This is a genomic window from Bacillus sp. FSL K6-0923 (genome assembly GCF_038630825.1).
Classification (GTDB): domain Bacteria; phylum Bacillota; class Bacilli; order Bacillales; family Bacillaceae; genus Bacillus; species Bacillus pumilus.
In genome coordinates this window covers 800,973-858,643 of record NZ_CP152044.1, presented here as the reverse complement: position 1 = coordinate 858,643, position 57,671 = coordinate 800,973, and the positions used below count along the sequence as shown (strand labels likewise).

Annotated in this window: 51 protein-coding genes and 2 pseudogenes (2 of these 53 cut by a window edge); 18 read left to right on the top strand and 35 right to left on the bottom strand. The window is 42.5% G+C overall.

Annotation, left to right across the window (positions count from 1 at the left end; all coding sequences use genetic code 11):
• Positions 1–484 carry the 3' portion of an MFS transporter gene (locus MHI16_RS04185; protein WP_306011849.1) on the top strand. The gene continues 698 nt to the left of window position 1, outside the view, so the window shows 484 of its 1,182 coding nt (coding positions 699–1,182); the start codon falls outside the window, past its left edge; it ends in the stop codon at positions 482–484.
• A gap of 210 nt (positions 485–694) precedes the next feature.
• Here MHI16_RS04185 and MHI16_RS04180 read toward each other — a convergent pair whose 3' ends face one another.
• The 3 genes from MHI16_RS04180 to MHI16_RS04170 are packed head-to-tail and all read right to left on the bottom strand — an operon-like array spanning position 695 to position 2,355.
• Positions 695–1,513: a YhjD/YihY/BrkB family envelope integrity protein gene (locus MHI16_RS04180; RefSeq protein WP_144463014.1), complete on the bottom strand. Its 819-nt coding sequence runs from the start codon at positions 1,511–1,513 to the stop codon at positions 695–697.
• Positions 1,514–1,531: 18 nt separating this feature from the next.
• Positions 1,532–1,864 carry a YtxH domain-containing protein gene (locus MHI16_RS04175; protein ID WP_058015727.1) on the bottom strand — a complete coding sequence of 111 codons (333 nt, stop codon included), beginning with the start codon at positions 1,862–1,864 and terminating at the stop codon, positions 1,532–1,534.
• Between the two features lie 20 nt (positions 1,865–1,884).
• Positions 1,885–2,355, bottom strand: a complete 471-nt coding sequence (locus tag MHI16_RS04170; RefSeq protein ID WP_058015726.1) for a low molecular weight protein-tyrosine-phosphatase — start codon at positions 2,353–2,355, stop codon at positions 1,885–1,887.
• A 174-nt stretch (positions 2,356–2,529) separates the two neighbouring features.
• On the opposite strand from MHI16_RS04170, the gene MHI16_RS04165 reads away from it, so the two are divergent.
• Together MHI16_RS04165 and MHI16_RS04160 are read left to right on the top strand one after the other, a co-directional pair.
• The gene (locus tag MHI16_RS04165) at positions 2,530–3,885 is read left to right on the top strand and encodes a sodium:alanine symporter family protein (RefSeq protein WP_058015725.1); all 1,356 of its coding nucleotides are present in this window, start codon (positions 2,530–2,532) and stop codon (positions 3,883–3,885) included.
• Positions 3,886–3,962: 77 nt separating this feature from the next.
• Complete coding sequence (locus tag MHI16_RS04160; RefSeq protein ID WP_003214000.1) at positions 3,963–4,178, top strand: DUF1128 domain-containing protein; 216 nt, start codon at positions 3,963–3,965, stop codon at positions 4,176–4,178.
• A 102-nt stretch (positions 4,179–4,280) separates the two neighbouring features.
• Here the strand turns inward: MHI16_RS04160 and MHI16_RS04155 are convergent, their stop codons facing one another.
• Positions 4,281–4,799, bottom strand: coding sequence for a type 1 glutamine amidotransferase domain-containing protein (locus tag MHI16_RS04155; protein ID WP_342498104.1), 519 nt, complete (start codon positions 4,797–4,799; stop codon positions 4,281–4,283).
• 254 nt (positions 4,800–5,053) lie between these two features.
• On the opposite strand from MHI16_RS04155, the gene MHI16_RS04150 reads away from it, so the two are divergent.
• Positions 5,054–9,337, top strand: a complete 4,284-nt coding sequence (locus tag MHI16_RS04150) for a multifunctional 2',3'-cyclic-nucleotide 2'-phosphodiesterase/3'-nucleotidase/5'-nucleotidase (RefSeq protein WP_342498103.1) — start codon at positions 5,054–5,056, stop codon at positions 9,335–9,337.
• Between the two features lie 39 nt (positions 9,338–9,376).
• Here MHI16_RS04150 and MHI16_RS04145 read toward each other — a convergent pair.
• The 7 genes and pseudogenes from MHI16_RS04145 to MHI16_RS04115 form a co-directional block, all read right to left on the bottom strand.
• A pseudogene (locus MHI16_RS04145) lies at positions 9,377–9,811 on the bottom strand (terpene synthase).
• 66 nt (positions 9,812–9,877) lie between these two features.
• On the bottom strand, positions 9,878–10,606 hold the full coding sequence (gene treR, locus MHI16_RS04140; protein WP_012009259.1) for a trehalose operon repressor: 729 nt from the start codon (positions 10,604–10,606) through the stop codon (positions 9,878–9,880).
• Positions 10,607–10,625: 19 nt separating this feature from the next.
• Positions 10,626–12,326: an alpha,alpha-phosphotrehalase gene (gene treC, locus MHI16_RS04135; RefSeq protein ID WP_144463020.1), complete on the bottom strand. Its 1,701-nt coding sequence runs from the start codon at positions 12,324–12,326 to the stop codon at positions 10,626–10,628.
• 15 nt (positions 12,327–12,341) lie between these two features.
• Entirely contained in the window at positions 12,342–13,778 is a 1,437-nt protein-coding gene (treP, locus tag MHI16_RS04130; protein ID WP_003213824.1) for a PTS system trehalose-specific EIIBC component, read from the bottom strand.
• Positions 13,779–13,942: 164 nt separating this feature from the next.
• Positions 13,943–14,328: pseudogene (locus tag MHI16_RS04125) on the bottom strand (DUF1992 domain-containing protein).
• A gap of 131 nt (positions 14,329–14,459) precedes the next feature.
• Complete coding sequence (locus MHI16_RS04120; RefSeq protein WP_058015719.1) at positions 14,460–16,184, bottom strand: methyl-accepting chemotaxis protein; 1,725 nt, start codon at positions 16,182–16,184, stop codon at positions 14,460–14,462.
• Between the two features lie 31 nt (positions 16,185–16,215).
• The gene (locus tag MHI16_RS04115; protein ID WP_180309400.1) at positions 16,216–17,874 is read right to left on the bottom strand and encodes a pyridoxal-dependent decarboxylase; all 1,659 of its coding nucleotides are present in this window, start codon (positions 17,872–17,874) and stop codon (positions 16,216–16,218) included.
• Between the two features lie 579 nt (positions 17,875–18,453).
• On the opposite strand from MHI16_RS04115, the gene MHI16_RS04110 reads away from it, so the two are divergent.
• Both MHI16_RS04110 and MHI16_RS04105 read left to right on the top strand, forming a co-directional pair.
• On the top strand, positions 18,454–20,433 hold the full coding sequence (locus MHI16_RS04110; RefSeq protein ID WP_144463022.1) for an LTA synthase family protein: 1,980 nt from the start codon (positions 18,454–18,456) through the stop codon (positions 20,431–20,433).
• Between the two features lie 100 nt (positions 20,434–20,533).
• On the top strand, positions 20,534–21,121 hold the full coding sequence (locus tag MHI16_RS04105; RefSeq protein ID WP_058015716.1) for a YjgB family protein: 588 nt from the start codon (positions 20,534–20,536) through the stop codon (positions 21,119–21,121).
• 45 nt (positions 21,122–21,166) lie between these two features.
• On the opposite strand, the gene MHI16_RS04100 is transcribed toward MHI16_RS04105, so the two are convergent.
• Complete coding sequence (locus MHI16_RS04100) at positions 21,167–21,670, bottom strand: DoxX family protein (RefSeq protein WP_058015715.1); 504 nt, start codon at positions 21,668–21,670, stop codon at positions 21,167–21,169.
• Positions 21,671–21,864: 194 nt separating this feature from the next.
• Here MHI16_RS04100 and MHI16_RS04095 point away from each other — a divergent pair, with 194 nt between their 5' ends.
• A complete protein-coding gene (locus MHI16_RS04095) occupies positions 21,865–22,623 on the top strand; it encodes a DUF817 domain-containing protein (protein ID WP_058015714.1) in 759 nt (252 codons plus the stop codon).
• A gap of 18 nt (positions 22,624–22,641) precedes the next feature.
• Here the strand turns inward: MHI16_RS04095 and nagE are convergent, their stop codons facing one another.
• Positions 22,642–24,006, bottom strand: a complete 1,365-nt coding sequence (gene nagE, locus MHI16_RS04090) for an N-acetylglucosamine-specific PTS transporter subunit IIBC (RefSeq protein WP_058015713.1) — start codon at positions 24,004–24,006, stop codon at positions 22,642–22,644.
• 192 nt (positions 24,007–24,198) lie between these two features.
• On the opposite strand from nagE, the gene map reads away from it, so the two are divergent.
• From map to MHI16_RS04075, 3 genes are all read left to right on the top strand, one after another.
• Positions 24,199–24,948, top strand: a complete 750-nt coding sequence (gene map, locus MHI16_RS04085; RefSeq protein WP_342498102.1) for a type I methionyl aminopeptidase — start codon at positions 24,199–24,201, stop codon at positions 24,946–24,948.
• 123 nt (positions 24,949–25,071) lie between these two features.
• A complete protein-coding gene (locus MHI16_RS04080) occupies positions 25,072–25,233 on the top strand; it encodes a hypothetical protein (RefSeq protein WP_003214360.1) in 162 nt (53 codons plus the stop codon).
• Positions 25,234–25,367: 134 nt separating this feature from the next.
• Positions 25,368–25,505, top strand: coding sequence for a YflJ family protein (locus MHI16_RS04075; RefSeq protein ID WP_003214303.1), 138 nt, complete (start codon positions 25,368–25,370; stop codon positions 25,503–25,505).
• Positions 25,506–25,547: 42 nt separating this feature from the next.
• Here MHI16_RS04075 and MHI16_RS04070 read toward each other — a convergent pair whose 3' ends face one another.
• Positions 25,548–26,198, bottom strand: a complete 651-nt coding sequence (locus tag MHI16_RS04070) for an MOSC domain-containing protein (RefSeq protein WP_061407088.1) — start codon at positions 26,196–26,198, stop codon at positions 25,548–25,550.
• A 122-nt stretch (positions 26,199–26,320) separates the two neighbouring features.
• Here MHI16_RS04070 and MHI16_RS04065 point away from each other — a divergent pair, with 122 nt between their 5' ends.
• Complete coding sequence (locus tag MHI16_RS04065; RefSeq protein WP_061410222.1) at positions 26,321–26,593, top strand: acylphosphatase; 273 nt, start codon at positions 26,321–26,323, stop codon at positions 26,591–26,593.
• Positions 26,594–26,621: 28 nt separating this feature from the next.
• Here MHI16_RS04065 and MHI16_RS04060 read toward each other — a convergent pair whose 3' ends face one another.
• Together MHI16_RS04060 and MHI16_RS04055 are read right to left on the bottom strand one after the other, a co-directional pair.
• Entirely contained in the window at positions 26,622–27,728 is a 1,107-nt protein-coding gene (locus MHI16_RS04060) for a nitric oxide synthase oxygenase (protein WP_061407087.1), read from the bottom strand.
• A gap of 104 nt (positions 27,729–27,832) precedes the next feature.
• Positions 27,833–28,390 (bottom strand): PadR family transcriptional regulator, encoded by a 558-nt coding sequence (locus MHI16_RS04055; protein ID WP_342498101.1) that lies wholly within the window; start codon positions 28,388–28,390, stop codon positions 27,833–27,835.
• A gap of 112 nt (positions 28,391–28,502) precedes the next feature.
• Here MHI16_RS04055 and MHI16_RS04050 point away from each other — a divergent pair, with 112 nt between their 5' ends.
• Positions 28,503–28,988 (top strand): phenolic acid decarboxylase, encoded by a 486-nt coding sequence (locus tag MHI16_RS04050; protein WP_025206914.1) that lies wholly within the window; start codon positions 28,503–28,505, stop codon positions 28,986–28,988.
• A 143-nt stretch (positions 28,989–29,131) separates the two neighbouring features.
• On the opposite strand, the gene MHI16_RS04045 is transcribed toward MHI16_RS04050, so the two are convergent.
• The 12 genes from MHI16_RS04045 to MHI16_RS03990 all read right to left on the bottom strand — a co-directional run bounded on the left by MHI16_RS04045 (position 29,132) and on the right by MHI16_RS03990 (position 45,334).
• Positions 29,132–30,763: a M14 family metallocarboxypeptidase gene (locus MHI16_RS04045; protein WP_268465929.1), complete on the bottom strand. Its 1,632-nt coding sequence runs from the start codon at positions 30,761–30,763 to the stop codon at positions 29,132–29,134.
• Between the two features lie 180 nt (positions 30,764–30,943).
• On the bottom strand, positions 30,944–32,242 hold the full coding sequence (locus tag MHI16_RS04040; protein WP_058015708.1) for a citrate:proton symporter: 1,299 nt from the start codon (positions 32,240–32,242) through the stop codon (positions 30,944–30,946).
• Positions 32,243–32,433: 191 nt separating this feature from the next.
• Positions 32,434–33,411, bottom strand: a complete 978-nt coding sequence (locus MHI16_RS04035; protein ID WP_144463026.1) for a tripartite tricarboxylate transporter substrate-binding protein — start codon at positions 33,409–33,411, stop codon at positions 32,434–32,436.
• Positions 33,412–33,413: 2 nt separating this feature from the next.
• Entirely contained in the window at positions 33,414–34,112 is a 699-nt protein-coding gene (locus MHI16_RS04030) for a response regulator (protein ID WP_061407083.1), read from the bottom strand.
• A 3-nt stretch (positions 34,113–34,115) separates the two neighbouring features.
• Positions 34,116–35,711 carry a sensor histidine kinase gene (locus MHI16_RS04025; protein WP_061407080.1) on the bottom strand — a complete coding sequence of 532 codons (1,596 nt, stop codon included), beginning with the start codon at positions 35,709–35,711 and terminating at the stop codon, positions 34,116–34,118.
• Positions 35,712–35,854: 143 nt separating this feature from the next.
• Positions 35,855–38,284, bottom strand: a complete 2,430-nt coding sequence (locus MHI16_RS04020; protein WP_342498100.1) for an exosporium glycoprotein BclB-related protein — start codon at positions 38,282–38,284, stop codon at positions 35,855–35,857.
• 111 nt (positions 38,285–38,395) lie between these two features.
• Positions 38,396–39,481: a bifunctional diaminohydroxyphosphoribosylaminopyrimidine deaminase/5-amino-6-(5-phosphoribosylamino)uracil reductase RibD gene (ribD, locus tag MHI16_RS04015; protein WP_268467398.1), complete on the bottom strand. Its 1,086-nt coding sequence runs from the start codon at positions 39,479–39,481 to the stop codon at positions 38,396–38,398.
• A gap of 276 nt (positions 39,482–39,757) precedes the next feature.
• A complete protein-coding gene (locus tag MHI16_RS04010; RefSeq protein WP_061407076.1) occupies positions 39,758–41,515 on the bottom strand; it encodes a WD40 repeat domain-containing protein in 1,758 nt (585 codons plus the stop codon).
• Positions 41,516–41,519: 4 nt separating this feature from the next.
• The gene (locus MHI16_RS04005) at positions 41,520–42,323 is read right to left on the bottom strand and encodes an SUMF1/EgtB/PvdO family nonheme iron enzyme (RefSeq protein WP_061407074.1); all 804 of its coding nucleotides are present in this window, start codon (positions 42,321–42,323) and stop codon (positions 41,520–41,522) included.
• A 33-nt stretch (positions 42,324–42,356) separates the two neighbouring features.
• The gene (locus MHI16_RS04000) at positions 42,357–43,082 is read right to left on the bottom strand and encodes a GTP cyclohydrolase II (RefSeq protein WP_058015455.1); all 726 of its coding nucleotides are present in this window, start codon (positions 43,080–43,082) and stop codon (positions 42,357–42,359) included.
• Positions 43,083–43,357: 275 nt separating this feature from the next.
• Positions 43,358–44,014: a methyltransferase domain-containing protein gene (locus MHI16_RS03995; RefSeq protein ID WP_058015456.1), complete on the bottom strand. Its 657-nt coding sequence runs from the start codon at positions 44,012–44,014 to the stop codon at positions 43,358–43,360.
• Between the two features lie 972 nt (positions 44,015–44,986).
• The gene (locus MHI16_RS03990) at positions 44,987–45,334 is read right to left on the bottom strand and encodes a general stress protein (protein WP_058015457.1); all 348 of its coding nucleotides are present in this window, start codon (positions 45,332–45,334) and stop codon (positions 44,987–44,989) included.
• 221 nt (positions 45,335–45,555) lie between these two features.
• Here MHI16_RS03990 and MHI16_RS03985 point away from each other — a divergent pair, with 221 nt between their 5' ends.
• Entirely contained in the window at positions 45,556–45,945 is a 390-nt protein-coding gene (locus MHI16_RS03985) for a YfmB family protein (RefSeq protein ID WP_058015458.1), read from the top strand.
• Positions 45,946–46,053: 108 nt separating this feature from the next.
• A complete protein-coding gene (locus MHI16_RS03980; protein WP_058015459.1) occupies positions 46,054–47,058 on the top strand; it encodes an NADP-dependent oxidoreductase in 1,005 nt (334 codons plus the stop codon).
• 35 nt (positions 47,059–47,093) lie between these two features.
• On the opposite strand, the gene MHI16_RS03975 is transcribed toward MHI16_RS03980, so the two are convergent.
• Positions 47,094–48,236: a DEAD/DEAH box helicase gene (locus MHI16_RS03975; RefSeq protein ID WP_058015460.1), complete on the bottom strand. Its 1,143-nt coding sequence runs from the start codon at positions 48,234–48,236 to the stop codon at positions 47,094–47,096.
• 152 nt (positions 48,237–48,388) lie between these two features.
• Here MHI16_RS03975 and MHI16_RS03970 point away from each other — a divergent pair, with 152 nt between their 5' ends.
• The gene (locus MHI16_RS03970; RefSeq protein WP_061407071.1) at positions 48,389–49,942 is read left to right on the top strand and encodes an ABC-F family ATP-binding cassette domain-containing protein; all 1,554 of its coding nucleotides are present in this window, start codon (positions 48,389–48,391) and stop codon (positions 49,940–49,942) included.
• Positions 49,943–49,988: 46 nt separating this feature from the next.
• On the opposite strand, the gene MHI16_RS03965 is transcribed toward MHI16_RS03970, so the two are convergent.
• From MHI16_RS03965 to MHI16_RS03955, 3 genes are all read right to left on the bottom strand, one after another.
• The gene (locus tag MHI16_RS03965) at positions 49,989–51,179 is read right to left on the bottom strand and encodes an MFS transporter (RefSeq protein WP_058015461.1); all 1,191 of its coding nucleotides are present in this window, start codon (positions 51,177–51,179) and stop codon (positions 49,989–49,991) included.
• A 56-nt stretch (positions 51,180–51,235) separates the two neighbouring features.
• Entirely contained in the window at positions 51,236–51,661 is a 426-nt protein-coding gene (locus MHI16_RS03960; protein WP_058015462.1) for a MerR family transcriptional regulator, read from the bottom strand.
• 163 nt (positions 51,662–51,824) lie between these two features.
• Positions 51,825–53,708, bottom strand: a complete 1,884-nt coding sequence (locus tag MHI16_RS03955) for an ABC-F family ATP-binding cassette domain-containing protein (protein WP_342498099.1) — start codon at positions 53,706–53,708, stop codon at positions 51,825–51,827.
• A gap of 133 nt (positions 53,709–53,841) precedes the next feature.
• On the opposite strand from MHI16_RS03955, the gene MHI16_RS03950 reads away from it, so the two are divergent.
• Together MHI16_RS03950 and MHI16_RS03945 are read left to right on the top strand one after the other, a co-directional pair.
• A complete protein-coding gene (locus MHI16_RS03950) occupies positions 53,842–54,915 on the top strand; it encodes a glycosyltransferase family 2 protein (RefSeq protein WP_268467406.1) in 1,074 nt (357 codons plus the stop codon).
• Positions 54,916–55,100: 185 nt separating this feature from the next.
• Positions 55,101–56,492, top strand: coding sequence for an amino acid permease (locus tag MHI16_RS03945; protein WP_058015465.1), 1,392 nt, complete (start codon positions 55,101–55,103; stop codon positions 56,490–56,492).
• Positions 56,493–56,530: 38 nt separating this feature from the next.
• On the opposite strand, the gene MHI16_RS03940 is transcribed toward MHI16_RS03945, so the two are convergent.
• Together MHI16_RS03940 and MHI16_RS03935 are read right to left on the bottom strand one after the other, a co-directional pair.
• Complete coding sequence (locus MHI16_RS03940) at positions 56,531–56,764, bottom strand: hypothetical protein (RefSeq protein WP_058015466.1); 234 nt, start codon at positions 56,762–56,764, stop codon at positions 56,531–56,533.
• A gap of 6 nt (positions 56,765–56,770) precedes the next feature.
• Positions 56,771–57,028, bottom strand: a complete 258-nt coding sequence (locus tag MHI16_RS03935; RefSeq protein WP_012009223.1) for a hypothetical protein — start codon at positions 57,026–57,028, stop codon at positions 56,771–56,773.
• A 65-nt stretch (positions 57,029–57,093) separates the two neighbouring features.
• Here MHI16_RS03935 and MHI16_RS03930 point away from each other — a divergent pair, with 65 nt between their 5' ends.
• Complete coding sequence (locus tag MHI16_RS03930) at positions 57,094–57,573, top strand: Hsp20/alpha crystallin family protein (protein WP_058015467.1); 480 nt, start codon at positions 57,094–57,096, stop codon at positions 57,571–57,573.
• On the opposite strand, the gene MHI16_RS03925 is transcribed toward MHI16_RS03930, so the two are convergent.
• Positions 57,554–57,671: the 3' portion of a hypothetical protein gene (locus MHI16_RS03925; protein ID WP_058015468.1), read on the bottom strand. It continues 110 nt past the right edge of the window; only the last 118 of its 228 coding nucleotides appear in the window; the start codon falls outside the window, past its right edge; the stop codon is at positions 57,554–57,556. The two genes, MHI16_RS03930 and MHI16_RS03925, sit on opposite strands and share 20 nt — an antisense overlap.

Here is a 57,671-nt window from a genome sequence, read left to right as displayed (position 1 = left end):
CGGGGTGACAGTAGATGCGGTTGCGTTTATTTTACCTGCGTTTGCCATTGGGAGCATTGTCTTTCAGCTTCCTCTTGGGATGCTCAGCGACCGGTTTGGCAGACGCCGCATCATTTTATGTGTCACACTCGTTGGATCTTTCTTTTTCCTACTAGCAGGAATATTCATTCAATCCGTTTTGGCTGTTGCGATTTGTTTCTTTATTGCCGGAATGGCTGTAGGCTCTACCTTCTCACTTGGCATCAGCTATATGACCGACTTATTGCCAAAGCATCTGCTGCCTGCTGGAAATTTGATGTGCGGGATGGCGTTTAGTGCGGGAAGTATTCTCGGTCCTGTTCTCGGTGGAATCTTTGTGCAAACGTTTGAAGGTATGAATTTACTTTACCTTGTCAGCATCGTGATATTATTCGTGTTTTTCTGCGTTCGATTCGGACGGACGGCGGCAGTTCTTGAAAACTCCAATGAAGCCATTTCTAAATAAAAACTCCTCTGCACCCATGCAGAGGAGTTTTTTTTCATTTAATGATATCCATTTTGTCCGTTCGCACTGCCGCTTGTTTTGTTCTTAGGTTGATGGCCTTTATTTTGTTTCGTATTGCTTCCGCCTTTTTTTGATTGTTTGGACATATGTGATTTCCCCCATCCATTCAGTTTGAACTTGATCGTTCTTCTTTAGGATGCCCGGATTTCATTATAGTTTGCCTGGTACGATTTTACGCTTATGTAAAAGCGCATTGAGCTCGCCGCCAAGGATAATCATGATGCCGGTTAAATAAAACCAAATCATTAAAATAATGATTCCCCCAATGCTTCCGTACATCGCACTGTAGTTGGCAAACTCGCCTACGTAAAATGAGAACAGCATGCTCACCAAAATCCATCCAATCGATGCAAAAATGGCGCCTGGCAGAACAAATTTTAATTTCAGCCTGATGTTTGGAGCAAAATAGTATAAGGATGTAAAAACAATCAATAAAATGAGCGGGCTAATGATCCATCTCATCGCAGTCCATACAGTGAGAAAGGCATCTGACTTCCCAACTAATTTAGCGACGAATAAACCAAGTTCTTTGCCAAAGACAGGCAGCATCAGGGCAAAAATAATGGTCAAAACCATCGCAATCGTTAAAATGATCGATGTTAAACGTACGAGAATGAAGGAACGATTCTCCTCAACTTCGTAAGCATGGTTAAATGCTCTAACGACGGCATTAATGCCGTTAGATGCTGACCAAAGCGCGGCAATAATCCCGAACGACAATAACCCGCCGTTCCGATTATTCAGCGTCTGTTCGGCGATGGATTCAATCATCGATAGCGCTCCTTCTGGCGCATAACCAGAAATGACGCTCAGGACATCCTTTGACGTCAGCGGCAAATACCCAACGAGTGTCAGTACGAAGATGAGAAACGGAAATAATGAAAGCAAAAAGAAATAGGCAAGCTCAGCAGATTTTGCCGGTCCTTCATGCAGCAAAAAGCGTTCAATTAACGCTTTAATAAAACCCATACGCCTCATCTCCAATGATCAATCTGTCTGTTTCGATTGAAAGTGATCCTTTGTTTCTTCAATAATTTCTAATACCCTTGGGGTTGTTTCCTTTAACTGATTGACCTGTTCATTTAAAAATGACAAATCATCTGAGACTGTTCGCATCAGCTGCTTCGTTTCTTCCATCTTTTCTTTCATGCAAGCTGATATTCTGCCTGGCTCCTGACGGTACTCATCCAGCTTTTGCTGGCAGTCATTCCATTTGTCTTTGAGTGCAATTCTTGTTGGTCGATGAAATAAAGTCAGCAATGCGCCGCAAGCGGCACCTAAGAGAGCTCCTCGGAGCACGATTTGATTTTTTTCTTCCATCTCGTCTGATCTCCTTTCAGTTAAAGGTGGTTCTCTTTCTTTACATACGTCAAAAAACGGTCAATTCCTGTTTCAATTAATTCATGGACTTCCTCAAAGTTCCCAGTGTAATAAGGATCTGGCACATCATCTCGATCGTCGTCTTCTACAAAATCAAGAAGACGGCCAATAAAGTGATGTTTCCCATAGCCGGCTATACTGCGCAGTGCCCCTACATTTTCAGCATCCATCGCAATGATATAGTCGTATGTTGTGATGTCTTCATCCATGATTTGTCTTGCGGACATTCCTTCATAGCTGATGCCTTTTTCATCAAGCAGCTTTCGCGTTCCTTCATGCGGGGGACTGCCTTGATGCCATCCACCAATACCTGCTGAATCAATCACAAAGTGCTCGCTAAGCCCCTCATCTTCTACTTTTTTTCTAAACATGGCCTCTGCCATCGGTGACCTGCAAATATTGCCAAGACACACGAATAACACATGAATCATCCTTCATTCTCCTCCTATCTTTTCCCTAAGAGTTCTTTTCGAAAACCTTTTCTCTATCATATCAACTCCCTTTTCTTTTGGAAACTTTGCAAGAAAAGCTCTCATCGCCATTGACAAAATACACAAAAACAGGAGAAACTTTAGGAGAATTACACAAACAAAGGGGGATATTAGATGGGAATAATTGAGCAGTTTGTCACAACGATGAACAATTTTTTGTGGGGGCCTCCCCTGTTGATTTTAATTGTTGGTACTGGAATATACCTCACCTTTCGCGTTCTCTTCATTCAAATTAGATTACTTCCTTATTCTTTAAAGCTCGCTTTTTCAAAACAAGACAAAATGTCAGAAGGAGATATTTCCCATTTTCAAGCATTAATGACGGCTCTCGCTGCAACTGTCGGTACAGGAAATATCGTAGGTGTGGCCTCGGCTGTTATAGCGGGTGGTCCTGGTGCAGTATTCTGGATGTGGTTTGCTGCATTTTTCGGGATGGCCACCAAATTTGCCGAAGCTGTTCTTGCTGTGAAATACAGGGTCAAAAACGAAAAAGGCGAAATGTCTGGCGGACCTATGTATTATTTAGAGCACGGGTTAAAGCAGAAATGGCTAGGGGTGCTATTTGCTGTTTTCGGTGCCAGTGCTGCCTTTGGGATCGGCAACCTGGTACAGTCTAATTCCATCTCAGGCGTTATGAATTCTACTTTTCAAATTCCAACATGGGTAACAGGTATCATTATTACAGCTTTTACAGCACTTGTGATTTTAGGCGGAATTAAAAGCATTGGACGGGTCACATCTATTTTTGTACCGGTCATGGCTTTATTTTACGTCATTTGCGGTCTGATCATTCTTGTTATGAATGCTGACCTTGTTCCAGGCGCAGTCGGTCTTATTTTCTCAGATGCCTTTACCGGTCAAGCCGTGGCAGGTGGTGCAATTGGGACTGTCATTCGCTGGGGTGTGGCACGTGGTGTATTTTCCAATGAAGCAGGTCTGGGGTCAGCACCAATTGCGGCTGCGGCTGCGAAAACGGATATGCCTGCCCGTCAAGCTCTCGTCTCTATGACGCAAGTGTTTATTGATACAATCATTGTTTGTTCTATCACTGGCATTACCATTGTCATGGCAGATATGTATTTAACAGTGAAAAGTGATGCGCTGACCTCGTTATCCTTTGCTCACTTCCTCGGTCCAGCTGGCTCAACCATTGTGGCAATCGGGCTGCTCTTGTTTGCCTATTCCACCATCATTGGCTGGTCCTATTATGGCGAAAAATGCTTTACATATTTGGCGAAGGATTCGTACGTCATGTATTATCGTATCGTGTTTGTGATGGCTGTCTTTTTTGGTGCCGTGTTTAAAAATGACTTCGTCTGGGGTGTGGCAGATATGCTAAATGGACTGATGGCGATTCCAAACTTAATCGGGCTCATCGGTTTATCAGGGGTTGTCGTATTTGAATCCAAACGAATCATTGTTAAGATTAAGCAGGAGAAAAAGGAGAAAAACATCTCTGTGTCATCTTAATAGCCCTTTTATTCTTTTGCATTTCTGTTAAAATAGACATATTATTCGACACATATGCAGGAAAGGACGTGCCGCCCTTGTCAGAGCAAAAAGCGGCTGAAGTCAATCAGCTGATTGAAGACATTTCGCAAAAGTTAAATATGCTGAACATTGGAGTCATCAAAGCAGAGGACTTCAGTCCAGACAAGTACGAAGATATTGAATTTCTTCACCAAATGGTGATGAAAAAATCTTCATTCAGCCCAAGTGAAATGCAAGCCATCGCAAGCGAGCTAAAAAACTTAAGAAAATAATGGTGAAAAAGGAAACTGTTTTTATGGTCTACACGCAGTTTTCTTACATCATGCACACAAAAAGCCAGCACCCCGCAAGGTGCTGGCTTTACAACTGCGATTTTATTTCTCAAGCAGTTTTAATGATTCACGGTTAAAGGCTGGAATGTCATCAGGTGTACGGCTTGTCACAAGCTGATCCTGACAAACGACGACTTCTTCGTCTTTAAATTTAGCGCCTGCGTTTTCCATATCGACTTTGATGGATGTATAGCCAGTCGCGCCTCTTCCTTCAAGCGTCTTCGCTGTAATGAGCAATTGCGGTCCGTGACAGATCGCAAATACTGGTTTTTTCTCATCCATAAATGCTTTAGTGAATTGGACGTAACGATCATCTGCACGCAGAATATCTGGTGAGAAACCGCCAGGAATGAGAAGTGCATCGAAGTCTTCAGGCTTCACGTTGTCAATAGACGCATCCACTCTCACTTCTGCATCTCCTTGCTTCCCTTTCACTGTTTTTCCTTTTTCATTTTCAATGACTGTCAACTCATGACCTGCATCTTTAAAGGCTTTTGCAGGCTCGGTGAATTCAACATCCTCAAAGTAATCTGTTAATACAACTGCAATTTTCTTACCCATGTAGAAACCCTCCTGCTTGATTATCGTTTACACTACACACTATACCCGGGCATGTTGAAATCAAACATCCTATCCCTATCAGAAAACCCCTTATGATAAAAATGAGTATTTAGACTCATTCACATTCCCTTAACAAGGTAATTCGTATGATTTATGTTATCTTTACAATAATCTTCAAAAAATAACTACAAAAGTTAACGAAACATTTCTACAATAGGTATTGTGGTCAAAAAAATTAGAAAGGCGGAGATCAGGTGAAGAAGCAAGCACATAGGTCTAAACGAAGGAAAAACCTGTCTATTCTGCTCACTTCCATTATGATGATTAGTCTCATTCTCCCAGCAGTACCTACTCATGCAGAAACAGAAAACGGCAAAGCCGTAAAGGTCAGTATCTTAGCCACAACCGATGTTCATGCGAACATGATGAATTATGATTATTACAGCGACAAAGAGACAAATGAATTTGGTTTGGCAAAAACAGCCGAGCTCATTGACAAGCACCGCTCACAAAATCCAAATACACTCCTTGTTGATAACGGAGACCTGATTCAAGGAACCCCTCTTGGAGAATACGTTTACAAAAATGAGAAAGACAGCATCATCAATCAAACAAAGGTTCACCCTATTATTCATACACTCAACAAACTAAAATACGATGCAGGAACACTTGGCAATCATGAATTTAACTACGGATTATCCTTCCTTGACGGTACCATTGCGGGCGCCAATTTCCCGATTGTTAATGCGAACGTCAAAAAGCTAAATGGAGAACACCGTTTTACACCTTATGTGATCCAAGATAAAACCTTTAAAGATGCAAGCGGAGCCTCACAAACTGTGAAAGTTGGTTACATAGGATTCGTTCCACCACAAATTATGACGTGGGATAAGAAGCATTTAGATGGACAAGTCCAAGTGCAGGACATCGTCGAATCTGCCAATGAGACCATTCCTGAAATGAAAGAGAAAGGCGCAGATGTCATTGTCGCTCTTGCTCATACAGGAATTGAAAAAACCGCTTCACCTAAAGGATCAGAAAATATGATCTTTGACCTTGCCACGAAAACAAAAGGCATCGATGCCATTGTATCAGGCCACCAGCATGGCACATTCCCAAGCGCTGAATATAACGGCGTCGACAAATTCAATGTCTCAAAAGGAACCATCAACGGCATCCCAGTCGTCATGTCAAAAAACTGGGGCAGCTACCTCGGAGTCATTGATTTAACACTAGAGCCTGATGGAGGCAACTGGAAGGTCACAGACGGAACAGGCAAGATCGAATCTGTTGCCGGAGTATCATCTCAAAACAGCACTGTAAAAGATGCCATTCAAACAACGCATCAAAACACACTTGATTACGTGAGAAAGCCTGTTGGCAAAACAGAAGCAGACATTAACAGCTTTTTCGCTCAAGTGATGGATGACCCTTCGATTCAAATTGTGACAGATGCCCAAAAATGGTATGCACAAGAAAAAATGAAGGACACATCGTATCAAAATTTACCGATTTTATCTGCAGGTGCTCCGTTTAAAGCCGGCGGCCGAAACGGTGTAAACTATTATACAAATATCGCAAAAGGAGATTTAGCGATTAAGAACATCGGCGATCTCTACCTTTACGATAACACTGTGCAGATTGTGAAACTGAAAGGCAGTGAAGTGAAAGACTGGTTAGAAATGTCTGCCGGCCAGTTTAATCAGATCAAACCGAACGATGCAAAGGAACAGCCGATTTTAAACGAGGAATACCGCTCGTATAACTTTGATGTGATTGATGGCGTGACATACCAAGTCGATGTGACGCAGCCTGCTAAATACAGCACAACAGGCACACTTCTCAACGCCAATGCCAACCGCATCAAAAACCTGTCTTACAACGGGAAACCCGTCTCTGACAATCAAGAATTTTTAGTCGTAACAAATAACTATCGTGCTTCTGGCGGCGGAGGCTTCCCTCATTTGACGCAAGATAAAGTAGTGCTTGCCTCAGCAGATGAGAACCGCCAAGTACTGATGGATTATATTATCGAACAAAAAACGATCAACCCAAGTGCAGATCAAAACTGGTCGATTGCACCGATCAAAGGCGCAACCGTCACTTTTGAATCTTCTCTTTTAGCCAAACCGTTTGCTGAGAAATCAAGCAGCGTAGACTTTATTCGTAACGCAAGCACAGATGGTCTTGGTGTGTACAAGCTAGCCTTTAAAGACGATGGCACAACAGAACCGCCTTCATCAGATAACTGGAATTTAACAGTGATGCATACGAACGATACACACGCACACCTTGATGATGCGGCAAGACGCGCAACAAAGATTAAAGAAATCCGTGCTGAAAATAAGAACAATATACTATTAGACGCTGGAGATGTCTTCTCTGGTGACCTGTACTTCACAAAGTGGCAAGGACTTGCCGATCTAAAATTGATGAACTTAATGAAATACGATGCCATGACGTTTGGTAATCATGAATTTGACAAAGGTCCTTCTGTACTCCGTCAATTCCTGACAGGTGATGCATCAGATGTCGATCCGAAAAACCGTCATCAATTTGAAAAGCCTCAATTCCCGGTCGTGTCATCAAACGTGGATGTCTCGAAGGAAAAACAATTGAGTAACTTAATGAAAAAACCAGCCTCATTTAAAGCTGGTGAGAAAAAAGAAGCCGGAATTTACCCTTACATCCTGCTCGATGTAAACGGTGAAAAGGTCGCCGTATTCGGTTTAACGACTGAAGACACAGCCATTACATCCAGCAGCGGCCCTAACATTCAATTTAAAGATGCGTACAAGAAAGCAAAAGAAACAGTCAACACCATTCAAACAAAAGAAAAAATCAATAAAATCATTGCGTTAACACACATTGGCTACAACCGTGATCTTGAGCTCGCTCAAAAAGTAGACGGAATTGATTTAATCATTGGCGGTCACACACACACCCTTGTCGAAAAATTAAAGGTTATCAAGAAAAAAGAACCTACGATCGTCGCTCAAGTCAAAGATTACGGACAATTTTTAGGAAAAGTAGACGTGGCCTTTGACAAAAAAGGTGTCGTCCAGCCAAAAGAATCTTCTTTTGACCTAATCCCGATTGATGACTCTGTCAAAGAAGATGCAGAGGCAAAAGCGATCCTTGATGGATACAAAGCAGATATTCAAGATTTAAAAACAGAAAAAGTCGGCCATACAGATGTCCTTTTAGATGGCCAGCGTGAGCATGTCCGTGCGAAGGAAACGAATCTTGGGAACTTTATTGCTGACGGCATGCTGCAGAAAGCGCAAGAATCTGCTGGAGCTGACCTTGCCATCACAAACGGCGGCGGTATTCGTGGAAGCATCGAAAAAGGTGATATCACTTTAGGTGATATTTTAACAGTGATGCCTTTCGGAAATACCCTTTATGTCGCAGATTTAAAAGGCAGTCAAATTAAAAAAGCACTCGAACAGGGGCTGTCAGGCATTGAGGAAGGCGGAGGCGCATTCCCTCATGTAGCTGGCATTGAATATACGTTTACACTCAGTAAACCAGCTGGCAGCAGACTGATTGATGTGAAACTGAAAGACCAAAAGGGTCAACTGACAGACATTGATGATGAGAAAACATACCGCGTAGCTACAAACGCATTTGTCGGCACAGGCGGCGACGGCTACAGCGTCTTCACAGAAGCCTCTCACGGCGAAGACTTAGGGTATGTCGACTATGAAATCTTCAAAGAGCAAATTGAGAAGGCAGATGGGAAGATTTCGCCTGTCATCGATCACAGGGTGAAAGAAGTGTTCCTTCCTCGCGTGAAAGGAAAAGGCGCTTATGACATTCAAGATGATGAGAAATTCCAAACATATGTGCAGCATACAAACAAAGCATTGCTTTATTTAGACAAAGCAAGCAAAGCGAAAAACGTTCAATTGTCTCTATCAAAAGCACAAGTAGCCGAGCTGAAGAAAAGAGAGCAAGATCCAAACGTCACCATCTATCATGACAAAGTGGGACTCGCATTACCGCTCTCAAATTTGTCCGAGAAAAACGCAGATATATGGATGACAAAAACGGATAAAGTGAAAAACGCATTAACGGATACGTATGATTTCCAAATCAAACAAGACAAGAAAAAGGTTTCGACCTTTAAAGACCCGGTCACACTATCCTTTACACTAGACGAGCCGCAAAAAGCGAAAAAACCTAGTGTGTATTATGTGGATCGCAAGAAAAATCGTTACACCAAAACAAGTAATGGATCATTTGAAAACGGAGTCGTATTAGGTCAAACTGAGCACTTCAGCGAATATACCGTCCTCAACCAAAGCGAGGCAGCTGGAACAACCCCAGATCAAACTGGCGGAGACGGCGGAACAACAGCACCAGGCGGAGGCACAGATCCAAACCAAGATGGAACCGGCCTCCCAGGCGGCACACTGCCGAATACAGCCACAATGATGTATACAGCTGTACTAATCGGTGTGCTCATGCTCGCTGCTGGCGGTATCCTTTATTACTACCAGCGCAAGCGTACAAGAAAAAATGTTTCATCCTAAAAGAAAAGGACAGAGCCTATGCTCTGTCCTTTTTTCATCTCAATCTTGGGATAAATAAATCCAATTGCGCTTATCAAATTCTTTCACATCATCTGACCCTATATGACGCAGCATTCTATTAAAGAACGTGATGTCATCTTCATCATCGACGGCATATAAATCCTCTTGAACATAATCTCTTATAATAAAATTCGTTAAGTTCGTATGATTTACAAAATCAGCAAAAAAACCTTTTACCATCGTTAAATCCTCTTCACTTAATTTTTCATCATTGATAATGGAAATATGAAAAACATTCAATATCGCTTGTATATCTTCCTCATCCATATAACATAATGGCTATAGCCTTCTGTCTTCTTCCGTAAACGGTTTTCGCGTATCTTCAATGATGACATAACATAAAATCTGCTGATCTTTCATCACGCTGAAAATTTCTAAATCCCGTAATTTTAATGGTCTATTTAATCTCATCATCTTTCCTCCTGAAAATGGTGATCTATTTGTCGTCTACTTTTCCCAAAACCTGAAAAAGGACAGAGCCTATGCTCTGTCCACTTTTTCCCTTCTTGCAAAATCGACGAATCTGAAGCGGTCTAATCGGTGACGGCTTTCAGTGTATTGAAATAAACTTGTATCCTCTAAGAACACGTAATTCTTCACGACGACGACATGGTCAAACCCGTTCAAATCAAGATACTTGGCGTCCTCTTCTGTACATGGCTCTACCACAAATTCCTTTTGGGCATAGCTAATTGATACACCGAGCTCTCCTTCAATATACTCGTAGATGGATCCTTCGCATATGTCTTTCGACAAGACTGACACATGCTTTTGCAAAAAGTAATCCTTGTCTAAAATCACTTCTTCTCCGCTAATATTACGAGATCGAATGACTTCCCAGACATCCTCCTGCCCACTAATTTTCAGCTGAGACTGAATATACTGATCCGGTTTGATTAAACCAAATTCGTGAACCGTCGTAACGGTCTTTCGGCCAAGCGTTTGGGAAAGTTCTTTAAAGCTGACAAGACCTGAGACTGGGAATTGCATTTTCTCTCGATTCAGCAAGACAGAGCCTTTGCCGCGGATTTTTTGGATATAGCCATTTTGCACAAGGATATTTAATGCCTTTCTTACCGTCTCACGGGATGTGTCATACATCAAGGACAGCTCATGCTCTGATGGCAGAATGCCTTTATCCTGCCATTCACCTTGTTCAATTCGTTTTGCGAGCTGATCATAAATCACTCGAAACTTATTCTCTTTCATTTTCCCTCCGCCCCATTTTCTAGCGTTTGGTTAAATGATAAACGATTGACTCATATGGACGCAACGTAAATCCCTTCATATCTGCCGGCACATCCTCATAATTGGATAACAGCACTTGCCCTTCCATCTCATCTACAGCCTGCACAAGCTCATCAGGAAGCGTAAAATCCGTCTCTCCTGCGTAAAAGTGATTGATCACAAGAAGCTTCTCCTCACCGCTTTCTCTCACATAAGCAAAAACCTTCGGGTCATCTGCTAAGAGTAAGGTGAAGCTTCCATATGTGATCACGTCAAGTTCTTTACGCAGCTTGCAAAGGGCTTGATAGTGATAGAAAATAGACGTCTTGTCTTTTAATGAAGCTTGGACCGAAATGTCGTTATTGGCTGGCTCAATCCATGGTGTTCCTTTTGAGAAACCAGCGTTCTTTTCTGAGGTCCACTGCATCGGTGTTCTCGCATTATCTCTTGATTTGACCTGTAAAATGGCGAGCGCTTCTTCCTTTGATTTTCCTTTTTCAAGCATGGCTTCATACATATTGAGTGATTCAATATCGCGGTAAGACGAGATGTCCTCAAACTGAGGATTCTTCATGCCAATCTCTTCCCCTTGATAAATATATGGCGTCCCTTGCATGAGGTGAATGGTGGTCGCCAGCATCTTCGCTGATTGCTGATGGTACGTTTCATCATCACCGTATCTTGAGACGATACGCGGCTGATCATGATTGCACCAGAAGAGCGCATTCCAGCCGCCGCCCTCATGCATTTTCGTCTGCCACTCAGATAGAATCGACTTCAATTCCTGAAAATCAAATGGTGCGAGTGCCCATTTTTCTCCATTTGGATAATCGACCTTTAAATGATGAAAATTAAACGTCATATCCAGTTCTTGTCGATCCGGTCTTGTATACCGAATACAGTCTGCGATATTCGTTGAAGACATTTCTCCAACTGTCATGCTGTCATATTTCGAAAAAACCTCTTGGTTCATTTCGTGCAGAAACTCATGAATTCTTGGGCCATCCGTATAATACATTCGGCCGTCTCCTTGTACAGATTGTCCGGCGTCATCTAAGAAGCGTTGATCCTTTGAGATGTTGTTGATGACATCCAGCCTGAATCCATCAATTCCTTTTTCAAACCAAAAATGCATGATGTCGTATACTTGCCTGCGAATCTCATCCTTCTCCCAATTAAGATCCGCTTGGGTGACATCGTATAAATGAAGATAATACTCTCCTGTTTCTTCATCTAGTTCCCATGCTGGACCGCCAAATTTTGACTGCCAATCATTTGGCGGAGATCCGTCCGCTTTAGGCTCCTTCCAAATATAATAATCTCGATAAGGATTATCCTTTGACTCGCGAGATGCTTGAAACCACTCATGGAAAATGGATGTATGATTGACGGCTAAATCCATGATGACTCGTATGCCTCGATCATGGGCTTCCTTCAGCATGTGTTCAAAATCTGCCATTGTGCCGTACATGTCATGGATTTTTGTATAATCACTAATATCATAGCCGTTGTCATGCTGCGGGGACTCATACATTGGCGTGAGCCAAATACAATCCGCCCCAAGCTGTTTGATATAATCGAGCTTTTTTGTCACCCCATTGATATCGCCTGTACCTGAGCCCGTTGTATCTAAAAAGCTCTTCGGATAAATTTGGTAAACCACCGCTTTTTTCCACCACGGTTCGTTTGTTTGTTGTTTCAATTTCATCCACCACCACTAGTTAAGTTCTTGTGAAACATCTTTCTTCTTTTTCAGCTTTGCATACAAAAGGGTTCCGATGAATGGGACGATGAGAACAATGACCATCCCTATCGCAAATGCGCCCCAATATTTCGGGATAATAGAGAAGATTCCTGGAATGCCTCCAACACCAACTGAGCTTGCCAGTACCCCTTGAGATGCGATAAACATACCAGCTAAACCAGAGCTAATGAGTGCGAAAATAAATGGAAACCGGTAGCGCAAGTTGACGCCAAACATCGCTGGCTCGGTAATTCCTAAGTAAGCGGAAATACTTGATGTGAGCGAGAGACCCTTTTGCTTTTCATCTTTCAATACAAACATCATCGCAAGTGCGGCTGATCCTTGTGCAATATTAGACAGTGCGAGCATTGGCCATAGAAACGTGCCATGCAGTTTTGAATTAATTAATTGAATATCAACAGCGAGGAACGTATGATGCATTCCTGTAATGACTAACGCCGCATACAAACCGCCATATAATAGACCGCCTAGTGCTGCGAACTGCTGGAATACAGCGACAAGTCCAGATGTTAACACGTTACCGATTGCAAATGTAATCGGTCCGATGACGATAAAGGATAAAAAGCCAATGACTAATAACGTAATCGGTGCAACCACTAATAGCTGGATGCTTTCAGGTGTCCGTTTTGTGATAAACAATTCGAGCTTCGCTAATAAATACGAGGCAACGAGTATCGGAAGGACCTGTCCTTGATAGCCTACCTTTTGCACTTCAAGTCCAAACAAATTCCAGACAGGAATCTCACCGGACTTTTCAGCCGCTCCATAGCCCCACGCATTTAATAAATCTGGGTGTACGAGCATGAGTCCAAGGACCATCCCTAAAAGCGGATTTCCCCCAAACCGTTTCACGGCTGACCAGCCGATTAATGCGGGCAGGAATGTGAAGGCAGTGCCTGCAATCAAGTTGATCATATTCGCTAAATCTGCCCATGCCGGATACACATCTACAATCGATTTTTGATCAAAGAAAATATCAGGAGCTGTTAAAATATTATTAATCCCCATTAATAAACCGGCGGTGACAATGGCAGGAAGAATCGGAATAAAAATATCCGCAAGCGTTTTCACAGCACGCTGCAATGGATTTAATTTTTGATCAGAGGCACGCTTCACGTCCTCTTTTGTGGCTTCTCCAATCCCTGTCTGTTTCACCATTTCGGCATATACCCGATTGACGACTCCTTGGCCAATCACCACTTGGTATTGACCGTTCGCTGAGAAAGATCCCTTCACTTCTTCTATTTGTTCAAGTGCTTTCTCATCAACCTTTCCTTCATCCTTCAGTACAAAGCGCAGCCTTGTCACACAATGTGTCGCTTGATCAATATTTTCTTTGCCGCCGATGGCTTTCACAATCTGATCTGCTGCTGCCTGGTAATCAGCCATGCTATCCCCTCCGAGATCGTTTTTTATAAGAAAAAAGAACCAAAAAACTTGTATATACATGTTTGAGTCTTATTTTATATTTGTATATACATGTAGTCAACAACAAAATGTAGCGCTTTCATAAAAAAAGCCCTCTCAATGTGCTCAGGAGAGGCTTCGTGTCATCATCTTTTTTTATGCTCCGTTAATTTTTCGTAGACCCTGTTTTTATAAAAGGAGGAGGCTGGACGGGCAAAAGTTTGGCGCTTAGATGTGAGTTCATCCAGTCGTTTTTGTTTTTCTTCACATATGAGAGAAAGCTTTTTTCTTTCCTCTCCGTCTATACTGGAGTGAGCAGCTCTTTGACGGTCATGAGTTCTTTTTTCAATGCTGTTTCTTCCCCAGCAAAGCCAGCATTTTTCATCATCCGGTAGCCCATTCTTAGTTCTTCAGGCACATGAGCAGCGTCATCTTTAGGCAGAGGTTTGCCAAAGCCAGATAAACCATCAAAAGCCCCGTTATCCATCGCTTTTTTAATCCGTTCTTCTGATAATCTCTGTGCAAAATCCATGGCGTTCTCCTTTCGTCTGAAACGATTTGATTAAGCATAGCAAAAAAGCTGACTCTCTCACAAGAGTCAGCTTCAGCTACACTGAACATAAGACAAAGGGCTAAAATCAAAATCATTTTAGCCCTTTCTCGTTATTTATTGTCGATTTTGAAAGTAGAAACCATCTGTGCTAAGTCCTCTGACATATCAGATAGCTGTTCAATCGCACTTGAAATTTGCTGCATACCAGCACTTTGCTGTTCTGTTGCTGCCGCTACTTCTTGAGAGCTGGCTGCATGTTCTTCCGATACAACAGAAATTTGCTCAATCGATGTAGAAATCGTTTGATATGCTTGCTCAACTTGCTTAATAGAAGCAAGCAAATTGTTCGTTCTTCTTGAAAACTGAGACACACCGTCGTAAATCAATGCGAAGTTTTGTGACGTGCCTTCCATTTGCTCACGTCCTTCTTCCACTGCTTTACTGCTTTCCTCTACGCTTTCAAGAACGCGCTGACTGTTTTCCTGTGTACCAATGACGAGGTCTGAAACGGTTTTAGCCGCATCCGCTGATTGCTCAGCTAACTTGCGCACCTCATCTGCCACAACAGCAAACCCTTTTCCTTCTTCTCCAACACGTGCCGCTTCAATTGAAGCATTCAGTGCAAGCAGATTCGTTTGGGCTGAAATGTCCGTAATAATCGAGATGACACTTTCAATCTCCGTTGAATGAGATTGTAATTCTTCTGCTGCCTGCTTTGAGTTGGTCATCTTATCATGTAGCATATTCAGATGATCAAGCACATGGTTGACTAATTTTTGACCAGATTCTGATTGCTCTTGTACGTCAGATGAAACAGATTTCATTTCATCAACTTCTTTGGTGACGCCTTCGATTTGAGTATCGATCTCAGCAACGGATGTCGTACAATCCGTAATATTTGCAACAGAATCATTGATTCCTTCACTCATATTCGTCATAGCTTCTGATACTTGCTGCGCACTTTGACTCGATTCGGTCGTCACTGTACGAAGCTGTGAAGACATTTTCGACACTTCACTAGATGAGTTTGAGATTTTCGAAATGAGCTCTTTAATCCGTCCCTGCATCTTTTGGAAGGATGCGGCAAGCTGGCCGATCTCGTCTTTACTTTCAACCTCTACCATACCAGTTAAATCACCGTCAGCAATTCGGTTCGCTGATTCCATCAATGAACGTGCTGGTTTCGCAATTCTTCTTCCCATAAAGAATGAGAAGAGTAAACCACCGATGAGCACAATGGCAGATGCCACTGTAATATAGATCGTCAGCTTCTTCGTTGTTTCAGGCACGACAGATGCATCTAAATCAATCCCTAAAATCCCTGTCAGCTCACCGCCTGAATCCTTTATTGGCAAAAAGACTGATTTATGTGTTCCAAATGAGTCTTTGTAAATATCACTTTTGACCATTTTATCTTCAGAGAGCGCTTGTTTCATCTCATCTGAAAAGACATAATCTTGATCAAAATCATTTTCTTCTCCGGTTAAGATAATTATTCTTTCTTTGCCGCCTTTATTAGAAAGCACATATAAGTTCTCAAGCGTATGATCTTCTTGAAGCTCTGTGAATTTCTTTTTGACCTCCACATAAAGGGGATCATCTTTCCCGCTAACACCAAGGACGTTTCCATCCACATTATCAATCTCTTTCTTCGCTGTATCAATATCTGTTGTTAATCGATAATCAAATTGCTTTAATAACTGGGATGATAAATCCTGACTTACTAGATAAAATGTTAGAACGAATAGTGCAACGGTTGCTAGTAATGTTACGACAACGACTGACATGATTTTAGAGGATATCGTGTATCCTCCAAATTTCCTTTGTTTCGCCATTTTTTCCTACATCTCCACTCTCAGATTTGATTTAAGCATGTACATGTTCAAATTGTCCACAAACAGATGCGATCACATCTTTTAAATAAGATACGATATGTGGGATATGCTCTGGTAACGTATAAGGTGAGATGACAAAAAACTTACTAACACTTAGATAGAATTCTTGTCCTTCTTTTGCATTTACAAGTAAAAACTTCGTTGTATCCCCAAAGAACATTTCGTCTCGTTTCTCTCCAAGCTTTTCAAACAGCATTTTGTTCAATTCATTGTTCCGCTCAATTTCCATTGCCGTCGCTTCGCCTGAAATTTCTTCTTGAAAGCGCGGTGAGCCATCTAGGTAAATTCTAAATAATGTAGCCATTCCGACGTTGTCATCATTCACGACTTCTGCTTGCGGAATTTCTTGACTGAGTGCTTCTCTGAAGGCAAGGTTCACCTCTAAGAATTGACCAAGCAAGCGCTGGTAGCCTTCAATCCCAAACGTTAACAGCACACTCAGCATACTAATTGAGCTTCCCATTCTTGAGCATTCCAGTGTATAACCCGTATGGTATTCGCCGTAGCCTCTATGACCAACGTATGGTGTCTCTTGTTCTTCCAGATCTAAACGCTTTAGGTCTGCTGCGTTTTTCACTAAGAATAAACTAGATGTGTAAGGCGTTTGGCCGAGCTTTTGAAAGTCAAAGCACATCGTGTCAGCAAGAGAAAGATGCTGGAATTTCGCTTTGATTTCTTTTAGCATACGAAGAACACCGTCTGTGAATTGCAGCGGGTTTTCAGCTAGATCATACTCATTAAAGAAAGCAAAGAATCCGCCGAGCGCTGAATCTGCATGAATATGCGGCACCTTTAGACCATACTCCTCAGCAATGGCTTCTGCTGTTTCACGTACCCCTTTTACATCATCAATTGCAATGGCATCTGTTGTTCCGGTTGTTGCGACAATATAAACGGGAATTCCGCCATTTTGTGCAACACGTTCCATTTGACAACGCAAATCTTCCATATCCATCGAATGATCTTTATTCGTCTTAATTCTGATCAAGTTGTCTGTGCCTAGTCCTGTTGCTTCCATTGACTTAAATAAGCTGTAATGTGCCGCATCAGAACAAAACGCATAAAGGTTTTGCGGAACTCCTTTTCGTAGTGACTCCGGCGCAACTTTTGCAATCGCTAAACGCAGTCCTGAGAAAATGGCTCCTTGACCTCCCCATGTTGTATATCCCCCGCTCACACTTGGATCATATCCGATGAGCTTAGACATCATTGAGACCACTCTGACCTCAGCTTCCGCTCCTGCTGGTCCATACACATCCCATAGGTTGTTTCCATTTACCAGCATCGCCGTTAGCATGCCTAGAATTCCTGGTGTACTTGCCATCGGCAAAATGTTCGTGAAGAAATACTTTGTGTGGTAAGGATGGTTATGTAAAAGCTTCAGTAATTCTTCATTCACAAGTTCCGCTTGTTGGCCGTTCACCGGAATTTGACTTGTTTCAGTGAGCTTTTGATAAAAATCCTCCTCGCGATTCTTTTCACCCTTTAGGTGTGCACGGTTCGGATCTTTCAGGTGATCGACCCCTGAAACAATCTGCTCCATCAATTTGATGAGTTCTTTGCGCTCTGCTGCATTTCCGTCCTCACTCGGAAACCAGTTCTGAACGAGGTTGTTTGCTCGTACAGTCATATACTATCAATCCTTTCAATGGAAGATTTCCTGTCAAAGTCTATATCGACCCCATTTCAAAAGTTTATAGTCTCGAAATGTTCACTTAAGTATATTTAGATAATTTGTTCATTCATCAAAATAAATAAAACCCTTACAAAACACATCAAAACCATTATGTCGATGAAACAAAAAAATATATTGATATATCTCATAGCAGGAAATTTCATCCACACCTTTCCTCCGTTTTTCTTCTCATTTTTTTTACTTAACCTGCATAAACATTACGAAACACTGGAAATACTCTCTAAATCATCATTGTAGAAACTAAATTAATTCTTTAGACTCGTGCCTTTTTACCTGCTTTATTGATATAGCAACTGGGAAATCGCTGAATTTTCTGTTAATAATAGGATGAATTTCACAAAAAGTTTTTCGAAGAGCGAAAATTTTCGTTTTCTCCCCTTTTATGGCGGGGACGAGCTGCTAGACACTCTTCGCCGGTTATCACTTTTCTATTTGATCATTTCATGGTATATTCTAATGGTTCGTTTTCTTTCGTTCCGCCTCTTCCGTGTATCGGAGAAAAGGAGTGTTTTTATGAAAACATTTATTCAAAAACGAGGCCTCGGCTTCTTTGTTATTGCAGCCATCTTACTTTGGCTCAAAACGTATTCAGCCTATTTAATTGAATTTAAACTTGGTATATCAAATGTGCTTCAGCATATTTTGCTTTTCGTGAATCCTATTAGCTCCAGCTTGTTCTTTCTTGGCTTTGCTTTATTGTTCAAGAAAAAATGGCAGCCTGCCGCTATCATTGTGATTCATTTTTTCATGTCTTTTTTACTATACGCAAACATCGTGTACTATCGATTCTTCAATGACTTTATCACGCTGCCTACCGTGATGCAGGCAGGAACGAATGGCGGACAATTAGGTGATAGTGCATTTTCACTCATGCGTTGGACTGATATGTTTTACTTTATGGATACCATCATTTTGATCGTACTCGCAGTCCGCATGAAAAAGCAGCAAACAAGTACAGCTACTGTACCTGTTCAAAAGTCAAAATCGTTTAGACTCGTCCTTGTGTCCTCTGTTGTCATCTTTGTGATGAATTTAGTCGCTGCAGAGATTGATCGTCCAGAGCTTTTATCAAGATCGTTTGACCGCAATTATTTAGTGAAATATTTAGGTGCTTATAACTTTACTGTGTTTGATGCCATTCAAAATGTGAAATCAAACAGCCAGCGTGCTCTGGCAAATTCAAGTGACGTGACAGATGTAGAGAACTATTTAAAAGCGAACAGCGCTGATCCTAACCCGGCTTATTACGGGAAAGCGAAAGGCATGAACGTGATTACGATTTCTCTTGAATCTCTGCAAAACTTTGTCATTGATTACAAAGTAAACGGAAAAGAAGTGACGCCTTTCCTTAATTCATTGGCACACGACAACAAAACGTTTTACTTTGATAACTTCTTCCATCAAACAGGACAAGGAAAGACGTCTGATGCTGAATTTATGATGGATACTGGGCTATTCCCATTATCACAAGGCTCTGTTTTTATTAACAAAGCGCAAAACACGTATCAAGCCATTCCTGGCATCCTGAAGAAGAATCAGTACACGTCAGCAGAATTCCACGGCAATACGAAAACCTTCTGGAACCGTAATGAAATGTTTAAGTCATTTGGATATGACAGATTTTACGATTCTGAGTACTACGATATGAATGAGCAAGATACGAAGAACTATGGGCTGAAAGACAAACCATTCTTCAAAGAATCTATGCCAATGCTTGAAAACTTAAAGCAGCCGTTTTATTCGAAATTCATTACGTTATCGAACCATTTCCCATTTGGAATGGATGAAGGGGATACCGATTTCGAACCTGGCGACTTCGGAGACTCTGTCGTCGACAACTATTTCCAATCGGCTCATTATTTAGATGAAGCCATCGAACAGTTCTTCAACGACCTGAAAAAATCTGGTCTCTATGACAATACAGTCGTCATTATGTACGGAGACCATTACGGCATTTCTGAAAACCACAATGAAGCGATGGAAAAAGTGACAGGACAAAAGATCGGAGATTATGAAAATGCGCAGCTCATGCGTGTACCGCTCTTTATTCATGTACCAGGAGTAAAAGGCGGACAGATTCATAAATACTCTGGTGAAGTCGATGTCGCACCAACCCTTCTGCACCTGCTTGGCGATGATACGAAGAACTATTTAATGTCTGGTTCTGATATCTTATCGAAAAATTTCAAGGAGCTAGTGCCATTTAGAAATGGTGACTTCGTCTCTAAGGATTACACAAAAGTAGGCAATAACTATTACAGCAACAAAACAGGCGAGAAAATCGAGCCGACTGATAAGGCATCACAAGAAAATGAAACGGTGAAAAAGATGCTTGAGACATCTGATAAGATTGTCACCGAAGATTTACTCCGTTTCTACAAGCCTAAAGGCTTTACACCGATTGACCGCAATCAATATGACTATACAAAGAAAGTACAGGATGAAGAAGATTCCTCTTCCGCCAAAGATGAATCCAGCTCTTCATCAAAATAACTTTCTCATTTTAAGAACCAGCCGATCCCTGATCAGCTGGTTCTTTTCACGTTTGACTGCTATTGCACTGGGTATAGAAATAAGAAGGAGGGATTTTATCATGAAGAAAACAACCGCTTTTGTTATGACTGCTTCACTCGCTACGTCCGCCCTCATTGGATTCAGTCCTGCAGTCTCAGCACACGCTATGACCAAAACAGCAGTCGAACAATCCGTTCCTCAAGGTCCGAATACCGCTTTAAACAACATTTATGAACTGGCACATAAAGGACAAATGCCGTATTATGCAAAAGGTCTTAAAATTGGTGTTCAAACAAAGAAGGCTGTCCATCATAAACTAGGAAATCCATATCCAGAAACAGGTCAAAGCAGCTTTGATTTGTATCATGCTGAAATGGGGAATCCGGGATTTGCTTTTCATTATGATGCAAAAGGCAAAATTGACGAAATCCGTTATTTCGGAACAAATGTAGAAAAAGAAACGAATATCGGCGGAATGACCCCTTCCCTATTAAAGAAACAACTTGGACAAGCGGATTCGGTCAGCACCATCCCACAGACAAAAGAGAAAAAATACGTATATCGTACTGGAGATTATGAGCTGGAATTTATCGTCGGCCATGACCCAGATATAAATCAGCAGAAGCTCACCGTCCTGCATATTAACCTAGTGAAAGCTGATGCCTAAATAAAAAAAGCATCCTGAGCAGAAGCTGAGGATGCTTTTTCTTTATTATGAAGCCACTTCTAAATGCGGCTTTCTTTTCATTTTTCGTTTCAAGACTGGACCTGCGACATAATCAAGTCCAAATTTGCCAGCATTTCCTTTCGCAGCCATGATGACGATAGCAATGACTAGAAGAAGCGGGTTGACAGAGACGGTACCGGCTAGTAAGAAAGAGACATTCATCATGCTTCCGAAAAAGGCTGCCGTTGTTGTGAATAATCCAACAATTAATCCTAGACCTACTAAAATTTCTCCCCACATGACCATGGTACTGAATAGTCCAGCATTCGGCAAAGCGACATTTTCTAAAAACCATACATAGAACGGATACACGAGATGTCCATCTTTGACAACAGGTTCAGCTATCGCAAATTGTAAATATCCTGATGCATCGAATCCGCCTGTTAGTTTTCCTATACCAGATGTGAGCCAAGTCCAACCGATATAAAGTCTTGCTGCCAAAAGGATAACCGCTGCCCATACATTCGTTTGTAAGAATTTTGTAAACATGATGATGCCTCCCTTTAATTTATGTGAATTTCTTCACATTTTATTTATGATCTTATTATACTACGTTAAAACTAATTTGTGATCTTTTTCACATACATATTCACAAATTGTTCATGAATATCTAGTTGAGGTAACTTTTCCCTTGCTAAATCCGTCTTAGTCATTTCAGACAAAGAAAAGAGGTTTCATTTTGTATGAAAACATTATTCCATTTTGCTTACTTACAGGCGGTGTCGTGTCTATTCCCCGTCATGATCTTTGCGGCGCTTGCTCTATCAAAGATGGTGACGATTCCTTATCTACACCGGTATGATTTCATTCTATTGCTTTGCCTTCTTGCCCAAATTCTCATGCTGACGCTTCGGCTGGAGACATTGAATGAATTGAAGGTGATCTGTCTATTTCACCTGATAGGTATTGGCTTAGAAATGTATAAAGTTCATATGGGTTCTTGGTCCTATCCTGAAGAAGCATATACGAAGGTCTTTGGGGTTCCGCTCTATAGCGGATTTATGTATGCAAGTGTAGCAAGCTATATTTATCAGGCACTGTCCCGGCTTCGCGTGCAGGTTAGCTCATGGCCTCATCCGTTTCTTTCGATCGGGATCAGTTTGTGTATTTATCTCAATTTTTTTACGCATCATTGGTTCTATGACCTGAGATGGTGGCTGACATTACTGCTTGTTGTCGTATTTCGAAAAACGTCCGTCTCATTTCAGGTTGGTTCTTCTACCTTTCGAATGCCGCTTGTCGTCTCATTCTTGCTGATTGGTTTCTTTATTTGGATTGCCGAAAATGTCACCACCTTTTTAGGGGCATGGCAATATCCAAATCAACAGCACGCTTGGTCTCTCGTCCATCTTGGAAAAATCAGTTCTTGGTTTTTACTTGTTGTCATCAGTATTGTGCTCGTCATCGAACAGCGCAAACAAAAAAACGTTCAGCCCATTTGACCTGGCTGAACGCTTTTTTTAATCCCGATCGACTTCCTTGCGAAGATCATCTGCGACAAATTCTACATTCGTTCCGATGATGATTTGTACGGAGTTTTTTCCTGAAGTCAGTACCCCTTTGGCACCTGCTTTTTTCAAAGTACTTTCATTTAATAATTGTGTATCTTCTACTGTTAAACGCAGGCGGGTCGCACAATGATCAATCGTAGTGATATTGTCTTTGCCTCCAAGTCCCTCTAGAAGAATACTTGCCCCTTCTGTCTTCGTATCATCGGCTGCAATATCTTCAATCTCATCATCTTCCCTGCCCGGTGTTTTAAGCTTTAACAGTTTAATGAGGAAATAGAAAACAACAAAGTACAAAATGCCATAAAGCACCCCAACGCCAAGCAGCATGAGTGGTTTTTGTGCAATGCCAAAGCTTAAAACATAATCAATCGCTCCTGCTGAAAAAGCGAAGCCGCTATGAATCCCGAGAATGTTCACAATAAAGAGCGAGAGACCCGTTAGTACAGCATGGACACCATATAAGAGTGGAGATAAAAACATAAATGAAAATTCAATTGGTTCAGTGATCCCTGTAATAAATGACGTCAGCGCCATCCCAATCATCAAACCAGCCGTTGCTTTTCGCTTTTCAGGCTTTGCGGTCACAATCATGGCTAGACATGCTGCTGGCAGACCGAACATCATCACTGGGAAGAAACCAGTCATAAAGACACCCGCGCTTGGATCTCCTTTAAAGAATCTCGCTAGATCTCCTGTTGCCCCGCTGAATTCCCCGAATTGAAACCAAAATAAGTTATTCAGCACATGATGAAGCCCTAATGGAATGAGCAAACGGTTAAAGAAACCAAACAGCCCTGCACCCGTTGCACCAAGACTTAAAATCCATTCTCCTAAACCATTGATCCCGCTTTGAATCGGAGGCCATACAAATCCGAAAACGGCTGCTAATAAAATGGTGAAAAGTGCGGTCATAATCGGCACAAGCCGTCTTCCGCTAAAGAAACCTAAGTATTCTGGCAGCTTCGTATCCTTGAAGCGATTGTACACATAACCTGCCAATAGCCCGCATAAAATACCGCCCAATACCCCCATATTGTTCGTTGAATTAATCGACGTTGTACCAGCTGATAAAATAAAATAAGATATCGCACCTGATAATGCCGCTGCCCCGTTACCATCCTTTGCGATGCCGATCGCTATCCCCATTGCAAAAATTAAAGCCAAGTTTGCAAAAATGGCATTTCCAGCCGCATGAATAAACGGGATATCGAATACATCCTCCCGCCCAATAGCCAAAATAATCCCTGCTGCTGGAAGTACAGCGATTGGAAGCATAAAAGATTTGCCTAGCTTTTGAAAAAACTGAAACACCATCTGCCTTCTCCCCCTTTGTCATCATCATGACCTAATCGTTTCGTCCATGATGCTCATAAAAAATATATCATATACACATCTAGTTATCTATACCAATTTGTCCACATCGTTTGAATTCCGCTCTTTACTCTTTTTGCGTAAAATGTGGTAAGCTATTGAATAGAATGAAGTTATAGAAAGCGGGAATGAACAGTGATTGTCAAACATGATCATGAGTTAGCAGCCTTAAAAAAAGTCGGCCGAATTGTCGCTTTGGCAAGAGAAGAAATGAAAAGCCAAGCGAAACCAGGCATGTCTACAAAGGAACTAGATTTGATTGGGAAAAAAATATTAGAGGAACATGGAGCCAATTCAGCACCTGAAAAGGAATATGACTTCCCTGGGACGACTTGTATCAGCGTGAACGATGAAGTTGCTCACGGTATTCCAAGTGAAAAAACCATTTTACAAGAGGGTGACCTCATTAATATTGATATCTCAGCAGAGCTGGACGGCTATTATTCCGATACCGGTATTTCATTCGTATTAGGTACAGGTGATGCTCGCCTTGAGGCATTATGCCAGTGTGCAGAGGATGCATTCCTCGAAGGATTAAAGCATGCAAAAGCCGGTAAGAGACAAAACCAAATTGGCCGTGCAGTCTACAATACAGCAAAAGAACAAGGATTTACTGTCATTAAAAATCTGACAGGACATGGCATTGGGAAAAGTCTACACGAGGCACCTAACCATATATTGAATTATTATGATCCATTCGATAATGCTTTGTTTAAGAATGGCACCGTGATCGCCTTTGAACCTTTTATTTCAACAAATGCTGAATCGATTTATCAGGCTGATGACGGCTGGACATTTAAAACACCAGATAAAAGCCTAGTCGCACAGATTGAACATACCATTGTGATCACAAAAGACGAACCAATTATATTAACGAAGCTGTAAGCCAGCTGATCCCCTTCTTCATTGGAGGGGATTTTTTCGTTTCCCTTTCACGAATCTGTCACGACTAAACAAAAATGCCTGTGGTAAAATAGGCAAAGATATGCGAAAGGGGTCTTATTTGATATGTGGTTCATCATCATCGGCGTTATCTTTTTGATTGAAAGTATTATCTTAACGGTTGTAGGTATTAAGAAAAAACAATCCATGATGACTTACCTTGGTATTGTCATCATGATTATGACGGTCGGCATGATCATCGTTACCCTCAACCCGCCAAATTCATAAATGTTTATTTCCAGCATATACATGGATCATAGGAAGATAGAATCAGTTTTCATTTATTCATACCTGCACACTTTTCACGTCCTTTTTTGAGATGTTACAATGCAGGCAGTTTCAATTGAAAGGAGTTTTCTATCATGCATTATGGTAGCAAAGGCTGGTATGTCGAAGAATTAAAGAAGCTTGGTGTGACCAAGCATGAAGGAAGAAAGCTTCAAAGCTTAAAAACATATTTCCTTGCAAATCTTCTTGAGCAAAAGAAACCTAGCTCATAAGCGCTTAAAAGCCGTACATCTTAAGCTGATGTTCGGCTTTTTTTAAATGGACTGAATTCGTTTTTCTAAAGACTTCCTCACCACATCTGCTAAAGCATCTACTTCAAGAACGGCTTTCAGCCTCTCTGGACTTGTTTGACGATATTTGACCTCGTTCACTTCATGGACTGTAATGTGATGAGACGCTTTTTCTACTAATACAAGAGAAGCATCAGCAGGCACTAAGCCTTCCTTCAGCACCCGTAAATAAAAACCGGTATACCCTGTTTGCTGCACTTCCTTTACAAGCTTCATGTTGCCATGCTTAAAAGATAGTTTCACACACGGCTGTCTAGGCTGACTCACTTCAACAAGTGCTTCTCCAAGCTGAAATACATCGCCAATCCGCACTTTTGTTTCCACTAGTTGGTGCACGGTCACATTCTCCCCGAAGGCAGCTTCCTGTAACGGAACCCCTAAGAACTGCTCAAAATAAGCATAATGATCGTATGGAAAGACGCAGACGGCTTTATCATATCCTCCATGATGAACCAAATCACCTTGACCATCTCCCTCAAAATTGACCTTATTCAAATAGACAGGCTCATGTATTCGCTTTTTGTTGATGGCGGTTTTGATTTCTTTTCCGTTTGCATAGGTCGTGATGGGCTGTCCTACTTGGATTCCAGCTATGTCGTATTTCTTCTGTCCCACGATGACCATCTCCTTTGATTGTCTCATGGCTATTATTTTACATCGTTAGACAATGAAATCATAGTCGATGCGTGAAGATCAATTACATGCTATGGTACGATGAGAAAAAAGGAGAGATGACATTGATTCATTATCATGCCATTGTCACAGGACGGGTGCAGGGAGTCGGCTTTCGCTATTTTGTACAAGGAGAAGCCGTCAATCGCGGGATGAAAGGCTGGGTACGCAACACAGATAACGGGCAAGTCGAGTTAAAGGTAGAGGGTGAGCAGCAGGAAGTGCTTGATTTCTTAAAGACTGTCCGGAAAGGAAGCCCTTTTTCAAAGGTCACAGATATGCAGATGGAGCCGCTCACTGAATTAGCTTATTATCAGGATTTTCGCATCAAGGGATGAAGTTTTCATAAAAAAAACCTAGCTTTCGCTAGGCTTTTTCTGTTCCATGATAGGGCTTTTCCTGATAAAAATAATTCGGCTTCACAATGGTATTGTCGTAGTGCTTGTGGAAGATGTGGGTAGCAGCTGGTGAGACCGGTGGAATCAGCCAAGTCCAGTCCCCAGTCAGCTTACGGTCAGCCTTTTCTTCCTGCTTTTCGAACTGCTTGAATTGATGTGCTGCTGTATGGTGATCAACAATGGTCACCCCTGCTTCCCTGTAAGAATGAAGAACCGCCACATTCAACTCCACAATGGCTTTGTCCTTCCAAAGCGACGCATTCTTTGTCGTGTCCAGTCCTAAAATCGAAGCGACTTTTTTCAGCATATTGTAGCGATTTTCATCTGCTAAGTTACGTGCGCCAATTTCTGTGCCCATATACCAGCCATTAAACGGCGCTGCATTGTAATGTATACCACCAATCTCCAATTTCATATCAGCAATAATCGGAACGGCGTACCATTTCAGTCCTAAATCACGAAATCCTTCATATTCCGGATGAGTGATCTCGACTTCTTGAACGATTTCCTTCGGAAGCTCATACAGAACTGGCGGTTGATCCTTTAGCTGAAACATGAGAGGCAGGATATCAAAATGCGTGCCCTCCCCTTTCCAGCCATGGGCTTCACACAATTTTGTTAATTCAAGAGAAGCCTCGTCGCCGATGATGCCGTACTCTGTCTCATAGCCTGCATAACGAACGAGCTGATGATTGTAAATGATGACTTCCTTTTGCGAATCATTTTCTGGAGGAAAGATCGTAATAGAAGGTTTGATTTTCCCATCATTTGTCGCATACTGAATATGATGAAAGAGTGCCTCTTTCACCCCTTCTTCTGTCTTCACATGACGGCAGTCGTGAACATGCAGGGTGGACCAAAATAAACGGCCAATACAGCGGTTGCTGTTGCGCCATGCCATTTTCGCCCCGTGCGCCAATTCCTCTTGTGTGTGAGTATACGTCCCTTTAGAGTCAATTTCTTGTTTTATTTCATGCAGCCTTGCTGCTTTCTCTTCATTTGACTTACCCAATTCTTCATAGCATACAGAAATAAAAGCTTCTGCTTCATTCCACAACGCTTCTTGATTATTCAAACATACTCGCCTCACTTTAATACGAATATATCCATTGTAGCGGTTTCTATTTATAAATTCACTAGTTTCAAACCATTTTTTATCATATCATCCGACCATTGTCCTTAGAGCGTGGATGAATTAATCCGTTTAAGGGTTTGCTCGAGCCAGCGGACATAGCCTTTTTCCCTTTCAATTGCCCTTGTCAGCACTAAATAATGCCCAAATTGCACTGAATGAAGCGATTCAGCACCAGGATCATCCTCTATTAACGCGTGCAGCTTCTGCTTTAGCATGTCTACTTTCTTCGTGCGCTCTAGCAGTTGATGTGTAAACAGGTCGGCCGCTTCTTTTTTGTCCATGGAGGAGATGAAAAATGTTTTGAGCATGAATTCATCTTTTGTTGTTTCTGGGATCGGGTCTTTTGTCCTTAACCACTGATGCAATGCTGCTTGCCCTGCCTCTGTGATTTGATAGACCTTCTTCTCCAGCTTCTTTCCTTGTATACGAACATCAAATTCAATAAACCCTTCTTCTGTGAGCCGTTTCAGCTCAGGGTAAATTTGGCTATGTTTCGCACTCCAAAACTGTCCAAGGGAATCCTTAAAATGCTTAGTGATATCGTATCCAGTCAGCTCACACTGATTTAGTAAGCCAAGAATGGCATATTTCAAAACTCTCATGATGTGCCTCCAACGCTTATTCTTTGACATTAGTATACCATAGACTTTAAAATAAACATGTAAATCACGACATGTTTGAAACAACATCATTCTAATGAAAGAAGGAATAAACATGGATCAATTCGTTGGACTTCATATGATTTATACGTATGAAAATGGCTGGGAATATGAGATTTACATTAAAAACGATCACACCATTGATTACCGCATTCATAGCGGAATGGTTGGAGGCCGCTGGGTCCGTGATCAAGAAGTGAACATTGTGAAATTGACAAAAGGCGTTTACAAAGTTTCTTGGACAGAACCAACTGGGACAGACGTCTCTCTGAACTTTATGCCTGAAGAAAAACGCATGCATGGCGTCATCTTCTTCCCAAAATGGGTGCATGAACGTCCAGATATCACCGTTTGCTATCAAAATGACTACATCGATCTCATGAAAGAATCTCGTGAAAAGTACGAAACATATCCGAAATATGTTGTTCCAGAATTTGCGGACATTACGTATATTCATCATGCAGGTGTAAATGACGAAACCATTATCGCCGAAGCACCATATGAAGGTTTGACTGATGAAATAAGAGCAGGACGAAAATAAAAAGCAGCACGCACTGTGCCGCTTCTAGATTGTAGACAAAGGGCTAAATTGATGTTGATTTTAGCCCTTTGTCTTTTTTCAGCGTGATAGAAAATCTTTGCAGTATAGGACACGTTGAGAGCTAAAATCATTTTAGCTCTTTTTTATTTAATGCCTAACGTCCTGTTAGATAGCAAGAACCGGTACACTGGCAGTTCATCGCCTACTTTTGAAGCAATCAATCCAGATGACATGTAGCTGTCTTTTGATTCTGGCTCAAGGGCAAGTGACAACAAATTCGTTTGCGGCTGCGCCGTTACATATACCTTTGTCCCTTTTGGCAGCTGACGTTTCTTTTGGATGAGTTCTGTTTCAAGCTGAATATCTGTTTGACTCTTTTCGTCTCGTTTTGTTACTTGATAGGCTTGTACCGGTACTTTTACACTGGCAGGTAATGTGACACTTTTTAACCCTAAGGTCTGCAGTTTCCGTTCTACCCCTTCATGCCCAGGTAAAACAAGATAGGCTGTCGGTCGCTCTCTCGACATGACAGGAACAGCAGCGCTCGCACTGTGAAAGCGTACAGGGACATTGATGGTCTGTCCTTTTTCAATATCTACCATTTCAAGCGAATCATCCACCGGCGTTTTGAAATCATCTTGAATGACCACTTGATCGTCATCATTCGATTCGAGACCTTTTTTCACCAGCTTCAAACGCTCCGTCACCATTTGCTGCTTCACCTGCTTTGTATGTTTCACCGTTGTTTCAATGATTTTTTCATGAGTGGTGACTTGTGCTGCGACGCGGCGGGTAAAGTCCTCTCTTCCAATTCCAATCCCTCTGCTTTCTACAAGAAAGGAGAGGGCTGGCGAGAGCGCCAAGGCATTTCGGCCGATTCGTGCATCCGTTCCGCCTTCATAGAGATCGATCTTTCCATCCTTTCCTCTTGTACTTGTATAATATAAATCATTTGAAAACCCTTGATTTGTCAGCGTTTCACGGACGCCGCTCACGTATAATTCATTTGACGTGAGCCGGATGCTTTCTGGAATATTCAAGTTCTTCCCTGATAAGATCAATAAATCGTGATATTTGAGTGCACCCGCTGAGCCGATATCCTCAAACTGCTTTTGTCCTACATCGTATTCGTGGGCATCAATAACCACTTCTGGTGCATACCGATTAAATTCTTGATGCAAGGCTGTCAGCTCTGGAGATTCTAATGTCATATGATCACGGTTCCCATCCATTCCGTTTGCAAGCCTGCGGTCAAACGCATAAGAACCATCAGGGTTGATTCTTGGGACAATAATGACGTTGACATGGCTGAGTATACGCTCTCCTTCATCACCTGCTAATCGTTTTGCAATGACGAGAGCCGATTCACCGGAGGCCGGTTCATTTCCGTGTATTTGTGCTTGAAGCCAGATCGTTGGCTTTTTTGAAAGTGGAGAAATATGACGATCCTTTGTAAAGTAGAGGGCTGGAATGGACCGTCCTTCAATGGATGTTCCAATCTGTTTCTGCGAAGCATAAGGACTTTTGCGGACAATGTCACGTAAGAATTGTTGAAGCTCTTCTTGTGTGGTGAAGGCTTCTCCTTTTTTCTGAAATGCGGGGGTTTCGAACGTCTCGTCAGGCTCAGGGTATAGCTTCTTCACTGGGGCTGGCTGTTCATAATTCTTTCCATAATAAGGGGTATCTGCATGAGCTGAAGCTGGGCTCACCATCGACAAACTTCCTGCTATGAGACATACTGCCGCAAAAAGAATCGTGCCTTTTCGTTTGGACATGCTATCCTCTCCCTTCGTTGATTTGCATTATAAAGAAAAAAACAGTAAAAGTGTCAGTATTTTTCAAAAATATATCTTTTGGAGGAACAGGCATGCCTATTGTATAGGGCAAATGAATCGATCCTGCTCGGCAATATGAACTAAAAAAAGTGCCTGCTCACGTAGCAGACACTCTTTTATTTACCAAATGGAGATGGCCCCAATGAGTACCGACATGACCGTCATGGCAACAACTGCAAGCACAGCCCATTTCATCCCAAACTTCTGATGCTGATCCAGTGATACACCAACAAGTCCAACAAGTAAATGTGTGGATGGAACAAGTGGGCTTAACATATGAATCGGCTGGCCAATAATAGAGGCTCTCGCGATTTCAATTTTATCAACACCATATGCTGCCGCTGTTTCTGATAGGATCGGCAGGACCCCGTAAAAGTATGCATCATTCGGCATAAAGAACGTAAATATCCCGCTCGTTAACGCCACTATGACTGGAATAAAGCCGCCAAGCTGCTCAGGAATGGCAGAAACAATCGATATCGCCATTTCATCAACCATTTTCGTGCCAGTTAAGATGCCTGTAAAAACCCCTGCCGCAAAGATCATGGAAGCAATCGCTAAGACGTTGGTTGAATGAGCCGCAATCCGCTCACGCTGCTGTTCAAGGTTCGGATAGTTCACGATAATTGCTACACAAAAGGCAAGAACAAATAGGACCGTTAAGCTGACTTTTCCTGAGACGAGAAGGAGTACCAATAACAACGTAAGCGTTAGGTTAAACCACCAAAGTTTCGGTCGCTTGATGTCATCCTGTAGTGCCGCTGCCATTTCATTTGCATGAATCGGCTGTTCGAGCTCAATAACGCCAAGACGCTTTCTTTCAGACTTCCCAAGAAAGTATGCCACCACAATCATGCTCAAAACCCCTGCACCAATGACTGGAATCATCGGACCAAATAAAAGTGATGGATCAACGCCAAGTGCACTTGCCGCTCTAGGTGTGGCTCCTCCCCATGGAATCGTATTCATAATCCCCATGCCGACTCCGGCAATCCCCGCTAAAATAATTGGACGGATGCCAAGCAGCGTAAATAATGGAAGCATCGCTGTTGTTGTAATCATGTACGTTGTTGTCCCATCACCATCAAGTGCAACAAGCATGGTCAGGACAGCTGTTCCAACGACAATTTTTAAAGGATCGCCTTTGACAATGTTTAAAATTTTCGCCACCATCGGATCAAATAAACCAGCATCAATCATAATGCCAAAGTACAAAATCGCAAACATGATCATGACCGCTGTCGGTGCGACTTGCTGTACACCTTTGACAATCATGTCAGAAATTTCAGTAAAATGAAAACCTGCAATAAGAGCAAATGCAATTGGTGTTAATACCAATGCCGTTAAAACAGACATACGTTTCGTCATAATCAAAACCATAAATACAACCATCATAAGAAATCCTAAGATTGCTAACACTTTGTTCACCCCTTATGTTGTATACGCTTTCATTAAATGTTGGTATCCCATTTCCAACCCTTTCTGTCATGATATCTGACGCCTGAATTGAAGTAAATATTATGAATTTTAATTCTTTTTCGGGCGATAAATGCTTTTTGTTCATTTTGTTCAAACCTTGATTTTGATGAATTCCATGAAAAAAAGCGGTCTTACTCGACCGCTTGTTCCCCTTGGATAAACTGCTCATATCGCCTTAATTGATCTTCCATAAAGATCTTTGCCTCTTTGCTGTTCATATAACGACTTGTCCAGCCTTTTTGCTTCATTTGCTTTTTCCAGGACTTCGTTTGTGTCATTTGATAAAGAAGCTGATCCCATTCTCGAATGTCGTGCTGATTCATTTGCTTTGGCCCCATCACACCACGCCAATGAGAGAAGATAAGCGGAATCCCTTGCTCTTTCCAAGTGGGAACGTCTTTGAATCCATCTAAGCGCTGATTCGTTGTGGTCGCGACAAGCTTCAGTCTTTTCTTTTCATAATCATGACGAACCTCGGTAATCGTCGTGGTTGCCGCATCTACTTCATGGTCAATGAGTGCTTGAAATAAATCATCTGCACTGTCAAATTTCAAAAACTGAATGCGGTATGGATCAATTCCTGCCATTTCGGCAGCCCGTGCGAATGAGATTTGATCATCATTTCCAAAGTCTGGGGCAAACCCGATTTTTAAGGAATCCGGTTTCTTCATTAGTGCATGTAATAACTCCTTCCCATTTGAGAAAGGAGAGTCAACAGGAACTGCAACGACCTGCCACTCTTCAGCAAGAATGGCGAGCGGGGTGACATCATTCATGGTCACGTTACTGCTGCCCAGTAAATTACGGCTTAATAATAGGCTTGAATTTAAACTAATATAATTGGCATCTCGCTCCATCATATATGTCCATCCTTTATCAACCGTTCCGCCTCTTTGATAAAGAATATTCACAGGCTGCTTCACCAGCTTTTCTTGTTCTAGCACGGTTTTCATCACTTGGGCCGTTTGGTCAAATCCGCCGTCGGGTACACCTGATACCACAATGTATAATGGGCTGTGCTTCAGGAAAGAAACTCTTGCTGTTTTTTCATTAAAGGTGAGCGTCGTACAAAGGCAGACCAAGATGATAAGGAGTATTCCTTTTTTCATTTTTATGACTCCGCTTGTTGTTTAGCAGGATAATATTTTCGTTCTGGTCTGCCAATGATTCCATACGCCAGCTCTGCCCGGCATTCTCCCGTTGTCACAAGATACTCTACGTATCGTCTTGCTGTTGTACGTGATGCGCCCATTTTTTCTCCGAGTTCTTCCGCTGTAATTCCGCTAATCTCTTCCTCCATTAATGTTTTCACTTTGTCCAAAGTCAGTGAATTAATACCTGTTGGCAAGTCTCGGTCATCCTTTTGTTGCGATTCTTCCTGCATCTGACCAAAAAACAGATCAATCATCGTTTGATTGACTTCATCTTTTGAATTGATTAACTCTTTCTTCTCTTTATATTCGGTTAAAACCTGAGTGAATTTTTGGACCGTCACCGGTTTGATTAAATAATGAACCACTCCATAATGAAGCGCGTCTCTTAGCAGCATCGTTTCCGTTGCAGCTGTGATAATGATCACATCCACATCAGGATGGCGCTCTCTTAAAAGCGGCAAAAGGTTCGTGCCTAGCTCATCAGGCATATACACATCAAGTAAAATAAGATCCACCTGTTCTTTTTGAAGTGCCTCCCACATATCCTTTGCACTTTTTGCCTTTCCGGCAACTTGAAAGCCTTGTACCTTTTGTATATAAGATTCATGAATCGCAGCAATTCGAAAATCATCCTCCGCAATGAGTACCTTCATCACAACCTATTCCCCCTTTGTGCCTTTCGGTATGTAAACAGTGAAGATGGCACCGCCTTCTTTTTGGTTCGCAACTTCAATCCAGCCCCCAAGTTCCTCCAGCACTTCTTTGACATTGGCAAGTCCATAGCCTCGCCCTTCTCCCTTTGATGAATGTCCTCTTGTGAAAAGTTGTGAAATGGCTCCTTCATTGACACCATCTCCTGAATCAGACACCTCTATGATAATATCAAATCCAATATCTGTGATGAACAGGCTTACGTCTCTTTTCTCCTGATTCAATACGGCCTCAAACGCATTGTCTACGAGATTGCCAATGATGGTGATAAAGTGAGATAAACTCATATGGACTGGGAGCGGCTCCAATGAACTATTTTCATCAATGTGAAAATGAACTTTTTTCTCAGATGCCTTTCCTAACTTCCCAAGTAAAATGGCTTGTATCTTCGGAGAGCGAATTTGCTTCATGAGTAAATCATGCTGGCGATTTTGAAGAGTATATTCTTCTTTAATTAAGTCAATGGCTTCATCCACTTGTTTCAACTCAAGCAAGCCCAAAATAGCGTACAGTTTATTCGAAAATTCGTGTGTTTGCGCTCTAAGGTCTTCTGAATATTGGCTTACCTCTGTCAATGTATCTAGGAGCTTCGTCAGCTCGGTCTTCTCCCTGAAGCTCACAATTCCTCCAAATACTCGATTGTCCTGCACCACTTTTTTGACATTTAACACAAAGGTTTTATCATTGACGACTGATTCTATGTTAGGTTCAATCGTCTCTACCTTTAGATAGGATAGAAGATTGGCATTTGGCAACACTTGATCAATATGAAGAGGCAGCGTTGAAGAGACCCGCAGCATCTGTTCAGCTGACGTATTCATCATTGTAATTGCACCTTTACGGTCAAATGCAATGATTCCCTCTTTAATCGCGTGCAGCATCGCTTCTCTTTCTCGATATAATGAGGCAATTTCATGCGGTTCAAGCCCTAATATATCTTTTCGAATACTCCTTGTTAAAAAAATCGCTCCAAAAACCCCAGGCAGCAAAACAAGAAGGGCAATATAACTTAATTTGAATAGTTGATGGGCTGTCGCTTGGTCGATATCTCTTTTTAAAAATTCGACGCTGACTGTCCCAATAATTTCTTCATGACTGCCTGTTTCTTTCATAATTGGGGCACTGCCTCTGACAACGGTTTCACCATCAGAATCACCCGTTGATATGGAGGTTCCTCCAAATAGCAGGGTACTTCTTCCTTCCGACACACTGATGGTTTTCCCTACATCCTCATGATTTGTATGAAAAAGAACCTTTCCTTTTTGATTGGTGATAAAAATAGCATGCGCTCTTACTTGCTCCTTCATTTGCTCAAGTACAGCCTGCTCTTCGTTTTGGGAATCTCCTGTAGCCACTGATGTTTTAATAGGCGGCATATATGAAATCGTTCTAGCAGTTTGCACTGCCAGCTGTTCAGCTTGGCTCTGCCTTTCTGATGTCTGCAAAAAACCAAAACAAATGGTCAATAAGGCAATAACAACAAGCAAAAGCCCAATAATTAACCCAAAAATTTTTGTTTGTAAAGTGACTTTCCTTTTGCCCATCCTCACCGCCACAACCCCTAATTTATGTAGATTCACCCGAATAGACTCTAAGAAAATCATATCACTTTTTCTCACTAAGTTAAGAGAAAATTCATTCAATACAAAAAAGGACGACTCATGATTGAGTCATCCCAATGTGTTCATTACGTGATTGATAAACCAGCACTCGCATAGCCTGCAACGGTATTCACTAATGATAGACCTGTAGCTGTTGCAGAGAAGACAACGAGCAATCTTGTTTCTGGTGTGACTGGTACGTTCAAACCAGTAGCAATGCCGTTTGAAATAGCACCTATCGTTAAAATACCGGTTAACGCTGGAGCCAATGTGACGCTCGCTACTTGCGTGAAACTGTTATCTGGTGTCGGTGAAGCAAACAGACTAGCTGTTACAGTAATACTCGTGCCAACTAAAGAAAGCGCGGCTGTCGTACTAAAATAGCCAGCAAATGACGTAATGGTTCCATCTCTCGGCACTGAAAACGCCATGTTTAGTAATGTTCCTGCTGCCCCGGTTAAATCAATGATTCCGCCTACAATACTGACACCTGTCGCTGAGTTACCAAATCCGACCAAGCTAGATGTTCCAACAAGACCGCCTGCGATTGTGGTTAAAACAGCTGGCGTACCAGATGCAAATGGAATAATTGCACTCGATCCTGTCACACCTGTTGGACCTGTGGCGCCGGTGGCTCCTGTTCCTGTTGCTCCGGTTGCTCCCGTGGCTCCTGTATCTCCGGTTGCACCAGTTGCTCCGGTTGCTCCGGTTGCTCCTGTATCTCCTGTTGCTCCGGTCGCTCCGGTTACTCCCGTGGCTCCTGTATCTCCTGTTGCACCAGTTACTCCGGTTGCTCCTGTATCTCCGGTTACTCCGGTCGCACCTGTATCACCCGTTACTCCGGTTGCTCCTGTATCTCCGGTTGCTCCGGTCGCACCTGTATCTCCTGTTGCACCAGTCGCTCCGGTTACTCCGGTCGCACCTGTATCACCCGTTACTCCGGTTGCTCCTGTATCACCCGTTACTCCGGTTGCTCCTGTATCTCCTGTTGCTCCGGTCGCTCCGGTATCTCCTGTAGCTCCTGTTACTCCTGTAGCACCAGTTACTCCGGTCGCTCCGGTATCTCCTGTAGCTCCTGTTACTCCGGTCGCTCCGGTATCTCCTGTTACTCCGGTGGCGCCGGTATCTCCTGTGGCACCGGTATCTCCTGTGGCACCGGTATCTCCTGTGACGCCAGTTGCTCCGGTATCTCCCGTGGCTCCGGTTACTCCTGTAGCACCAGTTACTCCGGTCGCTCCGGTATCTCCTGTAACACCAGTCGCTCCGGTATTTCCTTTGGCACCGGTATCTCCTGTGACGCCAGTTGCTCCGGTATCTCCCGTGGCTCCGGTTACTCCTGTAGCACCAGTTACTCCGGTCGCTCCGGTATCTCCTGTAACACCAGTCGCTCCGGTATTTCCTTTGGCACCGGTATCTCCTGTGACGCCAGTTGCTCCGGTATCTCCCGTGGCGCCGGTAGCTCCGGTATCTCCGGTATCTCCCGTGGCTCCGGTTGCTCCGGTATCTCCCGTGGCGCCGGTTACTCCGGTATCTCCCGTGGCGCCGGTTACTCCGGTCGCTCCGGTATCTCCTGTGGCACCGGTTGCTCCGGTATCTCCTGTGGCACCGGTTGCTCCGGTATCTCCTGTGGCACCGGTTGCTCCGGTATCTCCTGTGGCACCGGTTGCTCCGGTTCCTGTTGCACCGGTCGCTCCGGTATCTCCCGTGGCTCCTGTTACTCCGGTCGCTCCGGTATCTCCCGTGGCTCCGGTTGCTCCGGTTCCTGTTGCACCGGTAGCGCCGGTATCTCCCGTGGCGCCGGTTACTCCGGTCGCTCCGGTATCTCCCGTGGCACCGGTTGCTCCGGTTCCTGTTGCACCGGTAGCGCCGGTATCCCCCGTGGCGCCGGTTACTCCGGTCGCTCCGGTATCTCCCGTGGCTCCGGTTGCTCCGGTTCCTGTTGCACCGGTAGCGCCGGTATCTCCCGTGGCGCCGGTTACTCCGGTCGCTCCGGTATCTCCCGTGGCTCCGGTTGCTCCGGTTCCTGTTGCACCGGTAGCGCCGGTTGCTCCGGTTTCACCAGCTGCTGCTAACAAGGTATAATCTGGTGACGAACCTGGCGTCCCTAATGGCGGCGCTGAATTCACCACATACGTACTCCCATCGAATGTCACGACTTGACCTACTGGATAGGTTGGGGCTACCGCTGGATCAAATGCTACGATGCCCGTTAAGCCTACACCCGTGGCTCCAGTCGCTCCTGGTGGACCCGCTGGACCCGCTGGACCTACTGCACCCGCCGGACCTGCTGGGCCTCTTCTTCCTCTCCCGCCTGGCGGACCTTGAATCACACAAACACAAGGATCTTTTCCGCAGCAAGGATTTTTCACTGATTTTCCTGGCTTACCTGATCTTCCTTTCTTACAACTATCACATTCCCAGCCATCATCCTTATACGCATCATACCAGCTTCCTTTTTGGTAGTGGTCTGTCGAATGAGTTGGATATGTCTTTCCGCATTGTCTACATCTTCTCATGGAATCACCCCCATCCATCGTATTCATCGTTCCTTGGAAAGGTGTATGTACATTTTTATTTTTATTAAAAATATTGAAAAGACCTCGCGCTCGATGCACAAGGTCTTCTATTTATTGAAATTTCATTGTTATTTTGATATCTTTTCCTACCATACTATATTTAACATCTGCTGGACGAATCGCCTCTTTTAGTTTTTTTACCCCATCTCCTTCAAAAAAAGTAGGCGCACTCTTGCCTCCGATTAATAAAGGTGCCATATAAATGACAGCTTCATTGACAAGTGATGCTTCTAAAAAGGAAGCACTCACATTCCCTCCTGCTTCAACAAGAACTGACATGACAGAACGTTCCTTCAGCATGCGTAACACTTCGTGAATATCCGTCCGCCGCTCTCCGCTTGTGACATAAATTTGATGCCCTTTGTCTATAAGCTGTTCATACTTTTTCTGATCATACATATGCGAGGTGCAAATAATGGTTTCCGCCATACGATCTGTTAAACATTTCGCATGAAGCGGAATCCTTAATGTGGAATCTAAAATGACACGAATGGGCTGGGTCATGATTGAATCTTTCACAATAAGACCTGCATCATCTTGAATAATCGTTTCGACACCAGTTATCACAGCATCTGCTTCTTGGCGCAATTGCTGCACTTCTGTTCTCGCTTCTGTTCCAGTGATCCATTTGCTTTCTTGATCAGCCGTTGCAATTTTCCCATCTATTGAAATCGCTGATTTTAATATGACATAAGGAAGGTCTGATTGAATGAAATGAAAAAAAGGCACGTTTAAGCGCTCTGCCTCCTGTTTACATATTCCTTCTTCTACTTCGATTCCAGCTTGTTTCAACATGGTCATTCCCTTGCCTGCTACAAGCGGATTCGGATCTTGCATCGCAATGACTACTCGTTTCACACCACTTTTGATAATCGCTTCAGTGCAAGGACCCGTTTTCCCATGATGCGAACAAGGTTCAAGCGTGACATACAGATGAGCTCCTTCTGCCTTTTCTCCTGCCATTTGCAGCGCATGAATTTCAGCATGAGGTTCACCCGCCTTCATGTGAGCACCCATTCCAACAATTTCACCTTGCTGTACAATGACGGCACCGACAAGTGGGTTTGGGGAGGTTTGCCCTTTCATTGCTTTTGCGTTGGCAATCGCCAGTTTCATATAAAACACATCGTCTTTCATGTGAGTCTCCTTTCTTCTCTTTCAAGGGAAAGAACTCCTTCAGGAAATGAAGGAGTTCTATTCTCATATTTTTTCCATCCGTTTCTTTTCAGAACGATCATAGTAAGGCAAGGAATAAAAAAGTTTATATGATGCTCGTTGTTTACAAAAACAGCATTTGCGACATTCATATTTATTAATGAGGAGCACATGCGGACAATTGAGTACAGTTAGGCCTTTTTTCATATGTTCCTTGCAAACACTTATCATGAGAATCCCCCGCTTACATTCTTTTTCTTAATGAGAGATTACTTCTTTTGGAAATTGTTCAAATAAGCGCAGTACTTCGGTATACGTGCCATCTTCTCGAATATGATAAATCCCACCATCATACGAGCTTGCGTATACATCATTGCCTAATTGTCTAATGGCACTTATCCCATTCTTAGCAATTCTAATTGGGCCGGTATTGACCCCTAGCTCTGGATTCCACACTACGATATAGCCCCAATAATCTCCGCTCACAATATAGCCAGAGTCTGTGACAGAGACCGATTTAATCGAATACTGGTGTTCATTATGCTGGTCTAAAATTCTTCCTGTATGCAAATCAAACAATCTCACATTCTTGTCACGGCTGACAATGGCAATACGGTCTCTTTTGCTATCAATGAATACGTCATTTAACAGCTCTGTCGCCCCGATATATTTGGCTTTTAAAGACAAGCTCTTCTTATCTAAAAGACAGATGGTGCCTTCTACCGCAGCTGTGATGATATGATCCCCTTCTACTTTTAATGCTTTCACAGCACAATCATGTGCTTTGGAACGGCCAACTTCCTTTAAATGCTCTGTCGAAATGACATGTACATAACCGCCGTAAGTTCCAATATAAAATTGCCTGTCCTCCTCGTGGAAATACACACTGTTGACCGGTCCTGTATTGAGATCAAACGAAACCATTTGCTGTAATGATTCATGAACAATATGCACCTGACTTGCATGATCTCCCCACGCATAATAGCTTCCATCTCTAGCGACAGCCACTCCATTTGTTAAAACGCCTGTCGATTTAGTGATTTCAATCCCATTCTTTCTGAATTTTCCGTCATCTGATGCTGTGATAATATCTCCTGCCTCAGTCAGTGCAATATCATTAATAGATGGTGTCGCCATTTCGACCTCATCTGATACAACTTTCCCCTTTTCAATAGACCATTCACAATACGTTTTTCCAAAGCTGGCTCCTAGGATAGATTTCTCATCTTCTGTCCAGACAAGCGAGCGCTCCCACTGATATTTATGAGGCAACAGCGTATCGACTAAATCCCCTGTTTCGTAATTCCACAGCTTAATTAAATGGTCATAGCCTGCTGTCAGCAAGTAATTGCCGCTTGGAGAAAAGTTCACCCGCTTGACGCCCTGTAAATGAGCTTTAATGATTTTTTTCTCCTGTAACGTCACCGCATCATAAATAATGACGGTGCCATCGTCTCTGCCCAGTGCGAACACTTCTTTTTGATTGCTGCCGCTGATTGTGTCCAGCTCATAATCAAACGGACCGATTTCCCCTACAATTTCTCCTGTATCATACAGCCATACAAGAACGTAGCCGTCATCACCTGTTGTATAAGCTTTATCGCCATGTATCCATACAGCTAATACATCTTTGCTATGTCCATGAAATTCTCTTAGAATGGCTCCTGTTTCGATATCCCAGACTAAGCATCTTCTATCTCTGGACACCGAGACAAGCAAGGTATCCTGCTTCGCAAAAGCAACGGCTTCTACATCATCCGCATGACCAAACAAGGTGCGAATTCGAGTATGTGTGCCTGTATCATACAATTGAATGGTGTAGTCTGACGAAGCACTGGCTAAGTACTTTCCGTTTTCAGAAAGAGATAAAGAGTTAATGATATGCTCATGACTTCCAATAAACGTTCCTTCTCCTGTCGCCCGGTTCCACTGATAAATACAGCGGTCATAGCCGCCAGTGTAAACAATTTGGTCCTGCTGAGTTGATATAACAGATGTAATTGGTCCTCTATGCATAATTTTACACTCCCACCTTTATATGTTGTTTTTGACGAGTCATTACACGAAAGCCAGTAAATCGAAAAACAGGGTCTGGATGCTTCCCGTGTCTTCTGGCAACTCTGCATAAATCTCCGCCTCTTGCAAAGGAGCCTCCTTTTAAAATGTAGTAATCACTGCCAAGCGTTTCCGTTAAATCATCTACAACCTCAATGCCGCCTTCGTACACATGATATTTGCTGTTGACCCATTCCTCGACGTTGCCCCCCATATCATAAAGTCCGAATAAGGATCTTCCCTTTTCGTAATGGCGGACAGGCGTCGTTTTTTCAATATTTGATTCGTACGTATTACAGTAAGACGGGTCGAACTCATCTCCCCAAGGATATTGATTTCTCGTGTTACCCCGGGCAGCATATTCCCATTCTTCTTCCGTAGGAAGCGACACGTCTATCCCGAGTTTCCCGCTCAGCCACTGGCAGAATGAGAAGGCTTCCTCGATCTCCATGCCCCAAGCCGGATGATCTTTCCCGCCGCCAAGTTCTTGATTCGTTAAGCTCTCAGGGTACGACTGGCCTGTTTCATCACAATAACTTTGATACCATTCATTGGTGACGACCGTATCTGAAATGAAAAATTCATTGATATACGGCTGATAGGATGGAAATTCTTTGTACAGCCATTTTTGAAATTTTTTCTCACGGCCGTAAGTTGGATTGAGAAGCTTGTCCTTCCAGAATTCTGATGCCTTTTTCATATCTTCTTCATTACTTCCGATTGTTGCATAGCCGCTTGGGATTTGAATCCAATTGATTTCAGGTTTCACGCTTTTCTCCCGCCTTCTTTAAAGTAAACTCATCTACTGATTAATTAATTTTTTCTCATCGACCATATGCCCTGAGGCTGCTTTTGCTTTTAAATAGGCTTCATTATAGAGAGAGGCTTCGACCGTATGATCAAACCGCAAAACAGGAAGACCGTAGGCAGCAATGGAATCGACTTTATCTGGATTATTCGTTAGGAGATGCATTGGTTTCCCTTTGTTTAAATAGTGCAGAACAGCCGCTGCCTCCTCGTAATGCCGGTCATCATCGCCGCATCCAATCAGGCGGTTGGCTTCAAACGTATCCAGCTGCATTTCCTGTAATTTATACGTCAATGCTTTCGCCATCAGCCCAATTGACCGCCCTTCTTGATTGGCCATATAGACAAGCATGCCTTTTCCGTAATCGGTGATTTTTTTCAGCGATAACGCAAGCTGTGGACCGCAGTCACATTTCAGTGACCCAAACACATCCCCTGTTTGGCAGACACTATGAATTCGCACAAGCGGCGGCATTTCATTTTCAAAGTCGCCAAATAAGAGACAAGAGGAAAAGGTTTGCTGCGCGGTACTCATTTGGACAATAGATTCGATCGTTGGTTTTGTCTCCCCTTCAACAGGTGCGAAGGCATACCACTTAAATGACACTTCTTCATGTTGAATGGAGATTGGCAGGTTCACTGGCCCCACGAGCAAATAGTTTTTTTCTTGAAAGGTAAAATGATGAATCATTGATTGTAATTCATCTACAAACTTATTCATTTGTCTCCCCCCTATTCATCGCTGCACCCAAATCGACTCAGGAAGCGCAGTGATGGTGATGAATATGTGTCCGCACTCCTGGCTTAAAAGAACATGGATATGCGTTTCCTCTCATCGTTCAGACCTTGATTCCACCTATTCTAGCGATAGTTCAATCTAGGTCTTTTCCAGTACAAAAGAGCAGACTTTTGGGTTCACGCCTTTCTCTTACATGATGCGCGTAGGCTCTTTCTTAGAATGAACACCTCTGCTACGTCTGAGTGTTCACCTTTGTACTAGATTTTGACGGCAATGACATGGTGCTGGCTTATGCCGGCTTTTGCTTTTAATGGTGTAATCGATACAAGCTCCAGACCTGATGAACAAATTCTTTCTCCAAGCTGAGAGTCTGAAAATGAAAAGTGGAAGCGGCCATCTTCTCCGATTAACCCTGTTCTCCACTCTTCTCCCCATACAACAAGTGAGAAGACTCCGCCTTCTTGAAGCAAAGAGGACACCTGTTTTAAATAACGCTCATGATCATCAGGGTGCTGGTGATGAAAGCAGCCATGATCTAAAATTAAATCAAACTGCTTTTCCCGTCCCTGATCCATCGACCAGGACATAAAATCTTGATGAAAAAAATAGACAGGGACCGTTTCTCTTTTCTGTAACCCTCCCCACTCCTCATGCTCATACAGGTCGATGCCGACATATTCGGAAAGTCCGCTTAAATGTTCAAGTGCCCGGCCGTTCCCGCATCCGATATCGAGCACAGAAGCAAGTGCATTTTTTTCCCTTGAACGCCAAGCTTTTAATGACATCACGGCTGCATCTGTTAAGGATGGATCAGTAGACCACATATCTGTTCTTTTCTCATAATGTTCTTGAAATGCCATACGCATTTTTTCTAGATACAACCCACTGTCTTCATGGTATAAAGCCTTTTTCATCACAGGACCTCCTTCTATTTAAAATCGACTTTTCGGGCAAAGGTCATTTCCAAGCCAAAAACCTTATGTTAAAATAAAAGATGGATTTTTTAGGAAATCTGTTTTCTGAAAAAGAAGAGAAGCATCCCACATGTTCACTCTTCTTTTTCAGCATGCATCCTCATATGCAGCCATTTGAAAGCTGAAGCGCATCAGCTTGTTTTCTCTTTTTTTCATATGAGTTCACCTCCTTCACCGTTCGATCAACTCACAACCTTTTTTGAAACCGCTTTCTCTTCTGTACAAAAACATAACGTCTTTTCTATATCTCTTGCAAAGTGATCATAGTAGAAAGGTCAATCTACTGTTTAGATCGGCCGCCATATTTTCTTCAAGTAAAAGACCGTTTTCTTATGTGTTAGTAGACATATTCCGAGTAAGCTTTTTCTCTTAAAAGCACTTATACCTTGGTTTTATGACACCACCTTTCACTAGAATAAGCCTTGAATAAACCCTTCAGAATTTTAACAACTACTTCCATAATGACTGGAATAAGCCAAATATATTGTTTTTAGATTATTTTGTCAACAAATTATTTCCTAAACATTAAAATGAATTTTCTAATTGAAAATACAGGTATTTTTCGTGGTTTTTTGACCTCAAAACACTTATTTCTACACAAAAATACAACATAAACCAATAGAACTAAGAAATTTATCTACTAAATTACACAAGATTTTTATTACATTTTGAAACAAAACCGAAAGATACAATGATTATTTCCCGAATGGTTTTTTGTGAAATTTTTACTATTCTTTTCTTATTTCCTATCTTTTTCTTTGGTATATCTGCATTTTCAATTAGATGTTTTACTGTTTATTCCAATCTGCTATTTTTTCTAAATATAGTAAAAAAGATGCAACCTCTCCTTCAAAGATGATGGCATGAAAAAAAGCCCCTTACAAAAGTAAGAGGCTTTTTCTCAGTTGGCGTTTATGCCCAAGTTTTCACTTTTTCATGGTCTGTCACAAACAGAAGGACTTTTCCTTCATCTAAATGTTCTTCAAATTTCTCAGCTTCTTCTTTAGAGAAACCAATTTCATGGATTTTATTTCGGAGCTCATCACCCTTTTTACTAAAGATGTTCCCAACAGCATGTTTCAGTCCAACTTCTCTTGGACCTATCGTATTGGCATCTGCATTCCCAGCAATACGCTCTGTACGATCATCGTCATGGGACAGAACATAAATGTCCTCTCTTGCAACACCGAGTGATTTTAATTGCTCTACATCTCTTTGAAGTGTTTCATCATTTGAATACTCTCTTACAACAGGTTTCATTTTTTATTCCTCCTTTAGCGTCTTACGAATCTTTTACCCGTCACTTTTATCATTAAACCTTCCTTGAGCACATCCATTTTACATTGAGTACTAACCATGCCTATTGACTTATTTTTGACAAAAACCCTGTAAAAATGACTAAATTTTCTGAAATATTGTGTTCATCCCTGCTGTTTTGTTGTACAATTCTTGTACTGGAGGCTAGAAATGAGGTAGAGCTGATGTATTACTTTTCAGCGGAGCAGCAGTTTAATGCTTGGGTTGTCAGTGATTTGGTGAAACAGCTTTTTCAAAAGTGGAATCCTGAAGAAGCAAAAGCAGAGCCGCTTACATTGTTTGCTGAACAGCACTTTCGCATCTCCATTGATTATCTCTTTTCCATCATTATTAACATTGGAGATATCGAGTCGATTGAACAAGATCCACAAGACCTGTTGTCCTCATACTTGAATATCCTTTTTCCTTTTGTGACGCGCGATATGATGAAAGCCTCCATGCAAAATGCGAACGAATATTTGTTAAAAGAACGTGATGCGGACGTGTATCAGCTGTTTGGCTGTCTGCCGCCGCTCCTCTCTGTTGACTTTCAAAAAAGTAGTCCTCATCTATGAGATGGCGGCTGCTTTTTTGTATGTGTTTGAAATAGACCGTATGTTTTGAATGAAAAGAAGCATCATGTTAATGTAAATCTAGGCTGCAAGTGAAAGGGAGGATTTGACATGAGTCAGCAAAAGCAAATTCAATTAGCCAAACGTCCACAAGGATTACCTACAAAAGATGTTTTTCATTTTGAAACAGTCGATATACCTGTGCCGCAAGATGGTGAAGTTTTGATTCAAACGAAATATGTTTCTGTAGATCCTTATATGAGAGGACGAATGCAGGATACAAAATCCTATACACCTCCATTCAAGCTAAATGAAGTGATTCAGGGCGGTGTTGTCGGAGAAGTTGTCGAGTCTAAATCGCCTCAATTTGAAAAAGGTGATTTTGTTCTCGGATTCCTTGGCTGGCAAGAATATTCCACAGCCAAAGCTGAATCTCTCACTAAAATTGATCCATCTATCGCGCCATTGTCCTATTATTTAGGCATTTTAGGCATGCCAGGGCAAACCGCTTATTTCGGTCTTCTTGCAATTGGCCAGCCAAAAGAAGGCGAGACCGTTGTCATTTCTGGGGCCGCAGGTGCTGTTGGTTCCGTCGTGGGACAAATTGCTAAGATCAAAGGCGCTCACGTCGTTGGGATTGCTGGATCTGATGATAAGCTGGCTTATTTAAAAGAGCTGGGCTTTGATGAAACAATTAATTATAAAACAACAAAAGACTTAGATGATGCTATTGCAAAGGCGTGCCCTAACGGCGTCGATGTGTATTTTGACAATGTAGGCGGCGAAATATCTGATGCCGTGATGAATCATTTGAACCGCTTCGCACGTATTCCAGTGTGCGGCGCGATTTCGTCTTATAACATTAGCGCAAGCGAGGACATTGGACCGCGTGTTCAAACAAAACTCATTAAAACAAGCGCATTGATGCAAGGCTTCATTGTTGCCAACTATTCAGATCGTTTTGAAGAAGCAGCAAGAGATCTCGCACAATGGGTAAAAGAAGATAAACTGACTTATAAAGAAACAATCATTGAAGGCTTTGACAACATTCCTGATGCATTCCTCGGACTATTCAAAGGGGAAAATGTCGGAAAACAGCTTGTCAAAATTTCATAAAAAGAAAGGACCCTCCATGTGGGAGGGTCCTTTTTTTATGCTTGCTTGGGCGCAAGGTGCAGCTGACCTTGCTTATAAACAATTTCCTGAAGCGAAAGATTTAGCTTTTTCGCCATTTTTTTAAGCATTGAATGCTCTTGAGGTGTGACTAGGCTGATAACAGCTCCTTCTTTTCCTGCGCGGCCGGTTCTGCCTGAACGGTGGATATAGCCTTCTTCGTTTGGCAGGTCGGCATGGATCACGTAAGGCAGATCGTCAATATCGATCCCTCTTGCTGCGATATCTGTTGCAAGAAGAAGCGGGAATTCACGTTGTTCAAATTCCTTTAAGATGATAGCTCGCTCTGCTTTTTTCGCTTCACTATGAAGAACACCGAGGTCGACATGGTGATACGCTAATTTCTCTGCATAAATGCTTAGATTCGTAATATCACGCACAAAAACGAGCGCATGCATGTCCTCAAGCCGTGATAGCTTTTGCAGAAGTTTTACTTTGTCACGCTGGTCACATAATAGATAATAGTGTCCTACTTTCTGCGCTTCTTCCTCACTTCTAGCAATTTTCAATACTTCTGGTTCAGACGTCATTTCTTTAATCAGTTGAACCGTTTCGTCTTTTAAGGTCGCAGAAAAACAAAGGATTTGTCTTTCTTTTAGTGTGGATTTAATGATCGCTTGGATCGTTTTCATATGCTCTGGCACAAGAAGCTGATCTGCTTCATCTAGCACGATCGTTTTGACTTCGTGCATTTTCAGTTTCTTGATTTTGATTAATTCTTGGACGCGGCCTGGTGTCGCTACGACGATATTCGGGTGTTTTTTTAGTTTTTCCTGCTGCTTTTTAATGTTCGCTCCACCAATCAAGGAGACCGCTTTGATGTCTGATCCTTGTTTAAACTCTTGCACAACATCAAAAATTTGCATCACAAGCTCTCTTGATGGTGCCAAGATTAAGACTTGCGGGTGCTTGATATTCACATCAATTTTATTTAAAAGCGGCAACATATACGCCAGTGTCTTCCCCGTTCCCGTAGGCGATTCTGCGATCACATCACGCTTCTCCGTAATCCATTCTGCTGTTTTTTCTTGTATAGCTGTTGGTTTTTCGAAGCCAGCCGCTTGGAAGTTCTCTTGAATAAATGGCTTTGCTTCTTTCAAAAATGCCCAATTTTCTATCATGTCGATCTCCTTTATCCTCATTCAATCTATCCTTTAGTATCTCAAAATCAGCTTTGAAACGCAATTTTTCTTTTGATGCTTTTATCAAGCCGGACAGTTCGATATAATCATGAGAGGCACTAGCCGTTTTGAATCTATTTGAGGTGTAAAAAATGATATTATCTGTTAAAGATTTAAGCCATGGCTTTGGCGACAGAGCCATTTTCCACGAAGTCTCCTTCCGTTTATTAAAAGGCGAGCATGTCGGCTTAATTGGCGCCAACGGTGAAGGAAAGTCAACGTTTATGAATATTATCACTGGCAAGCTGGAGCCAGATGCAGGAAAAGTTGAATGGGCAAAAAATGTCCGTGTCGGCTACCTGGATCAGCACACTGTGCTAGAAAAGGGCAGAACGATCCGCGAAGTGCTTCAGGATGCTTTCCACTATTTATTTTCAATGGAAGCAGCGATGAATGACATTTACGGCAAAATGGGTGAAGCCGATCCTGATGAGCTGGAAAAGCTGTTAGAGGAAGTGGGCGTTATTCAAGATGCGCTCACAAACAATGATTTCTATATCATTGATTCCAAGGTCGAAGAAATTGCGAGAGGCCTTGGGTTAACAGATCTTGGGCTGGACCGTGATGTGACGGAGCTGAGCGGCGGACAGCGTACAAAAGTATTGCTTGCGAAATTGCTGTTAGAGAAGCCAGAAATTCTCCTTCTCGATGAGCCGACCAACTATTTAGATGAGCAGCATATTGAGTGGCTGAAGCGCTATTTACAGGAATATGAAAATGCGTTTATCCTCATTTCACATGATATTCCGTTTTTAAACAGCGTCATTAACTTGATTTATCATGTTGAAAATCAAGAGCTCACACGCTATGTTGGTGATTATGATCAATTTAAACAAGTGTACGAAGTCAAAAAGCAGCAGCTTGAAGCAGCTTATAAAAGGCAGCAGCAGGAAGTGGCTGAATTAAAGGATTTTGTGGCAAGAAACAAAGCACGTGTCAGCACAAGAAATATGGCGATGTCCCGTCAAAAGAAACTAGATAAGATGGATATGATTGAACTGGCAGCAGAAAAGCCAAAGCCTGAATTCAATTTTAAGGCGGCACGGACTTCTGGGAAATTGATTTTTGAAACAAAAGATTTGGTCATTGGTTATGATGAACCGCTCTCTCGTCCTTTGAATCTGAAAATGGAACGCGGGCAAAAAATTGCGTTATACGGCGCTAACGGCATCGGAAAAACGACATTGCTGCGAAGTCTCCTTGGAGAAATCTCACCAATTTCTGGTGAGGTGGAACGCGGAGAATTCCTTCATATTGGCTACTTTGAGCAAGAAGTAAAAGAGCAAAACAGCAACACCTGTATTGAAGAAGTATGGGGCACCTTCCCTTCTTACACGCAATATGAAGTGAGAGCTGCTCTTGCTAAATGCGGATTAACGACAAAACATATTGAAAGCCGCGTGTCTGTTTTAAGCGGTGGAGAAAAAGCAAAGGTCCGTCTTTGTAAGCTGATCAATGAAGAAACCAACCTCCTTGTTCTCGATGAGCCGACCAATCACTTGGATGTCGATGCGAAAGAAGAACTAAAACGTGCATTAAAAGAATACAAAGGGAGTGTCTTATTGATCTCTCACGAACCTGAATTTTATCAAGATGTAGCCACTGAAACTTGGAATTGCGAATCTTGGACGACCAAAGTATTATAATCACAAAAAAGCCTTATATCTCATGCAGATATAAGGCTTTTTCTATTTAATGACCTGCTTGAATATTGATGAGATGTTTCCGGCCAATTAGCAGGATGATCATGCCTAACAGAACGACAGCCGCCCCAACATAGTAAGGGGTGCTTGCAGTAAAAGATTCAGCAAGTACGCCGGCAATCCAAGGAGCAATCGCGCCCCCAATAAACCGCACGGCACTGTAAGAGGATGAAGCAATGGAACGCTCAACCGGTGCTGATCCCATCACTGCGGTCGTGAGCACAGTATTGATCATACCAAGAATACCCCCAGCAATGACAATTCCGCAGATGACGACTACAACATGTGAAGTCCAGATTCCAATACCGAATAAAATCACAGCAAACGAAGCAAACAGAACCACAAGAGAAGTCAATGTTCCAAGCTTGCGATGAATGACCGGCGCTGAAAAGACGGAAGTCACAGCTAAAAATAGTCCCCATCCAAAAAAGACATAACCAAGACCATGCTCATCCAGATGAAGCACAAATGGCGAATACGCTAAAAGCACAAAGAAACCAAAATTGTATAAGAAAGCGGCAGAAGCCATCGTTAAAAGTCCTTTATATTTTAACGCCCCGACAGCCTCGAATAATTTCACCTTTTTCTGAGGTTTTTGCATCGGTGGAAGCATAAACGTAATGGCTAAAAGAGCAACAAGCATTAACACCGCAACGCCAAAGAATGGACCGCGCCAAGAGATCGTCCCAAGCTCTCCGCCAAGCAGCGGTCCAACCGAAATCCCAAGACCTAGTGCAGCCTCGTATAAAATAATGGCCTTCGCACTTCCTCCAACAGACACACCGACAATGACAGAGAGAGCCGTTGAAATGAATAAGGCATTCCCAATCCCCCATCCCCCTCTAAAGCCGATTAATTCATTAATCGTTGAAGAGGTACCCCCTAAAGCAGAAAAGACAATAATAAAAATAAGTCCGATTAATAACGTCCATTTCGCACCAATCCGACTAGAGATAAAGCCGGTAAAAAACATCACAAAACCAGTCACAAGTAAGTAGCTCGTAAACAAAAGAGAGACCTGACTTGGAGATGCATCTAATTGTGATGCAATGGCAGGCAAAATCGGGTCCACAAGTCCTATCCCCATAAATGAAATCACACATGCAAAGGCAACAGCCCAGACGGCCTTCGGCTGCCTAAGCAGACTTGTACGCTGTTTTAACACTTCTTCTTCCTTCATTCCATCAGAACCTTTCCTTCATATGTTCACAAAATAAAATAAACACACTGAGGTGTTTATTTTTGTAATTGCTCAATCGCATGAGCCGCTCTATCTTTCATCGTTTCAAGATCCTTTTTAAAGGATTGAATCGTTTCAAGCTTTTTTGTAATCAATTGATGCTGCACAGTCAGCTGCGCCTCAATATCTAACAGTTTTTCTAATCGTTCTTTCGGATCAAGCGACAACAAATAGCCTTCTTTATTCAGCTCTAACTGCTTCCCTATTTCCATAAACGATTGAAGCTCTTGTAAAGAAAAGCCGAGTACCTCTTTTGCCTGCATTACTTTTTCTAGTTCTTCCATGTCGTCCTCTGAGTACAGCCTGACACCGCCCTCTGTCCGCTTTGGTGCTGATAATAAACCAATCTCTTCATAGAAACGAATCGTCCGTTTGGTCAGTCCGCTTCTTTTCGCCACTCGATCAATTTTCATCCATTCCATTGCCAGTGCCTCCTGCTCATCAATTCATGATTTATTATACACCTTTATAACCTTAACGTAAACGTAAATGTTTGGGTTCTTGATTCTCTCGTGTCTTGATGAAAATAAAAAAAAACCTGCAAAATGTTCTGCAGGTTTTTTTATTTCAATCATTATATTAAGATTAACCCTCTACTTCCTCAATCATGATCGACAGTTCTGTCCAGCGGTCCATTGCTTGTTCTAGTTCTTCAGCAACGGCTTTTTGTTCGTCCATCAGTTCTTGAATTTTCCCAAAATCACTGCCTGCTTCTGCAATGCTTGCTTCAAGCTGCTGATGTTTTTCCTCTAATGCCTGAATCCGGTCTTCAATTCCATCCCATTCAAGCTGGTCTTTGTAAGAAAGTTTTTTTCTCTTTTTAGGCGCCGCTTCTACTTGTTTCTCAGCAGGCTTTGTCTCTGTGCGCTTCGCTTCTTTTTCTTGCTCCATGTAATCGCTGTAAGCACCTTGGTAGTGTGAAACGCGGCCATTTCCTTCAAAGACAAGCAGACGGTGAACCACTCGGTCTAAAAAATAACGATCATGCGATACGGTCATGACAACGCCAGGAAACTGTTCTAAATAATCCTCTAAAATGCTAAGTGTCTCCGTATCAAGATCGTTCGTCGGCTCATCTAGAAAGAGAACATTCGGTTCTTCCATTAAGACTTTCAGTAAATACAGTCTGCGGCGTTCTCCCCCTGATAGTTTGCGAATAAACGTCCGCTGCATGGATCTTGGGAATAGGAACCGTTCCAGCATTTGCTCTGCTGTCACTATGGCGCCATCAGATGTCTTAACGATCTCAGCTGTTTCCTTGATGTATTCAATGATCGTCAGCTCTTCATCCATTTCCTTGTGATCCTGCGTGTAATAGCCAATACGAACGGTTTGTCCAATTGTCAATTGTCCTGAAGTCGGTTCAATTTTACCCGCAAGACAGTTGAGAAGCGTCGTTTTTCCGACTCCATTCGGTCCGATAAATCCAATCCGGTCGCCCGGCACGACTAAGTCTGTAAACCGCTCCACAAGGTTCTGGCCAGCAAAGGAAATCGACAAGTCTTCTGCCTCTATGACTTGTTTTCCTAGGCGATGGGAACCGATGGCGAAATCCAGCTCTCCCTTCGCATCAGGCCCTTTTTGATCCATCAGCTCTTCGGCTCTGCCGATGCGTGCTTTCTGCTTCGTCGTTCTTGCTTTTGCCCCTCTTCTCAGCCATGCAAGCTCGCGTCTGAGCAAGTTTTGACGCTTCGTTTCTTTTACCTGAGCTTCTGCTTCTCGTTCCGCTCTTTTTTCTAAAAAGACTTCATAATTTCCTTTATACGTATAAAGCTGTCCTTGATTCAATTCGTAAATCCGATTGGCCACCCGGTTGAGGAAATAACGATCATGCGTCACCAGAATGACAGCACCGCTGTATTGACTCAAATATCCTTCGAGCCATTCAATCGTTGCATTATCGAGGTGGTTGGTTGGCTCATCTAAAATCAGCAATCCTGCGGGCTGAATTAAATTTTTAGCAATCGCGACACGCTTTTTCTGTCCGCCAGATAAAGCATGAACAAAGCGGCTCACATCTTTGACGCCAAGCTTTGTCAAAATCGTTTTTGCTGATAGGTTCGCATCCCATGCGTCTTCCTGATCCATTCGATTTTGCATGCGCATGAGCGCCTCTTGTTTTGCCTCATTTTGCGGATCATGCTCTAAATCGGCGAGTGCCTGTTCATATGCCTTCATCGTTTGAATTATGGGTGCTGTTCCAGAAAAAATGTAATCGAGAATCGTTTCATCCCCGTCCATTTCGGGGTCCTGCTCAAGAAATTCGATATCAAGTGTCCCTGCCTTCGTGATGTCACCTTCCTCAAACGATTCAAGTCCTGCAATGACCTTTAGGAGCGTTGACTTTCCTGTTCCGTTTGGTCCAATCAATCCGATGCGTTCCTTTGGTTCTATATGAAAAGAAATATGATCAAACAGCGTTTTCTCGCCATAGGTTTTATATAATCCTTCAACATTCAATAAACTCATTTTTATCAGCCCTTACATAGATTCTTCCTTTATTTTAAATCAGCCAGTTGCAGAAAACTAGTTTTAAAAAACCCGCAGCTGAAAAGAATGTTTCCTTTTGCTGCTCGATACACTATGAAGAGGTGATCTAAAGATGGTAACCATTAGCTTATGTATGATCGTGAAAAATGAAGAGGAGGTGTTAGCGGACTGCCTTTCCTCTGTCCAAGACATTGTCGATGAGATGATCATCGTTGATACAGGCTCAACAGATCGTACGAAAGAGATTGCTCACTCCTTTTCAGCCAAGGTACTTGATTTTGAATGGGTTCAGCATTTTGCCAAAGCCCGCAATTTCGCTTTCTCACGTGCAACGAAAGAGTATATTTTATGGCTTGATGCAGATGATATTCTGCTTGAAGAAGACCGTCAAAAATTTCTTCAGCTCAAAGAGACACTCGATCCTTCTGTGGATGCTGTCTCGATGTTTTATCATGTAGGATTCGATGAAGACGGTCAGGTGAATTTTAAATATAGAAGAAATCGCCTTGTGAAGCGTGCCTTGAACTTTCAGTGGTACGGGGCCGTTCATGAGTTTCTTCAGGTGTATGGAAACATCTTACCAGCCAATATAGCCGTCACACATCAAAAGCGTAAGAAAACAACCGCTGGTGAACCAGGGCGCAACCTGCGAATTTATGAAGACATGCTGGCAAGGGGAGAGGACATGACGCCCCGTGATCTCTTTTATTTTGCCAATGAATTAAGAGATAACAGGCAGCATGTCAGAGCAATTCGTTTTTATCATGAGTTTTTAGCGACAAAACAGTGCTGGATTGAGGATGAAATTCGCACATGCCAATATTTAGCCGACTGCTATTATGCGGTAGGTTTCGAGGAAGCGGCTTTATCCTCATTATTACGTTCTTTCTTATATGATCAGCCTCGGCCAGAATTTTGTTGCCGAATCGGGGATCATCTAAAAATTCAAAATAAACATCAGGCAGCAATCTTTTGGTATGAGCAGGCGCTGAAGGCTCCTGAAAACGAAGCAGCCTTCACACTCACACATTATAAAACGTGGTATCCTCACCTTCAGCTTTGCTATTGTTATTATCAGCTCGGCGATTTGGAGAAAGCCAAAACACATCATCTTGCCTCCGCCGCCCATCACCCAACTCATCCAAGTGTGCTGTATAATGAAAAAATATTTGCTGAACAGACATAAACTAAACTATCTATCACCACATCCGCCTTCCATCTCTTGGCGGATGTCTCTTTTTTAGCAAAAATTCGATTGTGGCGTTTAACACTTTAGTGGTTTAAAGCGTTCTTCAACCAATTGACTAAATTGTCATTTCAGCATATACTAACACTCGTCTTACGAAAAGATTTATCCATTAGGAGGTCAACATGAGTTCTTTATTTCGAAAAAAGTCTCTCGACCAGCTCATGCTTGAAAGTCAAACGAAGCGGCTCAGCCGATCGTTAAATACGTTTGATTTAATCTTGCTTGGCATTGGCTGCGTGGTCGGGACTGGTATCTTTGTGATTACGGGGGTTGCTGCGGCAAAGGATGCGGGACCCGCGATTATTATATCTTTTATTTTAGCTGCGATCGCATGCGCCCTTGCTGCTTTTTGCTACGCTGAATTCTCCTCATCCATTCCTGTATCAGGAAGCGTCTATACGTATTCCTATGCTACACTTGGGGAATTTCTCGCCTTCTTAATGGGCTGGGATCTTATGCTTGAATATGTCATTGCGCTCTCTGCTGTAGCAAGCGGATGGTCGTCCTATTTCCAATCACTGCTCAGTGGATTCGGTCTGCACATACCGAAGGCTTTATCAGCTGCACCTGGAGCCGCTGATGGGGCCGTCTTTAATCTTCCAGGCGCACTCATTATTTTGCTTATCACCTTTATCGTCTCAAGAGGCGTCAAGGAAAGCACGAAGCTGAATAACATCATTGTGCTGATTAAAATTGCCATCGTCCTTCTCTTTATCATTTCAGGCTTTGCTTACGTCAAACCTGAAAACTGGACACCTTTTATGCCAATGGGCTTCCACGGCGTGATTGCTGGAGCGGCGACTGTCTTTTTTGCTTACCTTGGATTTGATGCAATCGCTAATGCGTCTGAAGAAGTCAAAAATCCTCAAAAGGCGATGCCAATCGGAATCATCGGTGCGCTCGGTGTTTGTACGATTTTATACATCGGTGTTTCATTCGTCTTAACAGGCATGGTTCACTATACGAAGCTGAATGTCAGTGACCCTGTCGCATTTGCTCTTCAAGTCGTTGGCCTGAATAGTGTGGCGGGCATTATATCCGCAGGTGCTATTATTGGGATTACGACAGTGTTAATTGCACTTGTTTATGCTCAAGTTCGCTTAACCTTTGCTATGAGCCGAGATGGACTCATGCCGAAAATCTTTTCAAACGTTCATCCAAAATCGAAAACACCGGTTGCTAACACTTGGCTCACAGGTGCTGTTGCGGCATGTATCGTTGGATTCGTCAACTTATCTACGCTAGCGAATTTAGTCAGCATAGGTACACTTGCAGCCTTTACAGTGATCTCTATCGCTGTGATCGTCCTACGGAAAAAACATCCGAATATGAACACAGCTTTTAAAGTACCCTTTGTACCTTACCTTCCCATTATTAGTGCGGTCATTTGTATGATATTGGCTGCTACACTGAAATGGGAGACATGGAGAGCCTTCCTGATCTGGGTGGCCATTGGTGTCGTTGTTTATTTCACCTATGCAAGACGAAAAAGTCATCTAAATGAAACACATTAGAAAAGAGACACGGGGTTTCCCGGTCTCTTTTTTTTTGCTTAAATCACGCTGTTTTTGGCTGAATTTGAGTCCACCATATCTGGATCTAACACGCTTGAAATCGGAATGACAAGCGGTGAACAATCTCCATTGTCCTCTCCAAATCCTTGGTTCATTTTCATCGAGAGAAAATAATCGATCTGCTGATAAGGACCTAGCGTCAGTGATGCACCCCGATCCATTGCATTGATTTTAAAAGCACCGACATTGACGACTGAGGGTGAGAATAACATCACACGTCACTTCCTTTGAATGGGTTTAGCAGTTGGTGAAAAAGAGGCAGGTGAGTCCACTTGATCTCGATCATCTACATGGCTTTTTGTCCCGACAAAACCGCTGGCATCTCCAAAATTTTGTCCGTACCCCTGATTTTTTTTATCTGAGTTTTGCCACTCTGCTAACAAATTTTGTCCGACATTCACCGCCGACGCATTTTCAAAGGAATTAATTTTTAACATGAAAATATTAATATTGATATACGGAGTTGGTTGAACCACAGATAAACCTCCTTTTTATAGGTATATGCAAGCACCCATCAAGTATGTTAACAGGAGGTCTTCACATGGACTTCGAAAAAATGAAGCAGTGGATGGATATTGCCCAGCAAATGCATGGGGACGATTTTTGGAAAATGATCTTCGATGATGAGCAAAGATCTCCTTTTATGGCTAATGGTCCATCTCCATTTACGTTCACGCAGCAGGATCAGCGCGGCCCAGATGCGTCGTTCCCACCAATCGACATGGTGGAAACCGCGACAGAAATTCAGTACTTAATTTATTTGCCTGGCTACCGAAAGGAAGATGTACAAGTGTTATCATATGGCGAATATTTGGTTGTGAAAGGACAGCGTTTTTCCTTTTTTAATGAGCAGGATTTTCGCCAAAAGCAGGGGAAGTATGGTCCGTTTGAAAAAAAAATTCGGCTCCCAGAAATGATTCTTGGCCAAATGAATGCAGCCTTTAAAGACGGTGTGCTTTATATCAGGCTGCAAAAAGATGAAGGAAAAGCGACTGCTATTATCATAGATGACGAATATTGATACTCACGGCGTCGATTTGATCACGATCATCAATCGATTCAATCGGCAGGATCGTGATCACGCCATCAGCATTCTGTTCCCCAAAGCCATTGTTTCTT

Excerpts from the sequence above, each read along its gene's own strand:
- MHI16_RS04180 (WP_144463014.1), bottom strand. The coding sequence starts at position 1,513 with ATGGGTTTTATTAAAGCGTTAATTGAACGCTTTTTGCTGCATGAAGGA.
- MHI16_RS04175 (WP_058015727.1), bottom strand. The coding sequence starts at position 1,864 with ATGGAAGAAAAAAATCAAATCGTGCTCCGAGGAGCTCTCTTAGGTGCC.
- MHI16_RS04170 (WP_058015726.1), bottom strand. The coding sequence starts at position 2,355 with ATGATTCATGTGTTATTCGTGTGTCTTGGCAATATTTGCAGGTCACCG.
- MHI16_RS04165 (WP_058015725.1), top strand. The coding sequence starts at position 2,530 with ATGGGAATAATTGAGCAGTTTGTCACAACGATGAACAATTTTTTGTGG.
- MHI16_RS04155 (WP_342498104.1), bottom strand. The coding sequence starts at position 4,799 with ATGGGTAAGAAAATTGCAGTTGTATTAACAGATTACTTTGAGGATGTT.
- treR (WP_012009259.1), bottom strand. The coding sequence starts at position 10,606 with ATGAAAGAGAATAAGTTTCGAGTGATTTATGATCAGCTCGCAAAACGA.
- treP (WP_003213824.1), bottom strand. The coding sequence starts at position 13,778 with ATGGCTGATTACCAGGCAGCAGCAGATCAGATTGTGAAAGCCATCGGC.
- MHI16_RS04120 (WP_058015719.1), bottom strand. The coding sequence starts at position 16,184 with ATGGCGAAACAAAGGAAATTTGGAGGATACACGATATCCTCTAAAATC.
- MHI16_RS04115 (WP_180309400.1), bottom strand. The coding sequence starts at position 17,874 with ATGACTGTACGAGCAAACAACCTCGTTCAGAACTGGTTTCCGAGTGAG.
- MHI16_RS04110 (WP_144463022.1), top strand. The coding sequence starts at position 18,454 with ATGAAAACATTTATTCAAAAACGAGGCCTCGGCTTCTTTGTTATTGCA.
- MHI16_RS04105 (WP_058015716.1), top strand. The coding sequence starts at position 20,534 with ATGAAGAAAACAACCGCTTTTGTTATGACTGCTTCACTCGCTACGTCC.
- MHI16_RS04100 (WP_058015715.1), bottom strand. The coding sequence starts at position 21,670 with ATGTTTACAAAATTCTTACAAACGAATGTATGGGCAGCGGTTATCCTT.
- MHI16_RS04095 (WP_058015714.1), top strand. The coding sequence starts at position 21,865 with ATGAAAACATTATTCCATTTTGCTTACTTACAGGCGGTGTCGTGTCTA.
- nagE (WP_058015713.1), bottom strand. The coding sequence starts at position 24,006 with ATGGTGTTTCAGTTTTTTCAAAAGCTAGGCAAATCTTTTATGCTTCCA.
- MHI16_RS04080 (WP_003214360.1), top strand. The coding sequence starts at position 25,072 with ATGTGGTTCATCATCATCGGCGTTATCTTTTTGATTGAAAGTATTATC.
- MHI16_RS04075 (WP_003214303.1), top strand. The coding sequence starts at position 25,368 with ATGCATTATGGTAGCAAAGGCTGGTATGTCGAAGAATTAAAGAAGCTT.
- MHI16_RS04055 (WP_342498101.1), bottom strand. The coding sequence starts at position 28,390 with ATGAGAGTTTTGAAATATGCCATTCTTGGCTTACTAAATCAGTGTGAG.
- MHI16_RS04050 (WP_025206914.1), top strand. The coding sequence starts at position 28,503 with ATGGATCAATTCGTTGGACTTCATATGATTTATACGTATGAAAATGGC.
- MHI16_RS04045 (WP_268465929.1), bottom strand. The coding sequence starts at position 30,763 with ATGTCCAAACGAAAAGGCACGATTCTTTTTGCGGCAGTATGTCTCATA.
- MHI16_RS04035 (WP_144463026.1), bottom strand. The coding sequence starts at position 33,411 with ATGAAAAAAGGAATACTCCTTATCATCTTGGTCTGCCTTTGTACGACG.
- MHI16_RS04025 (WP_061407080.1), bottom strand. The coding sequence starts at position 35,711 with ATGGGCAAAAGGAAAGTCACTTTACAAACAAAAATTTTTGGGTTAATT.
- MHI16_RS04020 (WP_342498100.1), bottom strand. The coding sequence starts at position 38,284 with ATGAGAAGATGTAGACAATGCGGAAAGACATATCCAACTCATTCGACA.
- ribD (WP_268467398.1), bottom strand. The coding sequence starts at position 39,481 with ATGAAAGACGATGTGTTTTATATGAAACTGGCGATTGCCAACGCAAAA.
- MHI16_RS04010 (WP_061407076.1), bottom strand. The coding sequence starts at position 41,515 with ATGCATAGAGGACCAATTACATCTGTTATATCAACTCAGCAGGACCAA.
- MHI16_RS04000 (WP_058015455.1), bottom strand. The coding sequence starts at position 43,082 with ATGAATAAGTTTGTAGATGAATTACAATCAATGATTCATCATTTTACC.
- MHI16_RS03995 (WP_058015456.1), bottom strand. The coding sequence starts at position 44,014 with ATGAAAAAGGCTTTATACCATGAAGACAGTGGGTTGTATCTAGAAAAA.
- MHI16_RS03990 (WP_058015457.1), bottom strand. The coding sequence starts at position 45,334 with ATGAAACCTGTTGTAAGAGAGTATTCAAATGATGAAACACTTCAAAGA.
- MHI16_RS03985 (WP_058015458.1), top strand. The coding sequence starts at position 45,556 with ATGTATTACTTTTCAGCGGAGCAGCAGTTTAATGCTTGGGTTGTCAGT.
- MHI16_RS03980 (WP_058015459.1), top strand. The coding sequence starts at position 46,054 with ATGAGTCAGCAAAAGCAAATTCAATTAGCCAAACGTCCACAAGGATTA.
- MHI16_RS03975 (WP_058015460.1), bottom strand. The coding sequence starts at position 48,236 with ATGATAGAAAATTGGGCATTTTTGAAAGAAGCAAAGCCATTTATTCAA.
- MHI16_RS03970 (WP_061407071.1), top strand. The coding sequence starts at position 48,389 with ATGATATTATCTGTTAAAGATTTAAGCCATGGCTTTGGCGACAGAGCC.
- MHI16_RS03965 (WP_058015461.1), bottom strand. The coding sequence starts at position 51,179 with ATGAAGGAAGAAGAAGTGTTAAAACAGCGTACAAGTCTGCTTAGGCAG.
- MHI16_RS03960 (WP_058015462.1), bottom strand. The coding sequence starts at position 51,661 with ATGGAATGGATGAAAATTGATCGAGTGGCGAAAAGAAGCGGACTGACC.
- MHI16_RS03955 (WP_342498099.1), bottom strand. The coding sequence starts at position 53,708 with ATGAGTTTATTGAATGTTGAAGGATTATATAAAACCTATGGCGAGAAA.
- MHI16_RS03950 (WP_268467406.1), top strand. The coding sequence starts at position 53,842 with ATGGTAACCATTAGCTTATGTATGATCGTGAAAAATGAAGAGGAGGTG.
- MHI16_RS03945 (WP_058015465.1), top strand. The coding sequence starts at position 55,101 with ATGAGTTCTTTATTTCGAAAAAAGTCTCTCGACCAGCTCATGCTTGAA.
- MHI16_RS03940 (WP_058015466.1), bottom strand. The coding sequence starts at position 56,764 with ATGTTATTCTCACCCTCAGTCGTCAATGTCGGTGCTTTTAAAATCAAT.
- MHI16_RS03930 (WP_058015467.1), top strand. The coding sequence starts at position 57,094 with ATGGACTTCGAAAAAATGAAGCAGTGGATGGATATTGCCCAGCAAATG.